General features: G+C 71.7%; 58 protein-coding genes and 2 pseudogenes. 33 read left to right on the top strand and 27 right to left on the bottom strand.

Annotated features, from left to right (window positions below):
- The first annotated feature begins 40 nt into the window (after positions 1-40).
- Together thiL and MHY49_RS03445 are read left to right on the top strand one after the other, a co-directional pair.
- On the top strand, positions 41-1066 hold the full coding sequence (gene thiL / locus MHY49_RS03450; protein ID WP_239202608.1) for a thiamine-phosphate kinase: 1026 nt from the start codon (positions 41-43) through the stop codon (positions 1064-1066).
- A gap of 56 nt (positions 1067-1122) precedes the next feature.
- Positions 1123-1926: a siderophore-interacting protein gene (locus MHY49_RS03445; RefSeq protein WP_239202606.1), complete on the top strand. Its 804-nt coding sequence runs from the start codon at positions 1123-1125 to the stop codon at positions 1924-1926.
- 39 nt (positions 1927-1965) lie between these two features.
- Here MHY49_RS03445 and MHY49_RS03440 read toward each other — a convergent pair whose 3' ends face one another.
- Entirely contained in the window at positions 1966-4104 is a 2139-nt protein-coding gene (locus MHY49_RS03440) for a KUP/HAK/KT family potassium transporter (RefSeq protein WP_239202605.1), read from the bottom strand.
- 110 nt (positions 4105-4214) lie between these two features.
- Between MHY49_RS03440 and MHY49_RS03435 the strand changes: the two genes are divergently transcribed.
- The 4 genes from MHY49_RS03435 (at position 4215) to MHY49_RS03420 (ending at position 7155) form a co-directional block, all read left to right on the top strand.
- Positions 4215-4718, top strand: a complete 504-nt coding sequence (locus tag MHY49_RS03435; RefSeq protein WP_239202604.1) for a helix-turn-helix transcriptional regulator — start codon at positions 4215-4217, stop codon at positions 4716-4718.
- Positions 4715-5125, top strand: coding sequence for a VOC family protein (locus tag MHY49_RS03430; protein ID WP_228358279.1), 411 nt, complete (start codon positions 4715-4717; stop codon positions 5123-5125). The genes MHY49_RS03435 and MHY49_RS03430 overlap by 4 nt, the downstream gene beginning before the upstream one ends.
- Before the next feature lie 9 nt (positions 5126-5134).
- The gene (locus MHY49_RS03425) at positions 5135-5812 is read left to right on the top strand and encodes a M23 family metallopeptidase (protein ID WP_239202603.1); all 678 of its coding nucleotides are present in this window, start codon (positions 5135-5137) and stop codon (positions 5810-5812) included.
- 278 nt (positions 5813-6090) lie between these two features.
- Complete coding sequence (locus tag MHY49_RS03420; RefSeq protein WP_239202602.1) at positions 6091-7155, top strand: NAD(P)-dependent alcohol dehydrogenase; 1065 nt, start codon at positions 6091-6093, stop codon at positions 7153-7155.
- A 119-nt stretch (positions 7156-7274) separates the two neighbouring features.
- Here MHY49_RS03420 and MHY49_RS03415 read toward each other — a convergent pair whose 3' ends face one another.
- Positions 7275-8048, bottom strand: a complete 774-nt coding sequence (locus MHY49_RS03415; protein WP_239202601.1) for a peptidase E — start codon at positions 8046-8048, stop codon at positions 7275-7277.
- Positions 8049-8089: 41 nt separating this feature from the next.
- A complete protein-coding gene (locus MHY49_RS19175; protein ID WP_304502665.1) occupies positions 8090-10597 on the bottom strand; it encodes an FAD/NAD(P)-binding protein in 2508 nt (835 codons plus the stop codon).
- Between the two features lie 193 nt (positions 10598-10790).
- Here MHY49_RS19175 and MHY49_RS03400 point away from each other — a divergent pair, with 193 nt between their 5' ends.
- From MHY49_RS03400 to MHY49_RS03380, 5 genes are all read left to right on the top strand, one after another.
- Positions 10791-11855, top strand: coding sequence for an amino acid ABC transporter permease (locus tag MHY49_RS03400; protein ID WP_239202600.1), 1065 nt, complete (start codon positions 10791-10793; stop codon positions 11853-11855).
- Complete coding sequence (locus MHY49_RS03395; protein WP_239202595.1) at positions 11852-12667, top strand: amino acid ABC transporter ATP-binding protein; 816 nt, start codon at positions 11852-11854, stop codon at positions 12665-12667. Before MHY49_RS03400 ends, MHY49_RS03395 begins: the two co-directional genes overlap by 4 nt.
- Before the next feature lie 62 nt (positions 12668-12729).
- Positions 12730-13752 (top strand): transporter substrate-binding domain-containing protein, encoded by a 1023-nt coding sequence (locus MHY49_RS03390; protein WP_239202593.1) that lies wholly within the window; start codon positions 12730-12732, stop codon positions 13750-13752.
- Entirely contained in the window at positions 13752-14810 is a 1059-nt protein-coding gene (locus MHY49_RS03385; RefSeq protein WP_239202592.1) for an LLM class flavin-dependent oxidoreductase, read from the top strand. The genes MHY49_RS03390 and MHY49_RS03385 overlap by 1 nt, the downstream gene beginning before the upstream one ends.
- Positions 14807-16168: an LLM class flavin-dependent oxidoreductase gene (locus tag MHY49_RS03380; protein ID WP_239202591.1), complete on the top strand. Its 1362-nt coding sequence runs from the start codon at positions 14807-14809 to the stop codon at positions 16166-16168. The genes MHY49_RS03385 and MHY49_RS03380 overlap by 4 nt, the downstream gene beginning before the upstream one ends.
- Before the next feature lie 40 nt (positions 16169-16208).
- Here MHY49_RS03380 and MHY49_RS03375 read toward each other — a convergent pair whose 3' ends face one another.
- Entirely contained in the window at positions 16209-16892 is a 684-nt protein-coding gene (locus MHY49_RS03375; RefSeq protein ID WP_239202590.1) for an HAD family hydrolase, read from the bottom strand.
- 129 nt (positions 16893-17021) lie between these two features.
- Positions 17022-17216, bottom strand: a complete 195-nt coding sequence (gene rpmB, locus MHY49_RS03370; protein ID WP_152352778.1) for a 50S ribosomal protein L28 — start codon at positions 17214-17216, stop codon at positions 17022-17024.
- 308 nt (positions 17217-17524) lie between these two features.
- On the opposite strand from rpmB, the gene MHY49_RS03365 reads away from it, so the two are divergent.
- Positions 17525-19780 (top strand): ATP-dependent DNA helicase RecG, encoded by a 2256-nt coding sequence (locus MHY49_RS03365; RefSeq protein WP_239202589.1) that lies wholly within the window; start codon positions 17525-17527, stop codon positions 19778-19780.
- Between the two features lies 1 nt (position 19781).
- Entirely contained in the window at positions 19782-20360 is a 579-nt protein-coding gene (gene rsmD / locus MHY49_RS03360) for a 16S rRNA (guanine(966)-N(2))-methyltransferase RsmD (RefSeq protein ID WP_239202588.1), read from the top strand.
- A gap of 14 nt (positions 20361-20374) precedes the next feature.
- Here rsmD and MHY49_RS03355 read toward each other — a convergent pair whose 3' ends face one another.
- The gene (locus MHY49_RS03355; RefSeq protein WP_239202587.1) at positions 20375-20920 is read right to left on the bottom strand and encodes a GNAT family N-acetyltransferase; all 546 of its coding nucleotides are present in this window, start codon (positions 20918-20920) and stop codon (positions 20375-20377) included.
- A gap of 34 nt (positions 20921-20954) precedes the next feature.
- A complete protein-coding gene (locus MHY49_RS03350) occupies positions 20955-21329 on the bottom strand; it encodes a VOC family protein (RefSeq protein ID WP_200500884.1) in 375 nt (124 codons plus the stop codon).
- A gap of 18 nt (positions 21330-21347) precedes the next feature.
- Here MHY49_RS03350 and MHY49_RS03345 point away from each other — a divergent pair, with 18 nt between their 5' ends.
- Positions 21348-22232: an AraC family transcriptional regulator gene (locus MHY49_RS03345; RefSeq protein ID WP_239202585.1), complete on the top strand. Its 885-nt coding sequence runs from the start codon at positions 21348-21350 to the stop codon at positions 22230-22232.
- Between the two features lie 60 nt (positions 22233-22292).
- On the opposite strand, the gene fdhD is transcribed toward MHY49_RS03345, so the two are convergent.
- The 5 genes from fdhD to MHY49_RS03320 form a co-directional block, all read right to left on the bottom strand.
- Complete coding sequence (gene fdhD, locus MHY49_RS03340; protein ID WP_239202584.1) at positions 22293-23228, bottom strand: formate dehydrogenase accessory sulfurtransferase FdhD; 936 nt, start codon at positions 23226-23228, stop codon at positions 22293-22295.
- A 47-nt stretch (positions 23229-23275) separates the two neighbouring features.
- The gene (locus MHY49_RS03335) at positions 23276-24436 is read right to left on the bottom strand and encodes an ABC transporter ATP-binding protein (RefSeq protein ID WP_239202583.1); all 1161 of its coding nucleotides are present in this window, start codon (positions 24434-24436) and stop codon (positions 23276-23278) included.
- Entirely contained in the window at positions 24433-25221 is a 789-nt protein-coding gene (locus MHY49_RS03330; RefSeq protein ID WP_239202582.1) for an ABC transporter permease, read from the bottom strand. The genes MHY49_RS03335 and MHY49_RS03330 overlap by 4 nt, the downstream gene beginning before the upstream one ends.
- Positions 25218-26021, bottom strand: coding sequence for a molybdate ABC transporter substrate-binding protein (modA, locus tag MHY49_RS03325; protein WP_239202581.1), 804 nt, complete (start codon positions 26019-26021; stop codon positions 25218-25220). The genes MHY49_RS03330 and modA overlap by 4 nt, the downstream gene beginning before the upstream one ends.
- Positions 26022-26108: 87 nt before the next feature.
- On the bottom strand, positions 26109-26501 hold the full coding sequence (locus MHY49_RS03320) for a molybdopterin-binding protein (protein ID WP_200500880.1): 393 nt from the start codon (positions 26499-26501) through the stop codon (positions 26109-26111).
- 228 nt (positions 26502-26729) lie between these two features.
- Here MHY49_RS03320 and glp point away from each other — a divergent pair, with 228 nt between their 5' ends.
- The 3 genes from glp to MHY49_RS03305 are packed head-to-tail and all read left to right on the top strand — an operon-like array spanning position 26730 to position 28726.
- Positions 26730-27959, top strand: a complete 1230-nt coding sequence (gene glp / locus MHY49_RS03315) for a gephyrin-like molybdotransferase Glp (protein WP_239202580.1) — start codon at positions 26730-26732, stop codon at positions 27957-27959.
- Positions 27956-28447: a cyclic pyranopterin monophosphate synthase MoaC gene (gene moaC / locus MHY49_RS03310; protein ID WP_239202579.1), complete on the top strand. Its 492-nt coding sequence runs from the start codon at positions 27956-27958 to the stop codon at positions 28445-28447. The genes glp and moaC overlap by 4 nt, the downstream gene beginning before the upstream one ends.
- Positions 28448-28456: 9 nt before the next feature.
- On the top strand, positions 28457-28726 hold the full coding sequence (locus tag MHY49_RS03305) for a DUF6457 domain-containing protein (protein ID WP_239202578.1): 270 nt from the start codon (positions 28457-28459) through the stop codon (positions 28724-28726).
- A gap of 49 nt (positions 28727-28775) precedes the next feature.
- Here MHY49_RS03305 and moaA read toward each other — a convergent pair whose 3' ends face one another.
- The 3 genes from moaA to MHY49_RS03290 are packed head-to-tail and all read right to left on the bottom strand — an operon-like array spanning position 28776 to position 30897.
- Positions 28776-29975 carry a GTP 3',8-cyclase MoaA gene (gene moaA, locus MHY49_RS03300; RefSeq protein WP_239202577.1) on the bottom strand — a complete coding sequence of 400 codons (1200 nt, stop codon included), beginning with the start codon at positions 29973-29975 and terminating at the stop codon, positions 28776-28778.
- Entirely contained in the window at positions 29972-30406 is a 435-nt protein-coding gene (locus tag MHY49_RS03295) for a molybdenum cofactor biosynthesis protein MoaE (RefSeq protein WP_370645959.1), read from the bottom strand. Before MHY49_RS03295 ends, moaA begins: the two co-directional genes overlap by 4 nt.
- A 5-nt stretch (positions 30407-30411) precedes the next feature.
- Positions 30412-30897, bottom strand: a complete 486-nt coding sequence (locus tag MHY49_RS03290; RefSeq protein WP_239202575.1) for a molybdenum cofactor biosynthesis protein B — start codon at positions 30895-30897, stop codon at positions 30412-30414.
- Positions 30898-31116: 219 nt separating this feature from the next.
- Here MHY49_RS03290 and MHY49_RS03285 point away from each other — a divergent pair, with 219 nt between their 5' ends.
- Together MHY49_RS03285 and MHY49_RS03280 are read left to right on the top strand one after the other, a co-directional pair.
- Positions 31117-31860 (top strand): ClpP family protease, encoded by a 744-nt coding sequence (locus MHY49_RS03285; RefSeq protein WP_239202573.1) that lies wholly within the window; start codon positions 31117-31119, stop codon positions 31858-31860.
- On the top strand, positions 31857-32447 hold the full coding sequence (locus tag MHY49_RS03280) for a ClpP family protease (RefSeq protein WP_200500874.1): 591 nt from the start codon (positions 31857-31859) through the stop codon (positions 32445-32447). The genes MHY49_RS03285 and MHY49_RS03280 overlap by 4 nt, the downstream gene beginning before the upstream one ends.
- 460 nt (positions 32448-32907) lie before the next feature.
- Here the strand turns inward: MHY49_RS03280 and MHY49_RS03275 are convergent, their stop codons facing one another.
- A complete protein-coding gene (locus MHY49_RS03275; protein WP_239202571.1) occupies positions 32908-33333 on the bottom strand; it encodes a helix-turn-helix domain-containing protein in 426 nt (141 codons plus the stop codon).
- A 203-nt stretch (positions 33334-33536) separates the two neighbouring features.
- Here MHY49_RS03275 and MHY49_RS03270 point away from each other — a divergent pair, with 203 nt between their 5' ends.
- A complete protein-coding gene (locus MHY49_RS03270) occupies positions 33537-34187 on the top strand; it encodes a methyltransferase domain-containing protein (RefSeq protein WP_239202569.1) in 651 nt (216 codons plus the stop codon).
- Between the two features lie 27 nt (positions 34188-34214).
- Here the strand turns inward: MHY49_RS03270 and MHY49_RS03265 are convergent, their stop codons facing one another.
- Entirely contained in the window at positions 34215-35060 is an 846-nt protein-coding gene (locus MHY49_RS03265; RefSeq protein WP_239202664.1) for a helix-turn-helix transcriptional regulator, read from the bottom strand.
- 206 nt (positions 35061-35266) lie between these two features.
- Here MHY49_RS03265 and MHY49_RS03260 point away from each other — a divergent pair, with 206 nt between their 5' ends.
- The 7 genes from MHY49_RS03260 (at position 35267) to mutM (MHY49_RS03230) (ending at position 40644) form a co-directional block, all read left to right on the top strand.
- Positions 35267-36040: an SDR family oxidoreductase gene (locus MHY49_RS03260; protein WP_239202568.1), complete on the top strand. Its 774-nt coding sequence runs from the start codon at positions 35267-35269 to the stop codon at positions 36038-36040.
- Between the two features lie 67 nt (positions 36041-36107).
- Positions 36108-36716, top strand: coding sequence for a GNAT family N-acetyltransferase (locus MHY49_RS03255; RefSeq protein ID WP_239202567.1), 609 nt, complete (start codon positions 36108-36110; stop codon positions 36714-36716).
- A gap of 9 nt (positions 36717-36725) precedes the next feature.
- The gene (gene coaD / locus MHY49_RS03250; RefSeq protein WP_239202566.1) at positions 36726-37244 is read left to right on the top strand and encodes a pantetheine-phosphate adenylyltransferase; all 519 of its coding nucleotides are present in this window, start codon (positions 36726-36728) and stop codon (positions 37242-37244) included.
- A gap of 74 nt (positions 37245-37318) precedes the next feature.
- The gene (locus MHY49_RS03245) at positions 37319-37987 is read left to right on the top strand and encodes a DUF177 domain-containing protein (protein ID WP_239202565.1); all 669 of its coding nucleotides are present in this window, start codon (positions 37319-37321) and stop codon (positions 37985-37987) included.
- A complete protein-coding gene (gene rnc / locus MHY49_RS03240; protein ID WP_228358314.1) occupies positions 37987-38739 on the top strand; it encodes a ribonuclease III in 753 nt (250 codons plus the stop codon). The genes MHY49_RS03245 and rnc overlap by 1 nt, the downstream gene beginning before the upstream one ends.
- Positions 38740-38753: 14 nt before the next feature.
- Positions 38754-39812, top strand: coding sequence for a bifunctional DNA-formamidopyrimidine glycosylase/DNA-(apurinic or apyrimidinic site) lyase (gene mutM, locus MHY49_RS03235; RefSeq protein ID WP_239202563.1), 1059 nt, complete (start codon positions 38754-38756; stop codon positions 39810-39812).
- Complete coding sequence (gene mutM, locus MHY49_RS03230; RefSeq protein ID WP_092107218.1) at positions 39805-40644, top strand: bifunctional DNA-formamidopyrimidine glycosylase/DNA-(apurinic or apyrimidinic site) lyase; 840 nt, start codon at positions 39805-39807, stop codon at positions 40642-40644. Before mutM (MHY49_RS03235) ends, mutM (MHY49_RS03230) begins: the two co-directional genes overlap by 8 nt.
- A 327-nt stretch (positions 40645-40971) precedes the next feature.
- On the opposite strand, the gene MHY49_RS03225 is transcribed toward mutM (MHY49_RS03230), so the two are convergent.
- Entirely contained in the window at positions 40972-41361 is a 390-nt protein-coding gene (locus MHY49_RS03225; RefSeq protein ID WP_070436137.1) for a heavy metal-responsive transcriptional regulator, read from the bottom strand.
- 104 nt (positions 41362-41465) lie between these two features.
- Between MHY49_RS03225 and merA the strand changes: the two genes are divergently transcribed.
- The 6 genes and pseudogenes from merA to MHY49_RS03195 all read left to right on the top strand — a co-directional run.
- Entirely contained in the window at positions 41466-42887 is a 1422-nt protein-coding gene (gene merA, locus MHY49_RS03220) for a mercury(II) reductase (protein ID WP_137320160.1), read from the top strand.
- Positions 42884-43600 (top strand): organomercurial lyase MerB, encoded by a 717-nt coding sequence (merB, locus tag MHY49_RS03215; RefSeq protein ID WP_239202561.1) that lies wholly within the window; start codon positions 42884-42886, stop codon positions 43598-43600. The genes merA and merB overlap by 4 nt, the downstream gene beginning before the upstream one ends.
- Before the next feature lie 29 nt (positions 43601-43629).
- Positions 43630-43926, top strand: a complete 297-nt coding sequence (locus tag MHY49_RS03210; RefSeq protein WP_137320158.1) for a hypothetical protein — start codon at positions 43630-43632, stop codon at positions 43924-43926.
- Positions 43923-44450 (top strand): TlpA disulfide reductase family protein, encoded by a 528-nt coding sequence (locus tag MHY49_RS03205; RefSeq protein WP_137320157.1) that lies wholly within the window; start codon positions 43923-43925, stop codon positions 44448-44450. The genes MHY49_RS03210 and MHY49_RS03205 overlap by 4 nt, the downstream gene beginning before the upstream one ends.
- Positions 44451-44453: 3 nt before the next feature.
- A complete protein-coding gene (locus MHY49_RS03200) occupies positions 44454-45371 on the top strand; it encodes a cytochrome c biogenesis CcdA family protein (protein ID WP_239202559.1) in 918 nt (305 codons plus the stop codon).
- A gap of 590 nt (positions 45372-45961) precedes the next feature.
- Positions 45962-46084, top strand: a pseudogene (locus MHY49_RS03195) (zinc finger domain-containing protein); the annotation flags it as partial.
- A 47-nt stretch (positions 46085-46131) separates the two neighbouring features.
- Here the strand turns inward: MHY49_RS03195 and MHY49_RS03190 are convergent.
- The 9 genes and pseudogenes from MHY49_RS03190 to MHY49_RS03150 all read right to left on the bottom strand — a co-directional run bounded on the left by MHY49_RS03190 (position 46132) and on the right by MHY49_RS03150 (position 53835).
- Positions 46132-46437, bottom strand: coding sequence for a helix-turn-helix transcriptional regulator (locus MHY49_RS03190; protein WP_239202558.1), 306 nt, complete (start codon positions 46435-46437; stop codon positions 46132-46134).
- A 5-nt stretch (positions 46438-46442) separates the two neighbouring features.
- Complete coding sequence (locus tag MHY49_RS03185; protein WP_239202556.1) at positions 46443-46793, bottom strand: type II toxin-antitoxin system RelE/ParE family toxin; 351 nt, start codon at positions 46791-46793, stop codon at positions 46443-46445.
- Positions 46794-46881: 88 nt separating this feature from the next.
- A complete protein-coding gene (locus tag MHY49_RS03180) occupies positions 46882-47727 on the bottom strand; it encodes an abortive infection family protein (protein ID WP_239202554.1) in 846 nt (281 codons plus the stop codon).
- Between the two features lie 396 nt (positions 47728-48123).
- Positions 48124-48549 (bottom strand): annotated as a pseudogene (locus MHY49_RS03175) (prevent-host-death protein); the annotation flags it as partial.
- A 76-nt stretch (positions 48550-48625) separates the two neighbouring features.
- The gene (gene ccsB, locus MHY49_RS03170) at positions 48626-49699 is read right to left on the bottom strand and encodes a c-type cytochrome biogenesis protein CcsB (protein ID WP_239202552.1); all 1074 of its coding nucleotides are present in this window, start codon (positions 49697-49699) and stop codon (positions 48626-48628) included.
- Positions 49696-51333 (bottom strand): cytochrome c biogenesis protein ResB, encoded by a 1638-nt coding sequence (locus tag MHY49_RS03165; RefSeq protein ID WP_239202550.1) that lies wholly within the window; start codon positions 51331-51333, stop codon positions 49696-49698. Before MHY49_RS03165 ends, ccsB begins: the two co-directional genes overlap by 4 nt.
- 112 nt (positions 51334-51445) lie before the next feature.
- Positions 51446-52180 carry a hypothetical protein gene (locus tag MHY49_RS03160; RefSeq protein WP_239202548.1) on the bottom strand — a complete coding sequence of 245 codons (735 nt, stop codon included), beginning with the start codon at positions 52178-52180 and terminating at the stop codon, positions 51446-51448.
- Between the two features lie 912 nt (positions 52181-53092).
- Positions 53093-53410 carry a hypothetical protein gene (locus tag MHY49_RS03155; protein WP_239202546.1) on the bottom strand — a complete coding sequence of 106 codons (318 nt, stop codon included), beginning with the start codon at positions 53408-53410 and terminating at the stop codon, positions 53093-53095.
- Positions 53410-53835 carry a hypothetical protein gene (locus tag MHY49_RS03150; RefSeq protein ID WP_239202544.1) on the bottom strand — a complete coding sequence of 142 codons (426 nt, stop codon included), beginning with the start codon at positions 53833-53835 and terminating at the stop codon, positions 53410-53412. Before MHY49_RS03150 ends, MHY49_RS03155 begins: the two co-directional genes overlap by 1 nt.
- Positions 53836-53996 lie beyond the last annotated feature (161 nt).

Below are 53996 nucleotides of genomic sequence, written 5' to 3'. Positions count from 1 at the left end.
CCCCGAGGATATCGGGCCTGACCTCGGGCACACTGGGGGCATGACGCGCATCGAGCACCTGACCGAGTCCGGCCTCCTGGCCCGGATCACCCCCGGGCTCGCCCAGGGCTCCGACGTCGAGCTGGGACCCGGGGACGACGCGGCCGTGGTGCGCCTGGCCTCCCCGCGTCTGGTCATCACGACCGACACCCTCACCGAGGGGCACGACTTCCTGCTGCGCGCGACCCGTCCGGAGTGGATCGGCCGCAAGGCCGCGGTGCAGAACCTCGCCGACGTCGCCGCCATGGGCGCGCGCCCGCAGGCCGTCGTCGTCTCCGTCTCCGCCCCGCGCGAGACCTCCTCGGAGCTGCTCGAGGGCATCAGCCGCGGACTCGCCGAGCGCTGCGCACGCGAGGGGGCTAGCGTCGTGGGCGGTGACCTCGGCGCGGCGGACGCCCTCTCCATCACCGTCACCGCGGTCGGCGCCCTCCCGGAGGGACAGGCGCCCATCCGACGGGACGGAGCGCGCCCGGGCCAGGTGCTCGCCCTCGGCAGCCCGCTGATCGGCCGCTCCGCCGCCGGCCTCGCGCTCGTGCTCGCGGGCCGGGGCGAGGAGCTCGTCGGGAGGATCTCTGCCGACGGGACGCCCCGCGCCACCCGTCCCGACATGACTCCTGAAGGCCTCGTGGCCTGGCACGACGCACCCGATCCCGAGATCGCCCAGGGCTGGACGGCCTGTCCCGGGCGCGCCCGGGCCATGCTCGACGTGTCCGACGGACTCGCGCGCGACGGCGGCCGCATCGCACGGGCGAGCGGCGTCCTCCTGGATCTGGACCGGGCCGTGCTCGCGGCCGACGCCGCCGCCCTCGCACCTGCTGCGGATCTCCTCGCGGAGCGCACCGACCCCTGGCAGTGGGTGCTGGGCGGCGGGGAGGAGCATGCCCTCCTGGCGACCTTCGAGGAGGGAGAGGTTCCCCCCGGGTTCCGGCGGATCGGCCGCGTGCGCGCTCTCGCGCCGGGGGAGGAGAGCGGCGTGGTGCTCGACGGCACAGTGCTCGCCGACCTCGGCTTCGATCACTTCGGATAGGCTCACCTCACCCCGGGCCGGTCGTCGGCCCGACGCACCGAGGAGGGCCACTGCCCATGGCGTTCACCGACGCCCGCCGCTTCCGCGGGCACCATCTCGCGCGGGTGGCCCGCACCGCGCAGGTCAGCCCGTACATGATCCGCGTGACCCTCCAGGGTGAGGACGTGTCCACGATCCCCGCCCACGGCTTCGACCAGTGGGTGCGGCTCTTCCTGCCGCATCCCGAGGGCGGGACCGACTATTCGCGCGTGCCCGAGGGCTTCGGCCTCGCCGGGGCGCTGAAGTACCTCACCACGAGCTCCGGGAAGCGCCCGCCCGTGCGCAGCTACACGATCCGCGAGCTGCGCGCCGAGGACGGAGAGCTCGACATCGACTTCGTCTCCCACGGCGACGAAGGGATCGCCGGCCCCTGGGCGCGACGGGCGCGCGAGGGCGAGCAGGTGATGATGATCGACCAGGGCCGGGGATTCGACCACCTGGCGGACGCGGCCTCCGTGCTGCTCGTCGGCGAGGAGTCCGCGCTGCCGGCGATCCTCGGCATCCTGCGCGACCTTCCGCGCAGCACGAGCGGCACCGCGATCCTCGAGATCCCCGAGGCGGCCGACGAGCAGCCCCACGAGGCCCCGGCGAACATGGAGGTGCGCTGGATCCCGCGCGCCGACCCGCACGACCGCCCCGGTGTGCTCGCCCTCGAGGCGCTGCGCGAGCTGCGACCGGCACGCGGGGCCGAGCTGCAGGCGTACCTCGCGGGCGAACAGGCGCTCGTGGCCGAGGGGCGCCGCCACCTGGTCGCGCACGACGTGCCCAAGAAGCGCATCGAGTTCACCGGCTACTGGAGGTTCGGCAAGGCCGCCCTCTGAACCGTCGGCGGCCGGGTGAACCGTCGGCGGTCCGGCCTCTCAGACCTGCGCTTCGGCGCCCATCACGACGGTGCGCTCGGGCGGCAGGTGCAGGGCATGGGTCTTGTTCGCGGAGAACTTCTCGAGGAGGCGGAACAGGCCCTTCTGCCAGCGCGGCATGCAGCGGTCCTCGCCGGGCTCGATGCGGAACACGGACAGGAAGTAGATCGCCTTCCTCGGGTCCACGCGCAGCTCGGGGGAGAGGCCCACGGCCTCCGTCAGCGCCGCAGGAAGGTCCTGCGAATCGTTGAAGCCCACCTTGTAGGTGACGTGGACGATGCCGTCGTGCGGATCGCCGAGGTCGCTGACCTGCACGCGAGAGTCGTGCAGCACGTGCGGGACCCCCACGTTGCGGATCGTGATGATGACGACGTTGCGATGCACCATCCGGTTGAACCGGAGGTTCGAGCGCAGCGCGAGCGGGACCGTCGACGGATCGCCGTGCGGGTAGACGGCGAGGCCCGGGACCCGTCGGACGTGCTTCTCGCGGATCTCCCGCACGAACTCGTCGATCGGCCCCTCGAGGGCGTGGCGCCTGCCGAAGTACTCGCGCGCTCCGCGCCGCCACGTCAGCATGACCACGAGCAGCGCGGCCGCGATGACCAGGGGCAGCCAGCCGCCCGAGGCCACCTTGATGACGTTGCCCGCGAACAGGGCGAGCTCCAGGGCGCCCACGATCACGGCCATGAGGACCACGCGCCACAGCGGCCAGTTCCACACGCGCAGCGCGAGCAGGAGGAACAGTGACAGCTCGAGCATCAGCGTGCCCGTCACCGAGAGCCCGTAGGCCGAGGCCAGCGATTCCGAGGAGCGGAAGGCGAGCACCAGGGTGAGCACGCCCAGGAACAGGAAGAGGTTCACCACCGGAAGGTAGATCTGTCCGCCGTGGACCTTCGAGGTCTGCAGGACCTTCAGCCGCGGCAGCAGGCCCAGCCGGGTCGCCTGCCGGGAGACCGAGAAGGCACCGGAGATGACCGCCTGGGAGGCGATGACCGTGGCCATGGCCGCGAGCACCACGAGCGGGATCCGCGCCCACGACGGGGCGAGGCGGAAGAACGGGCTGGCGATCGCCGAGGGGTCCGAGAGGATCAGCGCGCCCTGCCCGAAGTAGCAGATGAGCAGGGAGGGCAGGATCAGGCACAGCCAGGCGAGGGCGATCGGACGCCGGCCGAAGTGGCCCATGTCGGCGTAGAGGGCCTCCGCGCCCGTGATCGCGAGGACCACGGCGCCCATCGCGATGAACGCGACCACGGGCCGGTCCAGCGCGAAGACGATCGCATAGCTGGGCGAGATGGCGCGCAGGATCGAGAGGTCCGAGAGCAGGTGCGGCAGGCCCAGCGCGGCGATCGCGAGGAACCAGCACACCATGATCGGCCCGAACGCCTTCCCGATCGCGCCCGTTCCCCACCGCTGCACGAGGAAGAGCCCGGTGAGGACCACGACCGCGGCGGGCACCACCCAGGCGCCCAGCGCCGGGTTCGCGACCTGCAGGCCCTCGAAGGCGCTGAGCACGGAGATCGCGGGGGTGATCACGGAGTCGCCGTAGAAGAGGGTCGCGCCGATGATCGCGAGGATCAGGGCGATCGACGCCTGCGTGGAGCGCCTGCCGAGCTTGCGCTGGATGAGGTTCGCGAGGGAGAGGATGCCGCCCTCGCCCTGGTTGTCGGCGCGCAGGATCACACCCACGTAGGTGACCGTGACGATGAGGATCAGGCACCACACGATCATCGAGATCACGCCGAGCACGTCCTGCTCGGTGGGGGCGACGGAGTTGTGGTGGGTGCTGAAGACGGTCTGGAGCGAGTAAAGAGGGCTCGTGCCGATGTCGCCGAACACGACGCCCGCGGCACCGAGCATGAGGGCTGCGACGGGCTGGCGGCGGCGGGGCCGGCCGTCGGGATCGAGCACGGCCCGGCGGGAGCGCCGGGGTCGATCCGGCGGGGGAGCCGAGGCGTCTCCGGGGGACATGCGCGGGCCGGGGTCCGAGGAATCGGCGTCCGATGGGGTCGCGCTCGGGGCGTCCGCGCCGGGCGCCTCGGTGCTCGGGGCGTCTGCCGTGGAAGGGGACTCGGCCGACGGGGCGGCTGCGGGGGTGATGCTCCCGTGAGGATGCGGGGCACGGCCTGGTTCAGTGACCACGAGCGGACATCCTGCCACTGCCGGGGGCCGATGCACAGTGCCCGCCCGCGGCGCGCGCGATCCGTGCGTCACATGGGGGATCGGATCATCGGGCGACTACTGTTCCGCGCATGACACACCGTGCGCTGGAGGACCGCCTCTCGGAGATCGTGCGCCTGCGCGCCGTGCGCGACCGCATCGATCGCGAGTTCGACCGGCCCCTGGACGTCGAGGAGCTCGCCCGCGGCGCCCACATGTCCGCGGGCCATCTCGGTCGCCGGTTCCGCGAGGCCTTCGGGGAACCGCCGTACCGCTACCTCATGACCCGCCGCGTCGAGCGGGCGATGATGCTGCTGCGGCGCGGCGACATGAGCGTGACCGACGTGTGCTTCGCCGTGGGCTTCGGCTCCCTCGGCACCTTCAGCCTGCGCTTCAGCGAGCTCGTCGGCGTCGCGCCCAGCGCGTACCGCGCGCAGGTGCAGGGCACGCCCGGCATCCCGTCCTGCGTGCAGATGGCGATCCGCAGGCCCCGTCGGAACCCCTCGGCCGAGGCTGCAGGGACAGCCGGGACAGCCGCACCCGATCAGGAATCGAGAAGCGGCCCCGCAGCCCCCGCGCGCACAATGGGGCCATGAGCATCGGCATCCGCACCTCCTTCCTCCCGCACACCGACCCCGACGCGTCCCTCGCCTTCTGGCGCGACGTGATCGGCTTCGACGTCCGGCTCGACGTCGGCCAGGGCGCCATGCGCTGGATCACCGTCGGCCCGAAGGACGACGAGTCCGTCTCGATCGTCCTCGCCCCGCCGGTCGTCGACCCTGCCGCGACCGACGAGGAGCGCGCCGCCGTCGCCTCCCTCATGGCCAAGGGCGTCTTCGCCATGGTCCTGCTGTCCACCGACGACGTCGATGCCGAGTTCGCACGCATCGAGGCCGCCGGCGCCGACGTCATCCAGGAGCCCACCGACCAGGACTGGGGACCGCGCGACTGCGCGCTGCGCGACCCGGCGGGCAACATCGTCCGCCTCCAGCAGGTCGGCTGAGCGACCCCGATGCCGGAGCGCCGCGCCGACGGGCGGGCGGAGCGCGCGGAGGCCCTGCCTCCGCTGCGTCTCGCCCATCCTCTGCGCGGCCGATGGACCCCGCGGAACTCCCCGGCCGACCGCGTCCCGAGCCACGGCACCGAGCGCTTCGCGACCGCCCTCGCGCTGGACCTGGTCCCCGTGGGGGCGGACTCCCGCACGGGCCCCTTCGACGCCGGCGCCCTGCTCGGTCCCGAGCCTCCCGAGCGCTTCCCCGGATTCGGCCGGGACGTGCTCGCTCCGTGCGAGGGCCGCGTCGTGAAGGCCCACGACGGGGAGGTCGATCATGACGCGCACCGCGGGCTCGCCTCGATCGGATACGCGCTCACGCAGGGCCGTCGCGCCGCCGAGGGCTGGAACGGCCTGGCGGGCAACCATGTGGTGATCGCGACGGAGGACCCGCACCGCGGACAGGTGTTCGTCGCGCTCTGCCACCTGCGGCGCGGCAGCATCCGGGTCCGCACCGGGGACACGGTCCGCGCGGGCGACGTGCTCGCCGCGTGCGGCAACTCGGGCAACAGCATGGAGCCCCACCTCCACCTGCAGGCGATGGAGGGGCTCGACATCGAGCGCACCGTGCCCGTGCCCTTCGTGCTGCCCTGCGGGATGCCCGGTCGCGGCGAGATCCTCGAGGGCGCGCCGGACTGAGCACCCTCTCCACCGAGCGCCCTCTCCACCGCGCCCGGGCACCGCGCCGTACGGGCGAAGCGACACCGTCACGCCGCGCCGGGGCGGACGCCCGGTGTTCGCCGCCATTCCTGAGTGTCTGGAGAATCTCGTCGGCCGATGGGGCGGGGGCCTGCGGGACTACGCTGGTCGGGTCGCCCGCCGCGGGGGTGCGTCCTCGAGATCGCACCCCATGCCGGAGCATCGCTCCGGACGTCCCGGCGGGCATCCATCCGCACCCGAGCTCCGAGGAGACGACCGTGCCCTTCACCGTCAAGGCCCTGCAGAAGACCGGCCCCGACCAGCCCTACAAGGTCGCCGAGATCCAGCGTCGCGACCCCCGGCCCACCGATGTCGTCATCGACATCAAGGCCGCCGGCATCTGCCACAGCGACATCCACACCATCCGCAACGAGTGGGGCGAGGCGCACTTCCCGCTCACCGTCGGCCACGAGATCGCGGGCGTCGTCTCCGCCGTCGGCGACCAGGTCACGAAGTACACCGTGGGCGACCGCGTCGGCGTGGGCTGCATGGTCGACTCCTGCGGCGAGTGCGAGCAGTGCCTCGCCGGCCAGGAGCAGGACTGCCTGAACGGCAGCGTCGGCACCTACAACGTCAAGGACGTCGACGGCACCATCACCCAGGGCGGCTACTCGCAGAAGGTCGTCGTCGACGAGCGCTTCGTGTGCCGCATCCCCGACGGCCTCGACTTCGACGTCGCCGCCCCGCTGCTGTGCGCCGGCATCACGACCTACGCCCCGCTCGCCCGCTGGGGCGTCGGCGAGGGCAAGAAGGTCGCCGTGCTGGGCCTGGGCGGCCTCGGCCACATGGGCGTCCAGCTCGCGGCGGCCATGGGTGCCGAGGTCACCGTGCTCTCGCGCTCGCGCAAGAAGGAGCAGCTCGCGATCGATCTGGGCGCGACCCGCATGCTCCCGACCACCGAGGACGGCTTCTACGAGGAGCACCGCGGCGAGTTCGATCTGATCCTCAACACGATCAGCGCCGACATCCCCGTCGACAGCTACCTGCGGCTGCTCAAGCCGCACGGCGTGATGGCCGTCGTCGGCCTCCCGCCGGCCGCTCAGCCGCTGCACTTCGGTGCGCTCATCGGCGGCGGCAAGGTGCTCGCCGGCTCCAACATCGGCGGCATCGCCGAGACCCAGGAGATGCTCGACTTCTGCGCCGAGCACGGCATCGGCGCCCAGATCGAGGTCATCGGGGTCGACGAGGTCGACACGACCTACGACCGCGTGGTCAACGGCGAGGTCTACTTCCGCGCCGTCATCGACACCGCGACCTTCGAGGACGCGCCGGTCGGCGTCTGAGCCCCGACCCGCGCGGCGGTCGGTGACCGACCGCCGCGCACGGCGCCTGGTGCGTCGTCGTCCGACGGGCCCGGCGGCCTCCTTCAGGGGAGGCCGCCGGGCCCGTCGGCGCTGAGGCCTCAGGAGGATCCGGCCGGGAGCGCTCCGTCGAGCAGCCGCACGGGCAGGTCCTCCTCGACGAGAGCGCCCGTCGAGTCGTCCCGATGGAGTCTGCGGACCCTCGCACCCTCCTTCTCGCTCACAGCCTCCGCCAGCTGTTGCGAGCGATACAGCAATCCCGTGCTGTCGTCGGTGCAGAGCGTCTCGCCGAGCGTCCCCTCGGCCACGAGCCTCCGCAGCAGAGGCATCCGCGCCCCCTCCGTGTCGCAGTGCACGCCGTTCGCCCACGGGAGCAGACCGAGGCCGTCGGTCACCGGTGCGAGGTCGGGACCGAAGGAGTCCGTCACCCCGCCCGTGTGCCAGCAGATCGAGCCCGCGGAGACGCCCGCGAGCACCACGCCCTCCTCCCACAGCTGCCGCATCACGCGGTCCAGGCCGTGCGCCCGCCACACCGCGAGCAGGTTGACCACGGAGCCGCCGTTCACCCAGATCACGTCGAAGGAGCGCAGGTAGGCGGGGATGTCCGCGACGTTGGGCGTGGAGAACAGCGAGAGGTGGTGCAGCTCGTAGCCGGCGTCGCGGGCGGCCTCCTCCATGTCCCTCTGGAAGCGCGCGTCATCGCCGGAGGCGGTCGAGACGTTGCAGATGCGCGGAGGGCCGGACGGGTCGTGCCATCCGTCCTCGGCGGCGAGCTCGGTCGCCAGGCGCATCATCGGCCCGAAGTCGAAACGCAGGCGCGGGTGGGGGACGTAGCCGGCGCTGGTCGCGAGGATGGTCGGTGCGGAGGCGGTCATGGGCACAGCATGCCCGAACCCTGCGCCGCGCGGGCCCGGGCTCAGGCCGCGGTGAGCACCGCGGCGTCGGCCGCCTCGAGGGCCGCGGTGAGCACGTCGCGGGAGGCGTGGGAGCCGAAGACGGCGCCGTCGGGCTCGAGGTGGCGGGCCTGGCCCAGCCCGTCCACGAGCACCGCGTCGTATCCCAGCCTGTCCAGGAGCGCCGCGACGCGGGTGGCCGCGACCTCGTCGTCCGAGGCGATCGCGAGGGCGCGGCGATCGCTCGCCCCGGCCGGCCGCGGATGGTCCTCGACGTCGTGGTAGCCGATGTGGTTCAGGGCCTTGGCGACGCGGCTCGCCGGCAGGTGCGCCGCGGCCAGCTCGCTGCTCGAGAGGTCGGCGCCGAAGCGGGCGCGGGCCTCCTCGATCGCCGCGAGGTCCTCGGGCCCCCAGGGGTTCGTCGCGTCGACGACGACCGCCCCGCGCAGGCGCTCGGGATCGAGGTCGAAGACGGCGTGGAACGGCATGGTCAGCACGACCACCTCCCCGGCGGAGGGCGTGCGCAGGCCGGCCACGGCGCCCGGGATCCGCGCGCTCAGCGAGCGGGGATCGCGCGAGGTCTCGACGTGCACGTGCAGTCCGCTGCGCACGGCCTGACGCGCGATCGCGGTGCCGATCTTGCCGGCGCCCACGATGCCGACGTCGTGCGCGGGATGGCCGGCATCGGTGCTCGGGGCGCCGGCGGCGACGGCCTCCGCCTCGGCGAGAAGAGTGCGGGCGAGGGCGTCGTTGCGCCGGAAGACAGGGGCGTCGGTGCGGGGGCGGGCGAAGGCGCCGAGCGGGAACTCCGAGGTCGCGGGGCCGACGGCCCACAGCCCCGGGACCGGCGCGCCCTCGGCGTCGAGCACCCGGCCCGCGCCGTCGGTGCGCAGACGGCCCGGCGCATGGGGATCGCTCGCTCCGATGTCCGTGCCGAGGCGGCGCAGGAAGGAGTTCGAGGAGCCCTCGAGCGTGGGCGCGGGCAGGAAGGCGTCCACGAGCGCGCGGGTCCGCACCCGTGCGCCGCCCGCGCCCTCGGCGACGAACTCGCCGGTCTCCTCGTCGGCCGTGACCTGCAGGCGCGGGCCGAGGAAGTGGACGAGCCCGGCGCGTTCGAGGGCGAGGATCTGCTGGAGCCGACGCGGCGGCGGACCCGAGCAGACGAAGCTGAACAGGGAGTGCCACAGCCCCGGATAGCTGCCGCGCGAGGCGGGGGAGAGGCGCTCGGCGGGCAGCAGCCGGGCGAGGGCCCCCGTGATGCGCAGCAGCACCTGGAAGAGCGCGCGCGCCTGCGTCGGATCCTCCCCGGTGCGCTCGCGCAGGTCGCTCTCGATGTGGCCGACGAGCACATCGCGCGTGCGGCGCAGCGCCTCGGCGGCGTCGTCGGGGGCCGCGCCGTCGCTCCCGAAGAGCCCGACCAGCGGGTCGTCGAGCGCGGTGAGCAGATCCCAGCCCTCGCTGTCCGTGCGGCCGAGGGCGATGCCCGGGACCGCATGGCGGATCTCGGCGGCGACCAGGGGCAGCACGGAGCGCTCGAAGTCGACGTGGCCCTCGGCGTCCTCGGCGGCATCGAGCGCCTCCGGCGTCAGGTGCGCGAGCGCGGATGGCCCGGTGGGGACGTCCTCCCCGCGCACCTTCGAGTGGAAGGGTGTGCCGCGGCGCGAGCCGAGCCACAGCACGGGCTCCTCGCCGGAGGGCTCGTACGTCAGCCGGTCCGGGTCGCCCACGAGCGGGGCGGGGGAGAAGCTGCCGCCGCGGCCCTCGGCGAGCAGGGCGATGAGGTCCACTGCGCCGAGGCCCATGCCTCGCAGGATCACGTCCTGGCCCGCGGTCAGCGAGGCCAGGTCCACGCCGTCGGCGTGCGAGGGGGAGGCGTAGACGCCGTCGTGGCGGGCGGCGAAGTCAAGGAGGTCGCGCTGCGCGGGAGTGGGGCGGGCGTCGGTGTGGCCGACGGTGACGAGCACGAGATCCGCCGAGAGCGAGGTGCCGTCGTCGAGCGCGACGCGCCAGGGGGCGCCGGACGGCGCGGTGCCCTCCGGTCCGCCGCGCTTCTCGATGCCGGTCGCGAGGCGGCGGTGGATGCGCACCTCGATGCTCGCGGGAAGGTCCGCGAGCACGCGCCCGAACACCCACTCGAGGTAGAGCGCCTGCACGCGGCGGCTCGGGAAGGACTCGGGAGTGAGCGCCTCGATCTCCGCGAGGCGCTCGGTGCCCGCCGTCGGGGCCGCGATGCCGCCCTCGCGGATGCCCTCGGCCCACTGCGCGAGGGAGGGGCCGGGGCGGACGGGCCCGTCGATGCTGGACGCCTCGTCCGTGAACATCGTCACGTCCATCGCGCGGGAGTTCATGAGCAGGAGCGGGCTCTCGTGCGCGTCCCAGATGCGTCCCGCACCCGGCGTGCTGGGATCGACGAGGTCGATCCGCACGTGCGCGCCGGCGAACTCCGCGGCGTTCGCGCCGAGGCGTTCCAGCAGGCCAGAGGGCCGCGGACCGGCACCCACGACGATGATCCGCGCGCTTCTCGTGCTCATCGGCGCTCCCTTCTGTGTCGTGATGTGTCCGGTCGAGACGTCTCCGCTTGCCACAACTAAAGACTCGCTTATACGGTCCATAACTGCAACAGGGGTGTTACGTGCGTTCACACAGATCCACGGGATCCACGTCATCCCGGAGCCGACGACCGTCGGCCCCATCGCCCCAGACCCACGACCGGAAGGCACAGCCGTGACCCTCACTGCACGCGACGCCGCATCCCGCACGCTCCGCACGAGCGGCGAGGAGTCCTGTGCCTCGGACATGCCCGGCCGGTCGGCGGACGACGGGGTCGAGGGCGGCGGTGCTCCTGCGGGCCGCTCGCTCGACGCCCTGGGAGCAGACCGGATCGAGCGGCTGCGGGTCGCCCCCGCCCGTCGGCCGGTGCGCCGCGCCGTCGTGACCATCGTGGGCGTCCTCGTGCTCGCCGCGCTCGTCGCCATCGCCCTGAACCCGCGGTGGGAGTGGGGCGTGGTGGGCAGCTGGTTCCTCGCCCGCTCGATCATCCGCGGGCTCGGGGAGACGCTGAAGCTCACCGTGCTCTCGGGTGTGCTCGGTTTCGGCCTGGGCCTCGTGCTCGCGCTCATGCGCCTCTCCCGCTCGCGGCTGGCCTCGGGGCTGTCCTGGACGTTCTCCTGGATCTTCCGCTCGACGCCGCTGCTGGTGCAGATGCTCATCTGGTTCAACCTCGGCTACCTCTACGACCGCATCGTGGTGGGCGTCCCGTTCACGAACCTCAGCATTCTCGACGCCCGCACGAGCGACCTGATGACCCCGCTCGTCGCCGCCGTGCTGGGCCTGGGCCTGCACCAGGCGGCCTACGCCTCCGAGCTGATCCGCGGCGGCATCCTCTCGGTCGACGCCGGACAGGTCGAGGCCGCGAGCGCGCTCGGCATCCCCGCGCGCGACCGCAACCTGCGGATCGTGCTCCCGCAGGCCATGCGCGCCATCCTGCCCTCGGCGTTCAACGAGGTGATCGGCCTGGTCAAGGGCACGGCGATCGTCTACGTGATCGCCCACGCCGAGCTGTTCTTCACCGTGCAGCTGATCTACGGCCGCACCCAGCAGGTGCTGCCGATGCTCATGGTCGCGACCCTCTGGTACATCGTCATCACCTCGCTGCTGTCCATCGCCCAGTACTACATCGAGCGCCACTTCGCGAAGGGCGCCGTGCGCACGCTGCCGCCCACCCCGCTGCAGCGCCTGCGCGCGAACCTCACGGGTCTGCGCTCGAAGAGCACGGAGGTGCGCGCATGACCGCCCTCGAGACCACCACGTCGACCGCCGCCGTCACGGCGCCCCGCGGGGGACGCGTCGAGGTCCGCGCGGCCCACAAGGCCTACGGCGACCTCGAGGTGCTGCGCGGGGTCGACCTGACCGTCGAGCCCGGCACGGTCACCGCGATCCTGGGCCCCAGCGGCTCGGGCAAGTCGACGCTGCTGCGCACGCTCAACCACCTCGAGGCCCTGGACCGCGGCGTGGTCGCGATCGACGGCGAGATCATGGGCTACCGCCGCCGCGACGACCTGCTGCTCGAGCTCTCCGAGAAGGACGTGCTGCGCCAGCGCACCGAGGTGGGCATGGTGTTCCAGCAGTTCCACCTCTTCGGGCACATGACCGCGCTCCAGAACGTCGCGGAGGCGCCCAGGCGCGCGCTCGGCGTCCCCAAGCGCGAGGCGCTCGCACGCGGCCGCGAGCTCCTGGAGACCGTGGGACTTGCCGCGAAGGCGGACGTCTACCCGCGCCAGCTCTCCGGCGGCCAGCAGCAGCGCGTCGCGATCGCCCGCGCCCTCGCCCTGCGCCCCAAGGTGCTGCTGTTCGACGAGCCCACCTCGGCGCTCGACCCCGAGCTCGTGGAGGAGGTGCTCGCCGTGATCCGCGATCTCGCGAGCGCCGGCACCACCCTGCTGATCGTCACGCACGAGATCGCCTTCGCACGCGACGTCGCCGAACACGTCGTCTTCATGGACGGCGGGCGCATCGTGGAGCAGGGGCCGCCCGAGCAGGTCATCGGCGCGCCCCGCCACGAGCGCACCCGCGGCTTCCTGCAGCGCATCCACGCCGCATGAGCACCCTTCGCGACCCGGGCCCCGTCGGCCCGCACCCCACTCACGCCCCCTCCGGAGAATCCATGACCCAGCATCCCGCCGACCCCGGTCGGCACCGGCTCCCGCGCCGACGGCTCCTCGCCGGAGCCGCCTCCCTGCCCGTCCTCGCCGCCCTCGCCGCCTGCGCCGATCCGACCACGGTGAGCAGCGCGGCGGGCCCGGGCGGCTCCGACGGAGGATCCTCCGACGGCGGCTCGGGCGGCTCCTCGTCGATCGACACCTCCGGCACGCAGAAGAGGATCCGCACCTCCGTCGACGAGAAGCTCGCGAAGGCCGTGCCCGAGTCCTTCCGCAAGGACGGCAGGCTCACCGTCGCGACCACCGTGGTGGGCGGGCCGCCGCTGTGCTTCATGGCCGATGACAACAAGACGCCCATCGGCTCCGAGCCCGACATCGCCCAGCTCGCCGCCGACAAGCTGGGCCTCGACCTGGACCTGAGGATCACCAGCTGGGAGAACTGGCCGCTCAAGCTGAAGGCGGGCGAGTTCGAGGTCGTCCACTCCAACGTCGGCATCAACGACGAGCGCCTGGAGACGTTCGACTTCGCCTCCTACCGGCGCGCCTTCATGACGTTCCTCGTGAAGAAGGGCGCCGGCCTCGGGCTCGGCGAGCCCGACTCCGTGAGCGGGCGCGTGATCGCCGTGGGCAACGGGACCAACCAGGAAGCCCTGCTCATGCGCTGGAACGAGGACCTGCAGAAGGACGGCAAGGACCCGGCCGAGCTCAAGAGCTTCTCGAGCGACGCCGACGTGCTGCTCGCGCTCGGCGCCGGACGCATCGACGCCTACTTCGCCCCCTACGAGACGATGAGCTACGTGGCCTCCACCCGGGACGACGTCGAGACGCAGGGGAAGATCGACGAGCTCTCGCCCGGCAAGACCCTGGTCGCCGCGACGTTCACGCGCGGCACCGGGATCGCCGAGGTCTACGCGAAGGCCCTCCAGGCCACGATCGACGAGGGCACCTACGCGAAGGTCCTGGACCGCTGGGGACTGTCCGAAGAAGCGGTGACCGAGAGCCGCGCACACACCAAGGAGAACCCGTGATGACCACACCGCCCGTCCTGACCGTCGACCTGCCGAGCACGCCCGCTCGGCTGGGGGCCGTGCGCGACCTCGCGCGGGCGCTCGACGCGGCCGGCCTCGGCGCCCTCAGCATCAGCGGCGACGCCGAGCGCGGCGACCTCCACCCGATCCACGTCGCCTCCCACCTCGCCCCGCTCACCCGCGCCCTGTCGCTCGTGGTCCGCACCGACGCGGTGGACGTCGAGCCCTTCCACCTGGCCACCCAGCTCATGAGCCTCGACCACATCAGCGGCGGCCGCGCCGGCTGGCTCGTCGAGACCCGCACCGACGACGCGGCCGCCCACGTCGTCGGACGCGAGGCGCTGGACCCCGAGACGGCGCGCCGCGAGACCTCGGACGTCGTCACCGTGGCCCGCCTGGTCTGGGACTCCTGGAGCGACGACGCCGTGGTGCGCGACGCCGAGACCGGCGTCTACGTCGACGCCGCGAAGCTGCAGTACGTCGACTTCGAGGGGGAGTCCTTCTCCGTGCGCGGCCCCTCCATCACCCCCCGCTCCCCGCAGGGCCTGCTGCCGGTGCTCGTGGCGGACGCCGACCGCCCCGCGGTCGGCGACACGGTCGCCGAGCAGCTGGCCGACGGCCGCGCCGTCGACGTCGTGCTCGACCCGGACACGACCGCGCAGGAGATCGCGGGCGCGGTCCGCGAGGCGCTCGGCGCGGCCGGGATCGTCGGCGCCGAGCTCGACCCGCAGGCCGCGGACACGGCCGCAGCGAGTGCCGCCCCGAGCACGCCGCGCCTCGTGCGGCTCGTCGGACTGCTCGGCCAGCAGGATCCCGCGGACGACGTCGCGCAGTCGCAGAAGGCCGACGCGGGCGAGGACGCCTTCCGACCCGCCGAGCTCGCCTCCCGCGTGGCCGACGCCGCCGCCCAGCTGCGCGCCGACGGGCTCGTCGCCCCGGCCCCGAGCGCCGGCGCCACCCTGCGCGCGCAGTTCGGGCTCCCGCGCCCCGACGTCACCATCGATCCCGCGCGCCGCTCGGACCGCGCCCGCACCGCCCAGAAGGAGATCGCTCGATGAACAGCACCACCGCCGAGCAGACCACGACCGGAGCCGCAGCCTCTCCCGCCGACTCCGCCCACCCCATCCACGCCGCGCACACCCCGAGCGGCACCATCCGCCTGGGGGTCTTCTTCCAGGGCGTGAACTCCTCGACCGCGTGGCGGGCGCCCGGCGCCGGCGACCAGGTCGCCTGGGAGTCCTTCGAGCGCCTCATCACGACCGCCGAGCGCGGCGTGTTCTCCGCCTTCTTCCTGGGGGAGGGGCTGCGCCTGCGCGAGCACCAGGGAGTGCCGCTCGAGTTCGACGTCGCCGGCCGCCCCGATGCGCAGACCCTGCTCGCGGCGCTCGCCTCGATCACGACGCAGATCGGCCTCGTCGCCACCCAGAACACCACGTACAACGACCCGGTCGACCTCGCCCGTCGCCTGCAGAGCCTCGACCTGCTCAGCGACGGCCGCGCCGCCTGGAACATCGTCACCACGGACAACGCCTGGACCGGCGAGAACTTCCGCCGCGGCGGCTACATCGAGCACGCCGAGCGGTACGAGCACGCCGAGGCCTTCGTCGACGTCGCGCGACGGATCTGGCGCGGGGAGGACGTGGACCACGAGGGACGCCACTACCACGTGCGCGCGAGCGGGAGGCTGCCGCGCTCGCGCCAGGGCGAGCCCGTGCTCTTCCAGGCCGGCGTCTCCCCGCAGGGGCGCGACTTCGCCGCCCGCACGGCCGACGTCATCTTCTCGCCTTTCGGCGACCTCGAGCGGGCGATCGACTTCCGCCACGACATCGTCGAGCGCACGCTCGCCGCGGGCCGCTCGGCCGAGTCCGTGCAGATCTTCCCGGGGGCCGAGTTCATCCTGGCCGCGACCGACGCCGAGGCCGAGGACAAGCTGCGCTGGGTGCGCGAGCAGCAGGTGGGCCCGCAGCAGGCGATCGCCCTGCTCGAGCAGTACTGGGGCCGCGACCTCACCGCCTACGACCCCGACGGGCCGCTGCCCGACGTGGATCCGCTCGTCGTCGAGTCCGGTGTCACCCGCGGTGCCGGCTTCCAGTTCGAGAAGGCCCAGGAGCTGACGCGCGCCTGGCGCGAGGAGGCCGCCCAGAAGGGGCTGTCGATCCTCGAGTTCGCGCGCTCGCGCCAGGGGTCGCGCGGCAGCAGCTTCACCGGCTCCTACGACGCGGTCGCCGAGCAGCTCGCCGAGTACGCCCGGTGGGGAGCGATCGACGGACTGAACATCACCCCGTGGCTGATCCCCGGTGGCCTCGACGACATCGTCGACGAGCTCGTGCCGCGCCTCCAGGAGCGCGGCGTCTACCCGACCGAGTACTCGGGGACGACGTTGCGCGAGAACCTGGGGCTGCCCGCGCTCGCCTGAGGCGACACGGGGCGCCTCGCGGAGGAGCTCGGCGGCGCGCTCACGCCCGACGCAGTCGGACCGCCCGCCAGCCGAACTCCTCCGCGCCCTCCGTGTGGGAGGCGCTGTCGTCGAGGAAGGCGACGGAGCAGCGGGGGACGGCGCGGCCGAGCACCCGTTCGATGCGCGCATGGGCGAGGGCGAACGCGGCGGGATCGGGCTTCGCCTCGCCGAGCTCGGCAGTGTTCAGGACCCACTCCCCATGCGGATCGAGGAGATCGCCGAACCGCCGTGGCGTGGGAACGGCGGGATCCTCGTGCGCGCACAGCTCCTCCAGCTCCTCGCGCACCCGGTCGGTGCCGTTGGTGAGCACGAAGACCTCGATCCCCTCCCGCTGCGCGTCCTGCAGCAGATCGAGGACATCCGTGTCGAGCCGGCCGCGGTCGTCCGCCCAGGTGCCGATGGCACGGCGGGCCCGGGCGGCGGGGACGCCCTGGTCACGGAGCGTGGAGAGGATGGACTCCCGCCAGGCCTCATGAGTGGCGCGGCCGCGCGTGACGTCCTCGAGCAGCGGGTCGCGCAGCACGGCGCGGAAGGCGGAGCCCTGGGGGAGCCCGAGCTGCTCGTCGAGCGCTGCCCAGGGCGTCGTGTCGAAGACGCGCAGGACCCCGTCGAGGTCGCTCACGGCGACCCAGACGCCGTCCTCTGCGAGGAGCGCGCGATAGTCGGCGAGTGCGTCGAGCATCGACTCAGCGTACGGGGCCGGACGCATGGGACCGGCCCCGGACGCACGGAAGCCCCCACCGTCTCCGATGGGGGCTCCGACGGGGAATCCCGAGGGATGGCCTGGCCGCGAGGGCCGAGCGCGTCCTGCTCAGGCGCCGACCTTCTGCACCTTGCCGGCCTTGAGGCAGGAGGTGCAGACGCTCAGGCGCGTGGGGGTGCCGTTGATCACGGTGCGCACGGTCTGGATGTTCGGGTTCCAGCGGCGCGAGGTGCGGCGGTGCGAGTGGGACACGCTCTTGCCGAAGCTCGGGCCCTTGGCGCAGATGTCACACGTGGAAGCCACTGTCGTCTCCTGAAGATCGAATCGTTGCGGGTGCCTCGCCCGCCGGACGCGCCCCGGCCGACGCTCGATCGTCGGAGGGTTCGCATACCGTGGTCGACCACAGGAAGAGCGGTCGCGCAAGGCAACCCCGACAGCATAGCCCACGGCTGCCGGGCGCCGGAAGCGCGGAGAGCGCCGCGCGCTGTGGATTCAGACACAGCGTCCCCTGCAGGTGGCACCATTGTCCCGCACGCATCCGTGCAGGCGAAGGCCGGTAACGGGAGCCAGCGGCAGGGCAGGGCAGGGAACGGGGAGAGGGACGGCGCACCATGAACGCTGACGCGAGCGGCACGGGCCGCACGGCGCGCGCGCCGCGCCGCTCCTCCGGCGTGCCCGAGCTCTCCGAGCTCCTCACGTCCGCAGAGCTGCGGGCCGTCCGCGCGCAGGGCGCGGAGGACCTCGACGACATGCTGCGCCTGACCCCGCTGCGCTACATCGTCCCCGGCGAGCTGCGCGATCTGGGCGCGCTGCGCGAGGGGGACGACGCCACGGTGATCGTGCGCGTCGTCGGGTCGCAGGCACGCCGCATGAAGCGCAGGCCCGGCTCGATCCTCGAGGTCCGCGTCGCCGACGAGAACGCACAGCTCACCCTCACGTTCTTCCTGCCCAAGGACCACATCGTGCGCTGGCACCAGGAGCACCTCGCACCCGGCACCCGCATCGCCGTGTTCGGCACGGTCCACTTCGACCCCCGCTTCCACCAGGGCGCCCCGCAGATCACGAATCCCCGCTACGAGCCGTACGACGGCAGCGCGGAGGCGCGAGCGCGGCTGATGCGGCCGGTCCCCGTCTACCGACTGCGCAAGAAGGCCAAGCAGGCCACGCTGCGCTCGGCCTACAAGAAGGCCGTCGAGTTCGCCGACCAGCTCACCACGATCCTCCCGCCCACCGTGCGCGCCGCCGAGCACCTGCCCTCGCTGCCCGAGGCCATGCGCCTCATCCACACCCCGCAGGACATGGCCGAGACCGAGCGCGGGACGAGGCACCTCGTCTTCGAGGAGGCCTTCATCCTGCAGACGATCTTCGCGCAGCGCCGTGCCTTCGACGCGCGCACGCCCGCGCCCGCCCTCCGTGCGAGCGGTCCGCTGCAGCCCCTGCTCGACGAGCGCCTGCCCTTCACGCTCACCGAGAGCCAGGCCGAGGTCGGGGAGGCGATCCGCCACGAGCTCGCGCGCTCGCGGCCCACGAACGTGCTGCTCCAGGGGGACGTGGGCTCCGGGAAGACCGTGGTCGCGCTGCGCGCGATGCTCCAGGCCGTGGACTCCGGCCACCAGGCGGTCCTGCTCGCCCCCACCGAGGTCCTCGCCGAGCAGCACCACCGCACCATCCTCAACCTCCTCGGCGACCTGGGGCGCGCGGACCACATGCACGCCCATCCCGACGCCACGCGCGTGCGCCTGCTGACCGGCTCGCAGTCCGTCGCCGACCGTCGGCGCACCCTGCTCGACGTCACCAGCGGCGAGGCCGGCATCATCGTCGGCACCCACGCGCTGCTCACGGAGTCCGTCGAGTACGCGGCGCTCGGCCTCGTCGTGATCGACGAGCAGCACCGCTTCGGCGTGGACCACCGCAGGCGGCTGCGCACCAAGGGGGCCGACGGCAAGAACCCCCACGTCATCGTCATGACCGCGACGCCCATCCCGCGCACCGCGGCGCTCGCGACCGCCGGGGACCTCGACGTCCTCAGCCTCACGCAGAGCCCGGGCGGCCGCCCCGGCATCACCACCCATGTCGTCCACGAGGAGGACCCGGCGTGGGAATCCCGCATGTGGGCGCGCACCGCCGAGGAGATCGGCGCCGGCCGCCAGGCGTTCGTGGTCTGCGCGCGGATCGACGAGCGCGAGGAGAGGGCGGACGTCGAGATCATGGGCGAGGTGTTCGAGGACCTCCCCAGCGGCACCGACCCGGGCCCCGAGCCGCGCGGCGTCACCCAGACGGCCGAGCGCCTGGCCCGTCGGCCCCAGCTGCACGGCGCACGCATCGGCGTCATGCACGGCCGGCTCTCCGCTCAGGAGAAGCAGGAGGCCATGGACGCCATGGTCGCGGGCGAGCTCGATCTCCTGGTCGCGACGACCGTCATCGAGGTGGGCGTGGACCTTCCCAATGCGTCCGTGATGGTCGTGATGGACGCCGAGCGCTTCGGCATCTCCCAGCTGCATCAGCTGCGCGGGCGCATCGGCCGCGGCGAGCACCCGGGCATCGCCTTCTTCGACACCCGCATGCCGCACGGCTCGGAGACCTCCGAGCTGCTCGCGAAGATCGCCGCGACGACCGACGGGTTCGAGCTCGCCGAGATCGACATGCGCCGCCGCGGGACGGGCGATCTGGTGGGGGAGGAGCAGTCCGGTCTGCACCGCACCCTGGAGCATCTGGACGTGCTGCGCGACGAGAAGATCATCGCGCGAGCACGGGGCATCGCCTTCGACCTGGTCGCGGGCGACGTCGACCTCGAGGACCATCCGCAGCTCGCGGCGGCCGTGGAGCGCCGCCTGCGCGACGCGGACCCGAACGTGGAGAGGAGCTGAGATGCCGCGCATCATCGCCGGCGAGCTGGGCGGGCGGACCATCCCCGGCCCCCCGGGGAAGGGCACGCGTCCCACCTCCGACAGGGTCCGCGAGGCGCTCTTCTCCCGGCTCGAGGGCTGGGACGCCCTGCGCGGCGCGCGGGTGCTCGACCTGTTCGCCGGCACCGGGGCGCTCGCCTTCGAGGCGCTCTCGCGCGGCGCGGAGTCGGCGCTGATGGTGGAGATGCACGGGCCGACGGCGCGGCAGCTCGGCACGACCGCGGGTCGACTCGGCCTCTCAGCGCGCTGCACGGTGCGCACCGGGAAGGCCGAACAGGTCGCGGCCCAGCTCGCGGAGGCAGGTGTGCCGGCCGACGGGGGATTCTCGCTCGTGATGCTCGACCCGCCCTACGACCTGCCCACCGAGGCGCTCGAGCAGCTGCTGCGCGTGCTGCGCCCGGCGCTCGCGGAAGACGCGCTCGTCGTGATCGAGCGCTCGAGCCGCTCCCGTCCGCTCTCCTGGCCCGAGGACTGGGCGGACGACGGCACCAAGACCTACGGCGAGACCGTGCTCCAGTACGGCGGCCCCGCGACCGACTGACCGGGAGGACTCGGTCAGCGGGACATGCGGATCTCCCGGAGGTCCTCGAGGGAGGGATCGATCTTCGTGCCGCCGTCGGCCCGGAAGCCGACCTTCTCGTAGAAGCGGCGGGCGCGCGGATTGTCCTCGACCACCCACAGGTAGGCGCGCCGATCGCCCAGCAGCTCCGTGACCAGCGCCTGCGCCAGGCCGGTGCCGTGGAACTCCCGGCCCACGTTGAGGGCCTGCAGCTCGAGCGGATGCGGGGCGTCCTCGTCGCGCCCGGTGCCGATCATGAGGAAGCCGACGGGAGCGCCGTCGGCGTCACGGCCGATCCGCAGGCGCTCGTGCACGGTCCGCTCGCGCTCGGGATCGAGCATCCGGCGCCACATGGTGCGGCGCCGGCCGAGGGAGGCGTCGTCGTAGGCGAAGGACGGCACGATCCCCGTGTACGCCTCGCGCCACACGCGCGTGTGCAGGGCCGCGAGCGCGTCGGCATCGGCGAGCACCGGCACGTCGATCGTGAACCCGGGCCGTGCGGGCTGTGCGGAGTGTGCGGGCGGATTCGGGGATTCGCGCATGGGCGCCAGTATGGCGCGTCCCCCTATCCCGCCGTCAGCCCCAGTTCTTCTCGTCCGTCAGGCAGAAGAAGTGCCCGGCCGGGTCCTGCAGCACGATCCAGGTGTCCCCGGGCTGGGGCTCGACGCGGGTGGCGCCGAGCTCGACGCAGCGCTCCGCCGCGGCCTGCGGGTCGGAGGCGGCGAGGTCGAGGTGGAACTGCTTGTGGCCGTCGTCCGGCCAGGTCGAGCGCACGTGGTCGGGGATGCGGCCGATGCCGAGGGCTCCGGAGGGGCCGGTCAGCATCGCGTAGTCCTCGGTGAGAACGGCGATCGGCCACCCCAGCACCTCGGACCAGAAGCGGGCCTCCGGCTCGGTCTCGGAGGCGTCGAGAGTCGTCATGGCAAGGCGTGCAACAGCGGTGTCGTCCATGGGTGGAAGACTGCCGCCATGGGCACGGACGCCGATAGGACGAAGGCGACACCTCCGCACATGTACGGCCATGTGCTGCGCCCCGAGGAGCTCCTGGACCGCGCGTGCTACGACTTCGCCCGGCCCTGTGCCGCGCTGCGCCCCTGGGTGGAGCGGTACTGGTCTGTCCGCTGGGACCTCGCGGCCGGCGAGACCTTCCCGGTCGCGACGCTCGACGATCCGTCGGTCAACCTCACCGTCGAACGCGGCGGCGCGCAGCGGGAGGGCACGGACACCACGGGCACCACGGAGGGAGCGGGCGTCTGGATCACCGGACCGGTGACCCGAGGACGCTTCGACGTGCGCCTGACGGGCAGCGGCAGCGTGGTGGGCGTCAAGTTCGCGCTCGGCGGGACGCGCGCGTTCTCGACGCAGGACCTGCGTGCACTGCGCGATCGCACCATCCCCGCCCAGCAGTGGTTCGGCGGGGCCGCCGTGCAGCTGGTGGCTGAGGAGCGGACGGGCACGCTGCCCGAGGACGCGGTGACCGCGGCGCCGCGGCTCGACGCCTGGCTCCTCGAGCGCGGGCCGACGGAGCCGCCCGACGCCCCGATGCTGCGTCGCCTCCTGCAGATCATCGACGAGTCGCCGACGCACTCGCTCGCGGACCTGGAGCGTCGCAGCGGCGTCCCGGCCCGCACGCTCCAGCGGCTCTTCGACCGAGGGCTCGGGGTGGGCGTGAAGCGGATGCTCGTGAGGGCACGCGTGATCGACGCGACGGCCGCCCTCGATCGCGGCGACCCGCGCTCGCTGAGCGACATCGCCTCCGCTCTGGGGTGGTTCGACCAGTCGCACTTCATCCGCGACTTCCGGGCCATCACCGGCGAGACCCCTGCCCGCTACGCCCGTCGGGCCTCTGGCTGATCAGACGCTCCGCGCCGACCGGGGAGTGCCCGGGCGGGGCGATTCGGCGGCCAGGGTCGGTCAGCGGACGGCGGCGGGCCGACTCTCCTCGACCCTGGGCTCGGTCTCGGTCTCAGTCTCCGTTTCGCCCTCGGCCGCGCCGGCCCCGTGCTCCTCCACGGCCGGCTCGAGGACCCGGTCCGGGCGCGAGTAGACGTTCAGACGCGGGCCGCGCACGAATCCCGCGAGGGTCAGGCCGGACTCGACGGCGAGCTCGACCGCGAGGGACGAGGGGGCGGAGACCGCGGAGAGCACGGGGATCCCGGCCATCACCGCCTTCTGCACCAGTTCGAAGCTCGCGCGGCCCGAGACCTGCAGGATCGTGCCGCGCGCCGGCAGGCGGCCGTTCTGCGCCGCCCAGCCCACGACCTTGTCGACAGCGTTGTGCCGCCCGACGTCCTCGCGCAGCACCAGCAGCTCACCGCTCGCCGCGTCGAACAGTCCCGCCGCGTGCAGCCCGCCGGTCTTGTCGAAGACGTCCTGGTGCTCGCGCAGCGTGTCGGGCAGGGAGGCGATGAACTCGGGGGCGATGCGCAGCTCGTCGTCGGCCACGCCGAAGGCGGAGACCGTGCGGACGGCGTCGATGCTCGCCTTCCCGCACACTCCGCACGAGCTGGTCGTATAGAAGTTCCGCTCGGTCGACGGGGAGGGCGGCGGCACGTGCGGGGCGAGCGTCACGTCGAGCACGTTGTACGTGTTCAGCTCGCCGCCCGTGCCGGGGCCGCCGCAGTGGATCGCCTGCACCACGTCCCGCGGGCCCTTGATGATCCCCTCGGAGAGGAAGAAGCCCGTCGCGAGCTCGACATCGTGGCCGGGCGTGCGCATCGTGACCGCGACGGGGCGACCGTTCGCGCGGATCTCGAGCGGCTCCTCGACCGCGAGCGTGTCGGGCCTGCGCGTGCTGCCATACCCGAGGCGGATGCGGGTGATCGGACGGCTGGAGGTGATGCGACCCATGCCGCTCAGGGTACGCCGTGGACCTGCTGCGGCAGGGACGCACGAGGTCAGCGGGCGGGCTCGTCCTGGCGGCGGTCCTGGACGAGGCGCAGAGAGCTCGGGGCGAAGCGGAGCCGGGAGCCGACGACCGGCAGACCGCCGCCGGTGGCCCGGGCGGCGGCATCAGGGGAGACCTGGGCGATGAGGCCGTTGTCGGCCTCGATGCGGACACGTCCCGCGCTCGCCTGCACTCCGATGACCTGACCGACCACGCCTGCTCGCCCTCGATGGTCATCGAGCGGCAGCAGATCGACGTCCTCCGGGGCGGCGATCCCCAGGGCGCTCTCGCCCCGTGGCGGCGGGGCGTCGGGATCGGGCGCGCCGGGCAGCAGGGTGTCGCCCACGCGGAGGGCCGGGCGCGCCGCGCCGTCGGCCGCGGGCGCGCACATGCCCTCGATGACGCCGAAGCCTGCGAGTCGGGCGCCGAAGCGGCTGCGCGGGGTCGTCGCGATCTGCTCGGGGGCGGTGCGCTCGCGGATCGTGCCGGACTCGAGCACCACGCAGCGGTCGGCCAGGTCCCAGGCGTCGCTGAGCTGGTGGGTCACCAGCAGCGCGGTGGTGCCAGTGCGGGCGAGCTCGCGCGTGAGAAGCCCGCGCACGCGCGGCGTGGACTCGGCATCGAGGGCCGCGAACGGCTCGTCGAGCAGGATCACCGAGGGACCGGCGGCGAAGGCCCGGGCGAGGGCAACCCGTTGCTGCTGGCCCCCGGAGAGGCGGTGAGGGCGCTGGGCTGCGCGGTCGGCGAGACCCACCCGCTCGAGCCAATCCAGGGCGAGCGCGCGGGCTTGGCGCCGACCCATGCCGCGCGCCCGCAGGCCGAAGGCGACGTTCGCGACCAGATCCAGGTGGGGGAACAGCAGCGGACGCTGCTCGAGCAGGGTGATGCCGCGCAGATGCGTGGGCACGCTGCGGCGACCGGGGGCGTCGAGCACGCGCTCCCGTGCCTGGTCGCCACTGCCCTCCGTCACGGCGATGCGACCCTCGGCGAGCGGGACGGCGCCGGCGAGGGCGCCGAGGATCGTGGACTTGCCGGCACCGTTCGGACCGAGGAGCGCCAGGCGGCCGCCCGGAGGAACCTCGAGGCGGGCGCGCACGTCGAAGCTCTCGCGGCGGACGACGAGATCGGCGGCGAGGCCCGCGCCCGTCGGCCGCTCCGATCCCGCGTTCATCGCACGGCCTCCTCGCGCCAGGAGCGCAGGCCGGCGACGATCACCACGGCGCTCACCAGCAGCAGCAGGGACAGCGCGAGGGCGGAGTCCTGGCTCACGCCGACCCCGTTGTAGGCCGTGTAGATCGCGAGGGGCATGGTGCGGGTGACGCCCTCGGAGTTGCCCGCGAACAGGGCGGTCGCGCCGAACTCGCCCATGGCGCGCGCGAAGGCGAGCACGGTCCCCGCGACCAGACCGGGCGTCACCAGCGGCAGGGTGACGCGGGTGAGCACGCGCCAGCGGCTCGCGCCGAGGGAAGCGGCCACCCGCTCATGCCCCTGCCCGGAGGTGCGGAGCACCCCCTCGAGCGTGATGACGAGGAACGGCATGGCCACGAAGGTCTGGGCGACCACCACGCCCGCCGTCGTGTACGGCAGGGAGAAGCCGGTGGCCTCGAAGACGGGCTTGCCGATCACGCCCGAGCGGCCCAGCAGGGACAGCAGGGCGAGGCCTCCCACCATCGGCGGCAGTACGAGCGGCACCATCACGGCCGCCCGCAGCACCGCGGCCGCGCGGGAGGACGCGCGGGCGATGAGGAATGCGAGGGGGAAGCCCAGGATCAGGCACGCGATCGTCGAGCAGAAGGCGGTGAGCAGCGAGAGCCAGAGAGCCGTCACCGTCGAGGGGGCGACCAGGTCCTCGGCGAGGGTGGACCAGTGCACCCGGGTGAGCATCCCGGCCAGCGGCAGCACCAGCACGGCGAGGCCCACCAGGGCGATGGTCCGCAGCCAGGCGGGAGGTCTCACGGCGCGCCGAAGCCCGCCTCGTCGAGCACCTTCTGACCGTCGTCGGAGAGCAGGTAGTCCTCGAAGGCCTGCGCGCCCTCGGGGTCCTTGGACTTGGTGCTGACCGCCACCGGGTACTTGTTCACGGCTTCGTCGGACTCGGGGAAGTCGACGCCCTCGAGCTTGTCGCCCGCAGCGGTGACGTCCGTGGTGTAGACCAGGCCCGCATCCGCCTCGCCCTCCGCGACGCGGTTGACGACGCTGGTCACGTTGGTCTCCTCGCTCACCGGCTTCAGCGTCACGCCGGTGGCCTCCTCGACCTTGTCGGTGGCCTGGCCGCAGGGGACCTCGGAGGCGCAGGTGACCACGGAGACGCCCGACGTCGTGAGGTCCTTGAAGGTCTTGATCCCCTTGGGGTTCCCGGGGGCCACCGCGATCTCGAGGGTGTTCGTCGCGAAGATCTTCGAGTCGTCGGTGATGCCGGCCTCGGTGACGGGCTCGAGGCTCTTCTCGGAGGCGAAGGCGAGCACGTCGACGTCCGCGCCGTCGATGGCCTGGGTGGCGAGCGCCTGCGAGCCGTCGTACACGATCGGCTTCACCTCGTACTCGGGGTGCGCCTTCGTGAAGTCCTCGGCGACGGTGTCCATGGGCCCCTGCAGCGAGGCGGCCGCGAAGATCGTGATGGTCTTCGTCGAGCCGTCACCGGAGTCCGAGGCCGCGGAGTCCGAGGACCCCGAGCCCGAGCACCCGGCGAGGGCGAAGGCGGAGACGGCGAGCAGCGCACCGGCGGTGCGCAGGCGGGCGGTGGTCGACAGGGACATCAGGTGATCCTTCGATTCGACGGGAGGGGATGGCGGGACGGGAGAGCGGGGGAGAGACGGAGGCGAGAGGCGGCGGGAGGGGCCGGGTCAGGGCGTCTCGACGATGACGGTGGTCGCCTTGACGACGGCCGTGGCCAGGGAGCCGACCTCGAGCTCGAGCTCGCGGACGGCCTCGGTGGACATCAGCGAGACCACGCGGTGCGGACCGCACTGCATCTGGACCTGGGACATCACCCGATCGCTGACGATGCCGGTCACGAGGCCCACGAAGCGGTTGCGGGCGCTCGATCCGCGCTGCACGGGATCGCCGGGGCCGCCCGCGGAGGCCTCGAGGTGCGCGGCGAGCTCGCTGCCCTCCAGCACGGCCCGGCCCGAGGCGTCGGCCGAGGCGGTGAGCGCCCCGTTGTCGATCCAGCGCCGCACGGTGTCATCGCTGACGCCGAGCAGCGCGGCGGCCTCGCTCACGCGGAAGGTGGTCATGCGCTCCAGTACACCACGGACCCGCAGGTGCGGCGGAATCCATGCAAGCGGGCCGCGGATGCGGATGTTTCCACGTGAAGGGAGTCGGGTGCCGACGACTCCCACGAGTCGGCCGGGCTCGGATCCCGCGGACTCGGACCCCGCCGTCGGGGACCGGTCCGCGACTAGCATGGAGAGCATGCTGACCTCGACCACGGCCCTCCGGATCCAGCGCGCAGGGGCGAGGGCATGATCCCCTGGCAGGACCATCGTGCCCGCCTCCTGGCGGCGGTCCGCAGGCTCGATCCGGTGGAGCTGCCGCTCGCCGAGGCACGCGGCGCCGTGCTCGCCGAGGACGTCCGCACCGCGCATCCGGTGCCGCTGTTCGACAACTCCGCCATGGACGGATTCGCCGTCCATCGCTCCGAGGCGGGCGTCGACGCGCGCCTGCGCGTGGTGGGCGACGTGCCCGCCGGCGCCGCGGAGGATCCGCCGCTCGGCCGCGGCGAGGCGGTGCGGATCATGACCGGTGCACCGGTCCCGACGAGCGCCGATGCGATCGTGCCGATCGAGAAGGTCCGGATCGATCCGACGGACGGAGCGCCGACGGACGCCCACGGGCTCCCCGCCTGGATCGAGATCCTCGAGGAGCCGAAACCCGGCGCGCACATCCGCCGACGCGGCGAGGACACTCCCGAGGGCGAGGTCGCCGTGCCCGCCGGGGTCGAGCTCACGCCCTGGCGCCTGGCCGCCGTGGCATCGGCCGGGCACGGCCGTGTGCGCGTGGTCCGCCGGCCGCGCGTCGCCGTCGTCTCCACCGGGTCCGAGCTGGTGCCCGCCGGGCAGGAGCTGCGGCGCGGCCAGATCCCCGAGTCGAACGCGGTGCTGCTCGCCGCGGACCTCGCGGCCGACGGGCTCGAGATCGCCGACGTCTCCTGGTTCCGCGACGAGGACGGCGAGGACCTCGCCCGGCACGTCCGCGAGCTCGCGGCGCAGGACCTCGCCGACGCCGTCGTGGTCAGCGGCGGCGCGAGCGTGGGCGCCTTCGACGTCGCCAAGCATGCGCTCTCGCCGCTCGGCGTGCGCTTCGAGAAGGTCGCGATCCAGCCCGGCAAGCCGCAGGGGTTCGGGGTCGTGGACGACCGTCTCCCCGTCTTCTGCCTCCCCGGCAATCCGGTCGCGGTCGCCGTGTGCTACGAGCTGTTCGTCCGGCCCGCGCTGCGCGCGATGGCAGGTCACGGGGACCTCTTCCGGCCCACGGTCCGGCGCCGGGCGGGCGCGGCATGGAACTGTCCCGTCGGCCGCGCCCAGGCGCTGCCCGCGGTCATGGACGAGAGGACCGTCGCGCCCGCGAGCGCGGGCGGCAGCGGGTCCCACCTGGTGGTCTCCCTCGCCCAGGCGCACGACCTCGCGATCATCCCCGCGGACGTCGACCGGGTCCAGGAGGGCGACGAGATCGAGGTGATGGTGCTGTCATGAGCGAGAACCGCCAGCCCTTCACCCACCTCGACGGCGACGGCCGGGCGCGCATGGTCGACGTCACCGAGAAGACGCCGACGGTGCGCAGCGCGACCGCACGCGGCAAGGTGCTGTGCACCCCGGAGATCGTCGCCGCCCTGCGCGACCGGACGGTCCCCAAGGGGGACGTGCTCGCCGTGGCCCGCATCGCCGGCATCCAGGGCGCCAAGCGCACCCCGGAGCTGCTGCCCCTCGCGCACGTGATCGGCGTGCACGGGGCGGTGCTCGATGCCGAGATCGAGGACGACGGCGTCGAGCTGCGCGCCACCGTGCGCACCGCCGACCGCACGGGCGTGGAGATGGAGGCGCTGACCGCCGTCTCGATCGCCGCTCTCGCGGTGGTCGACATGGTCAAGGGCCTGGACAAGTCCGTGGCGGTCGAGCGCATCGAGCTGCTCGAGAAGACCGGCGGCAAGAGCGGCACCTGGCGCCGCACCGCACACGATTGAGGAGATCTCATGCCCCGCAGCATCCCGCCCGAGCTCGAGCCCTGGATCGAGCAGCTCGCACCCGCCCTCGGACTCACGGCCGAGGAGGTTCCGACGAACCTGCTGCTGGGTCTCACCGGTCAGGTCGCCCATGGGGTGACCCGTCCGGCCGCGCCCGTGACCACGTACCTCATGGGGCTCGCGGTCGCCGCGGGCATCGATCCGCGGGAGGCGACACGCGTGGTGAAGCGCGAGCTCGCCGTCTGGGAGGAGGCGCACCCGCAGGAGGACGACGCCTGAGCGATCCGCTCGGGGTGCGTTCCGGTCCGGCTCCGGTGCTCCCGCCCGGTCAGCCGCCGATGGCGGACATCGGGCGGTCGGGCTGCAGGAAGCCGGGATCGTCGATCCCGTGACCGGGGCGCTTGGCGCCGATGCTCGCGCGGATCATCCGGGCCACGTCCTCGTCGGAGCCGCCCGAGCGCAGCAGGGAGAGAAGATCCGACTCCTCGCGCGCGAACAGGCAGTTGCGCAGCTGACCGTCGGCCGTCAGCCGGACCCGGTCGCACGCCCCGCAGAACGGCGCGGTGACCGAGGCGATCACGCCCACGGTCGCATCGGTGCCGCGCACGCGGAACACCTCGGCGGGGCTCGAGCCCCGGTCCCCGACGGGCTCGAGGTCGAACTCGGCGGAGAGCTTCGCGAGGATCTCGGCGCCGTCGACCATCGTGTGCCGCGACCAGACGTGGCCGGCGTCCAGCGGCATCTGCTCGATGAAGCGCAGCTCGGCCTCGTGGTCGATCGCGAAGCGCAGCAGATCGCAGAACTCGTCGTCGTTCACGCCGCGCATGGCGACCGCGTTGATCTTCAGCGGACGCAGCCCGGACGCGCGGGCGGCGGCGATCCCTGCCTGCACGGCGGAGAAGCGCTCGCGACGGGTCAGCATCTTGAAGCGCTCGGGGTCCACGGTGTCCAGGCTGATGTTCAGGCGCGAGAGGCCCGCGGCCTCGAGGTCCTCCATGACGCGGTCCAGACGGATCGCGTTGGTGGTCATGGAGATGTCGAGCGGCCCCTCGGGCCCCTCGATCGCGTGCAGGCGCCGCACCACGTCGACGATGTCGGGGCGCAGCAGCGGCTCGCCGCCGGTCAGCCGCACCTCGACGATGCCGAGGCGGGCGAGGACGCGCGCGACGCGCTCGATCTCGTCGGTGGTCAGCACGTTCTCCTTCGCGAGCCACGGCAGGCCCTCGGCGGGCATGCAGTAGGTGCAGCGCAGATTGCACTTGTCCGTGAGCGAGATCCGCAGGTCGCGGTGCACGCGTCCGAAGCTGTCGACGAGCGGGCCGTCCCAGACGTCCTCGGAGGACCTCGCGGCGGACGACGCGTCGGCAGGGCGGGTGGGGGCGTCGGGGTCTGCACCGGGCGACGACGGAGCCTGCGCCGTGCGCACCCGGACCGTCGGCGTGGGGAGGGCGACGGCGGTGGGCCTCGGCGCGGCGGCGGGAGCGGGCGGATCGGCGCTCGCTCGACCGGGGTGGTACGCGGTGGTCATGCGCTCAGCCCCGTCTCAGCGAGGCTCCCGAGCCCCACCCATTCGGCGGTGCCGTCGGCCTCGACCTGGCGCTTCCACACCGGCAGCTCGGCCTTGACGCGCTCGACGACCTCGCGGGCCACGTCGAACGCGTCGGCGCGGTGCACGCTCGAGACGGCGGCGACGATCGCGACACCGCCCACCTCGAGCGATCCCGTCCGGTGGGACACGGCGATGCGCACGTCCTCGCTGTCGCAGCGCGCCGCGATCTCGGCGAGCAGCCGCTCGGCCTCGGGGTGCGCGGAGTAGTCCAGGCGCACCACCGTCCCGGTGGCCTCGGGATCGTTGTCGCGGACGGTGCCGATGAAGGCGGCGGTCGCGCCGACCTCCGGGTGGGAGACGGCGTCGAGGTGCGCGGCGACGTCCAGAGGGGCGGCGGTCACCGCGGTCATGACGATCATGTGTGGTCACCCCCGCGGACCTGATCGGCCACGTGGGCGGCGACCGAGAGGATCACGGGCATTCCGTCCTGCACCGCCCCGGGGGAGCCGGCCAGGTTCACCACGAGCGTGCGGCCGCGCAGACCGGCGAGGCCGCGCGAGAGCATCGAGGCGGGAAGGCGATCGGCGACGATGGCGCGCAGGCGCTCGGCGATCCCGGGGATCTGCCGATCCAGCAGCGGGCCGGTCGCCTCCGGGGTGACATCGCGAGGACCCAGGCCCGTGCCGCCCGTGGTGACCACGAGCGCGACGCCGGCGTCGACCGCGGCGAGGATCGCACCGGCGATCGCGTCCCTGTCATCCGGGACGACGACGCCCTCGACCTCCCATCCGGCCTCCTCGAGCAGACGGGTGCCGAGGGGACCCGAGAGGTCCTCCCTGGTGCCCTCCGCCGAGCGGTCGGACACGGTGATCATCGTGGCTGACCTGTCCGGATTCTCCATGCGTCCACTGTAGTCGCGCACCGCGCGCAGGGGCAGGACGAGACGGGTGAGGTGCGGCGCGGCGTCGAGGGGAGCGGTCCAGGGGGAGAGGTGACGAGCTCTGTCAGCCCAGATCGGATCGACCCGCGGAAGATCAGCACAGGGCGGATCAGCCGACGGTGGATCAGCGCACGACGGAGAAGCACCCGTCGGCCCCGCCGAGCCGTGAGGCTCGAGGACATGACACAGAGAACAGCCCCGAGCACGGTCCCCGTCGGCACCCGCGCCGACGCCCACCGGTCGATCGGACCGCACGCCGGAACCGACGACCCCGACCAGAGCACGACGACCCCTCCGCCCGCACTCGCCGACCGCACCGCGACGGGGCTCCTGCACCAGCGCATCCTGCTGCTGGACCGGGAGCTCGAGCAGGACAACGGCGCCCAGCTGTGCGCGCAGCTCGTGCTGCTCGCCGCCGAGGACCCGAGCCGTGACATCACCCTGCTCATCAACTCGCCCGGAGGGCTCGTTCCCGCGATGCTCGCGATCGGCGATCTCATGGACGTGATCCCGTGCGATGTGCGCACGGTGGCCCTCGGCATGGCCTACAGCGCGGGGCAGTACCTGCTCACCCACGGCGCGCCCGGCAAACGGTTCATCCTCCCTCACGGCCGCGTCCTCATGCACCAGGGGTCGGCCGGGTTCGGCGGCAGCGCGGCGGACATCGAGCTCCAGGCCGAGGATCTGCGGAGGGGGCGCGACCTGCTCATCGACATCACCGCAGAGCGCACCGGGCAGTCCCGCGAGCAGGTCGCCCGGGACTCCGAGCGTGACCGCACCTGGGAGGCGCCCGACGCCGTCGAGTACGGCTTCTGCGACCACGTGGTGGAGTCCCTCGACCAGATCCTGCCGTTCGGCGAGCGACGCGTGGCCGGCGCCCGCGCCGGGACCCGGGCAGGGAGCCCGACGGGAGGCGCGTCGTGAGCAGCTATACGATCCCCTCCGTCATCGAGCGCACCAGCCACGGCGCCGAGCGCAGCGCGGACGTCTTCTCCCGCCTGCTCAGCGATCGCATCGTCTACCTGGGCACGCCCGTGGACGACGGGGTCGCCAACACCGTGATCGCGCAGATCCTGCACCTGGAGAACGACGCCCCGGACCGCCCGATCCAGCTCTACCTGAACTCCGAGGGCGGGGACGCGCAGGCCGTCCTGGCCATCCACGACGCGCTCGAGTACGTGCGCAGCGACGTCGCCGTGACCTGCGTGGGGCAGGTCGTCGCCGCGCCCGTGGTGCTGCTCGCCGCGGGAACACCCGGCATGCGCGCGGTGCTCCCGCACGCCCGCGTGGTGCTGCACCCCCTCGAGGCGAGCGGCCGCGGGGCCGTTCCCGATCTGATCCTCGCCACGCAGGAGGTCGAGCGCGTGCGCCGGGAGCTCGAGTCCGTGATCGCCGAGCACAGCGCGAAGGACCTCGCCACCGTCCGCGCCGATCTCGAGCGCGAGCGCGTGCTCGATGCGCAGGCCGCCGTGGACTACGGCCTCGCGGACAGGGTGCTGCGGAGGCGGTGAGGGCCGGGCCGTTCCGGACGTTTCAGTGCGCTTCGGGCCGTCGTCGGAGTTTGAATGCTGCGCAATGGTCGTTAAGAGGCCTCTTAACGACCGTTGCGCAGCACTGTCGGCGTGCTGACCACGATTTCCCAGTGCAGTCGGAGTTGTCCCGGCGGGTGCACCGGGCCGGCCTGCCCTGCGCTTCGATCTCTGTGGCCGCTGCTGAACCCGGAGACCTCACCGGGATCTGACACATGGGGCTGATGTGACGTTCCCGCGGGAACGGCTGCGACAGACCGTGGGACAAAGATGGGGTTCTCAGAACGGGGACGGGATCACGGGCCGGGTTGAACGCTGCACGGTGCCCTGAGACAGGAGAAGGCAGGGGCCCCGCACTGAGCACGGACGGCGCACTGAGCACGAACGCCGCGCTCAGCGCAGACGCCGGCAACGGGAGTCGCCTGCGGCCGGACGGGCTCCGTCAGGCAGCGCTGAGCATCGGTTCGCGTGCTGCGGAAGACGAGAGGCCGTGGCTGACCGGGAGCCCAGGGGTCTCCAGGAGAACCACATCGCGCCCGCGGGCGGTCAGGTCCAGAACGACTCCCTGGCGCGCGGCCCCCGGATGCGCGGCCGGCTGACGCGCCTCGCGCTGATCCGCATCGTTGCGCGGGACGGCTGCCAGGTGGACCCGTCGGCCGATGTCGAAGACGCTGATCCCGAGCGCGCCGGTGATCGCCGCGAGCACTTCGCTCGAGGGATCCTTCCGGCCGCGTTCGACGTCCGAGACGTGCTGCATGCTCACGCCGCTCGCCTCGGCGAGGCGCGCGAGGGTCAGTCCCTGTCGGCGCCGCTCCTCGCGCAGCGCCGCACCGACGAGCTCACGCAGCAGAGGTTCGGTGGCATCCATGCTCGGAGCCTACGGCGCGCAGCCGCCGGGCATGCGGGCCTCTGCTGTGAGCGGAAGGGACCGTCTCCACTGCGACGCCCGGTGATGGCGTTCTGCCACGCGGACCTGGCGGACGAGGCGGAGGCCCGCGCCCGCTTCGCACGCGTCTACGTGTGCCGGCGATTCAGCAGGCCCGTCGTGCCCGCCGCACCTACCCTGCAGGGGTGAGCGAGCAGGGGACACGGGAGGCGTATGCCGCGCGCGCCGAGGAGTACGCGCAGGTGCTCGGGTCGGTCGAGCAGATGGCCGGTACGGACCGTCGACACATCGAGGACTGGGCGCGGCGGACGCGCGCGGGCGCCACGGCCGATGAGGCGGGCACCGTCGATGACGGCGGGGGCGGACTGATCCTCGACCTGGGCTGCGGACCCGGTCATTGGACCGCGCACCTCGCCGCGCAGGGATTTCACGTGCTCGGCATCGACCCGGTGCCCGCGTTCGTCGATCGCGCGCGCACCGTGCACCCCGGCGTCGAGTACCGGCTGGGCGACGTGCTCGCCCCGGGTGTCGAAGACGACTCGTGCGCGGGAGTACTCGCCTGGTACTGCCTGATCCATCTCCCGCCCGAGCGGATGCAGGAGGCCCTTGCGTCCATCGGGCGGGTGCTGCGCCCCGGCGGTGCCCTGCTGCTCGGCTTCTTCGACGGGCCTCGGATCGAACCCTTCGACCACGCGATCACGACCGCACACTTCTGGCCCGTGGCCGAGCTCGAGAGGCTTCTGAAGGACGTCGGATTCGCGGTGTCCGAGGTCGAGCAGCGCACCGATCCCGGCGCGAGGCCGCACGGGTCGATCGAGGCGCGGTGGACGCCGTGATCCCCACGGACAGCGCACCGATCCGGCTCACCGGACCTGCGTGGCCTGCGTCCCCAGCACCGCCAGCAGCTCGAGCTTGCTCGCGTCCTCCGTGTGCGGGGGAGCGGTGAGCACCAGAAGAACCTGGGTCTCGTCCTCCGTGAACAGCGCCTGGCAGTCCACCTCGATCTCGCCGACCTCCGGGTGGATCACGACCTTGTGGTCCTCGAAGCGCCGCGCCACGATCTGGGCGTCCCAGAGCTGGGCGAACTCCTCGCTGCGGGCATGCAGGAGCCGCGCCAGCTCACCTGCCCGCGATCGCGGGCCCATCGCGCCGTAGGCGGCGCGGAGGGTCGCGACCTGCGCGCGGCTCTGCCGGGCATGGTCGGACGGCGGGTACATGCCCCGGCAGGTCTCGGGATGGGCGAACCACTGAAAGATCGCGCTGCGCTCCCATCCGTCCAGCAGGGAGGCGTCACCGAAGAGTGCCCGCGCGGGCTCGTTCTGGACGAGCGGCTCGGCGAGGTTCGAGATGATCATCGCCGGCACGTCAGGGATCCGGTCGAGCACCCTCAGCAGCCCCGGCGCGACGTGGGAGTGCGCGATCGACCGGTCCGGGGCGCTGTGTCCTGCGACGCGGAACAGGTAGTCCCGCTCGTCGGCCGTGAGCCGCAGGGCGCGGGCGAGCGAGGCGAGCATCGCGGTCGACGGCTGGGGTCCGCGTTTCTGCTCGAGCCGGGTCAAGTAGTCGACGGACATCGTCGCCAGCTGCGCGACCTCTTCTCGTCGGAGCCCCGGTGTGCGCCGGCGGGTGCCGGCGGGCAGGCCCACGTCGGCCGGCGTGATGGCCTCACGGCGGGCGACGAGGAAGCCTGCGAGCGCTTCCCGGTCCATGCCCGTCCGCGCCTCGCCGGTCCGCGCCTCGCCCGTGGGCTCCACGCGCGTGCGCGCCTCGTCTGCGACGGGTGCCTCGTCGGCCCCTGTGCTCGCTGGATCCATGCCCCGAGTATCCCGTCAGCGCGCTCGCGCAACCAGGGATCGCGGATCCCCCGATGCACCGGCCCTGGTGCGCGGCCCGGACGCGGCGAAGACTGCCCGCCATGGAACTCACCGGACACACGATCTTCATCCCCGGCGCGACCAGCGGCATCGGTCTCGCCCTCGCCCTGCGCCTCCAGGAGCGCGGCAGCACCGTCATCATCGGCGGCCGACGCACCGAGCGGCTCGCCGAGCTCGCCGCCCAGCACCCCGGTCTCGGCACCGTGGCCCTGGACGTGACCGACACGCGGAGCATCGAGTCGGCCGCCCGCACCGTGCGCGCCGAGCACCCGGACCTCGACACCCTCATCGCGATGGCAGGGATCATGCGCGCGGAGGACTGGACGACGTCCGAGGGTCTGCTCGAGACCGCCGAGGCCACCGTCACCACCAACGTACTGGGACCAATCCGACTCATCTCCGCCTTCCTGGACCACTTCGTCTCCCGCGGGGACGCGACGATCATGACGGTCTCCTCCGGGCTCGCCTTCACCCCGCTCGCAGCGACCCCCACCTACAACGCGACCAAGGCCGCGATCCACATGCTCAGCGAGTCGATCCGCCTGCAGCTCGCGGGGACGGACGTGCGCGTGCTCGAGCTCGAGCCGCCGGCTGTGCGCACCGACCTCATGCCCGGGCACGCCGAGAACGAGATGGCGATGCCGCTCGACGCCTTCGCCGACGAGGTCATGGAGATCCTCGCGGCAGGGGATGCGTCCTCCCTGCGCGAGATCCAGGTGGAGGCCGTGAAGGTGCTGCGCTATGCCGAGGTGCGCGGGGACTATCCGCAGGTGGTCGAGATGCTCAACGCCCGCGACCCCCACGGCAAGCCCTGAGCGCCCGAGCATCCGGTCCTCCGGCCACCCGGCCGTCGGCCCGCCCTCACGTGCGTACCCTGGCGCGGTGACCATCACGCTCGCAGACCTCGACTGGCCGCTCCGCACGGAGCGGCTCACGCTGCGCCGCGCCCGCGCCGAGGACGCCGAGGCGATCTGGCCCTGGTACGGCAGGCCGGAGGTCCACGAATGGACCTACGGCCTGCCGGCCTCGCGCGCCGCGCACATCGAGACCTGGGAGCAGTCGCTCGCGGCCCGGATCGTCGGGGAGCTCGACGGCCGGGTCGTCGCCGTGGGCGGCGTGATGGTCCAGGATGCCTGGTCCCAGCGTCAGGCGATCGCCGCCGCCCACCGCAGCCAGGGCGAGCTGTCCTGGGTCCTCGACCCGGAGGTGCACGGCCAGGGGCTCGGCACCGAGTACGCTGCGGCGCTCCTGAGCATCGCCATCGCCGGGCTGGGACTGCACCGCGTGGAGGCCAGCTGCTTCGCCGCGAACGCGCCCTCGGCCCGGATCATGGAGAAGATCGGCCTGCGCTGCGAGGGCATCTTCCGCGGGGAGTCGCTGCACGCGACCCGCGGCTGGATGGACGGCATGACCTGGGCGATCCTCGAGGAGGAGTGGCACGCGCAGCACCCCGGCGAAGCGCCCGCCGGGCAGTCGCCGTCGGCCGATTAGGCTTCCTCCATGAGCACCATCGTCCTGCCGGGCTCCTTCGACCCGTTCACCCTCGGCCATCTGGACCTCGCCCGCCGGGCCGCGATGCTGTGCAGCCGGCTGATCATCGCGATCTCCCACAACCCCAACAAGAAGGGGATGCTGAGCCTCGAGGCGCGCCAGCAGGCGATCGACGAGACCATCCGGGCCGAGGGGCTCGACCCCAAGGTCACGAGCGCCGTGCTGCCGCGCGGACTTCTGGTCGACTTCTGCCGCGAGCACGGCGCACGGGCCGTGGTGCGCGGCATGCGGGGCCAGATCGACCTCGCCTACGAGGAGCCGATGGCGCGCATGAACCAGCATCTCGCGCACGTCGACACCGTCTTCCTGCTCACCGACGCCCGGTACTCCCACATCTCCTCGAGCCTCGTGCGCGAGGTGTCCCAGCTGGGCGGCCCGATCGACGACATGCTCCCCGAGGCCTCCCGCCGCGCCCTCGAGGCGGCGCTCGCCGAGCGCGAGGAGCCCACGGGCCCGTCGGGGTCCTGACGCCCGGGTCGGACCCGTCACCCCGACCCGCGCGCCCCGAGCCCCGCCGGCGCTCCCGCTCGTATCCTGGGGCCGTGAACATTCGAGCCAGCATCCCCGCGCCCGACGATCTCGACCTCCGTTTCGACGTCGTCGACCTCATCGGCCGCCCGGGAGCACACCGGCACGTGGACCGCGCCGTCCAGGTGGGCGACCAGAAGGTCGGCAACCTCGCCCTGACCGTCCCCGCGGGCGAGTCGATCAGCCTCGACGCCGAGCTCGAGTCCGTGGCCGAGGGCATCTTCGTCAGCGGCACCGTCGGGGCCCGCGTCACCGGCGAGTGCTCCCGCTGCCTGGACCCGCTCGAGCGCGAGGTCGACGCCCGCATCGACGAGCTCTTCAGCTACCCCGAGAAGATCAAGGCCGACGAGGAGGACGACGTCCCCGCCCTCAGCGGCGACGACGTCGACCTCGGCCCCCTCGTGCACGACGTCATCGCGCTCGAGGCCGAGGAGCGCCCGCTGTGCAAGCCCTCGTGCATGGGTCTGTGCGCCCAGTGCGGAGCGCGCCTCGAGGACGATCCCGACCACCACCACGACGTGATCGACCCGCGCTGGGCGGCCCTGAGCGGCCTGCTCGGCGGCGAGGGGCAGTCGGCCGACGCGGGCGAATCCGAGCGCGCCGGGGCCGACGGCGGGTCCGACGCCGACCACACCGACGGCGGCGATCCCGACGACGGCGCGCCCGTCGACGAGGAGCGCTGATGGCCCGCTCACGGCGGTCCACCGAGGCGAGGGATCCCCAGGAGCTTCTCGCGACGCTGCCCCTGTTCCCCGACCAGGCACGCCGGCTCACCGAGTCCGGGCTGCTCGACCTCGCGCTCACGCACCGCTCGTACTCCTACGAGCACGAGCAGATCCCGCACAACGAGCGCCTCGAGTTCCTGGGCGACGCCGTGCTGCAGCTCGCGACCACGGAGGAGCTCTACACCGTCCATCCGACGCTGCCCGAGGGGGACCTCGCCAAGCGCCGCGCTGCCACGGTGAACACGCGCGCGCTCGCGCTCATCGGCCGACGCATCGAGCTGGGCCAGTACGTGAAGCTGGGCCGCGGCGAGGACCTCTCGGGCGGCCGAGACAAGGCCTCGATCCTCGCCGACACCATGGAGGCGCTGATCGGCGCCGTGCACCTCTCGTGCGGACAGGACGTCTCCCGCCGGTACGTGCTCGAGCTGCTGCGCCCGCTGCTCGAGAGCGACGAGATCCTCGAGGCCGGGTACGACTTCAAGACGCGCCTGCAGGAGATCGCCGCGGAGACCGGGACGGTGCCCGTCTACGAGATCACCGGCACCGGCCCCGAGCACGCGAAGACCTACACCGCGACCGCGACCATCGCCGGCATCGTCACCGCGAGCGGCGAGGGCGCCTCGAAGAAGGACGCCGAGCTCGCCGCCGCCCAGCACGCCGTGCGCAGCCTCCTGGAGGCCCGCGGCGAGTCCGTGCTCCCGCGCGGCTGAACCGGAGCCCGCCCATGCCCGAGCTGCCCGAGGTGGAGGTGGTCCGCCGCGGCCTCGCCCCGCACGTGGACGGCCGCGTCATCACCCGCGTCGACGTCCACGAGCCGCGATCCCTGCGCCGCCAGATCGGCGGGCCGGACGCGTTCGTGCAGGCCGTCACCGGTGCCCGCGTCGCCCGGCTCGAGCGGCGCGGGAAGTTCCTGTGGTGGCGTCTGCAGGACGAGCGCGGCGACGAGCTCGGCGAGGCGCTCATGACGCACCTGGGCATGAGCGGCCAGATGCGCGTCCGCGGCGGAGCGCCCGAGGCGGAGGACGGCGGGGAGGCTGACGCGGGGACCGTCGCGCCGTCGGCCCCCGCCCCGCGCGGCGAGGGCCCGGCCAGCGATCCGCACAGGCATCGCCGCATCGTGCTCCATCTGGACGACGGCGCGCAGGTCGACTTCGTGGACCAGCGCATCTTCGGCGGTCTGTGGACGAGTGCGCTCGAACAGGACGCCGACGGGCTCCCCGCAACCCCGGACTCGATCGACGACCTGCTGCCGGCCGACGTGGTCGGCATCGGCCGCGACCTGCTCGACCCCGCCCAGGACCGCGAGGCGGTGATCGCGGTGATGCGCGCGCGGCGCGCCCCGATCAAGGCCCTGCTGCTGGACCAGTCCCTGGTCAGCGGGATCGGGAACATCTACGCCGACGAGGGTCTGTGGGCCGCCCGCACCCGCTTCGACGCCCCTGGCGAGTCGCTCACCCGTGGACGTGCCCGGCGGGTCCTGGACGGCGCCGAGGCCGTCATGCGCCGGGCGCTCGACGTGGGCGGGACCAGCTTCGACGACCTGTACGTGAACGTCGACGGCCGGTCCGGCTACCTCGACATTGACGTAGAGCGAGTCGAAGGAAGCCGTGCACACGAAGGTCGCGATTGTCTGTGCCGGGCATCGGCCATGCGTCGACAAGCGATATTGCGGTCTGACCTGGCACGAAGGGCTCTGGACAAGCAGCTCAACGGTCCAGCCCATTTAGTAGCGCACCGACACAAAGTCGGGTCGCGGAGTCTGCGAGGTGTGGCCTGTGCCTGAATTGCCTGAGGTCGAGGTCGTGCGTCGGGGGATCGACGATCATGTCCGTGGCCGGACGATCGCCTCGGCGACTGTTCTGCATCCGCGTGCGGCGCGACGTCATGTGGGCGGTCCGGCGGATCTCGCAGCACGGATGGTCGGTGCGACGATCACGGGGACTGCGCGCCGCGGCAAGTACCTGTGGCTGATCCTGGACGGTGCAGATGCGTTGCTGATGCATCTGGGGATGAGCGGGCAGATGCTCATTTCGTCCCCTGATGCCGCAGTCGCCGCGCACGAGCGGGCGCGCTTCACCTTCACCGACGGAGGCCACGATCTGCGGTTCGACGACCAGCGCACGTTCGGCCATCTGCTGTACGACGAGGGCGGAGCGGTGCTGCCCTCGCTGATCGCCCACATCGCGAGGGATCCCTTCGACCCGCAGTTCGACCAGCCGGCGGCGGTCGCGCGGATCAAGGCCAGGAGCACCGGGATCAAGCGCGTGTTGCTGGACCAGACGGTGGTGTCCGGCATCGGGAACATCTACGCCGACGAGGCACTGTGGGCTGCCAAGGAGCAGGGGGAGACGGCAGCCTCGTCGTTGAGCAAGCCAAGGATCTCAGCGCTGGTCGACGCGGCGCGGGAGGTCATGGCCGCTGCTCTTGCCCAGGGCGGTACATCGTTCGACTCCCTCTATGTCGACGTGGCCGGCAGCAGCGGCTATTTTGCCCGCAGCCTGAATGCCTACGGTCTTGCTGGCCAGCCTTGCATGCGCTGCGGGACGTCGATCGTGCGGGAGAAGTTCATGAACCGATCGAGTTTCTTCTGCCCTGTCTGCCAGCGGAAACGCTAGTTCGATCGGTCGCCTGCGACGCGATCACAAACAGGGGATCGGGCTACATCGCCATGGCGTCGCCTCGTTTCCCGATACGTCAATGTAGGACGATCACCGTCGCTCCAGAAGCGCTCCGGTCACGGTATTCTCTCGCACCGCGCGTGGGCGTCGATGCGGACACTGCAGTTCCACGGCACGAACCGGCAGTGGTGAGGACAGGGCGATTTGCCCAGTTCGGGGTGGGCACTGACTTGCAGCGGCGGTCCATGAGACCCGTTCAATCGACGAAGCCGTCGAGGCTGACTGACGGTCTTCCTTTCACAACTTTCGACGTCTGACGAGGACCTACAGGTAGCGACACACCTGATCGGCGCTGCAGGTCTCCGGCTCGGGGTGCGCTGCATCGTCCCGGAGGTCCGTGATGGTGTCGCGCAGTGCGGACAGCTGGGAGATCTGCTGCTCGATGTCGTGCAGGCGCGCGTCGAGCAGGTCGCGCACGTGGTCGCACGGGGCACGTCCGGCGTCGCGGATGTCCATGATCTGGCGGATCTGGGCGAGGGTGAGGCCGGCGGCCTGGCCGCGGTGGACGAAGTCGACACGTGCGATCGCGTCCGGCGGGTAGTCACGGTACCCCGACGACGTCCTGCCGGGCGGCGGTAGCAGCCCCTGCTCCTCGTAGAACCTCAGGGTCTTGGCCGTGGTGCCGGCCGCCTGTGCGAGCTCCCCGATCTTCACGCCGTCCTCCGATCGTGTCGCGGCCGTACTTGACCTTCCCCTGTACTGGAAGGTCCAGCATAGTTGATGACGGAACAGAAGACCAAGGACTGACAGGAGCAGGGATGCCTACGAAGTACGACCTCGCCATCATCGGATCGGGCGGCGGAGCGTTCGCCGCCGCGATCCGTGCGAACACGCTCGGCAAGTCGGTGGTGATGATCGAGCGCGGGACGCTCGGCGGAACCTGCGTGAACACCGGCTGCGTGCCGTCGAAGGCGCTCATCGCCGCCGCCGACGCGCGGCACTCCGCGGCCGACGCCGCCGACCGTTTCCCGGGGATCGAAACGTCGGCGGATCCGGTGGACATGCCGGCGCTGATCGGGAGCAAGCAGGACCTGGTCGAGGGCCTGCGAGGCGAGAAGTACGTCGATGTCGCCGAGGCGTACGGATGGCACGTCCGCAAGGGCGACGCCTCGTTCGCCGGCACCCCCGACGCGCCGGTCCTGGAGGTCGTCGGACCCGACGGGGCCGTCGGGACCATCGAGGCTGACCAGTACCTGGTCGCGACCGGATCCCGGCCATGGGCCCCGCCGATCGAGGGCCTGGAAGAGGCCGGGTACCTGACCTCGACCACGGCGATGGAGCTGACGGCGGTGCCGAAGTCGCTGCTGGTGCTCGGCGGCGGCTACGTGGCGCTGGAGCAGGCCCAGCTGTATGCGCGTCTCGGGGCGAAGGTGACCCTGCTGGTCCGTTCCCGGCTGGCGTCGAAGGAGGAGCTGGAGGTGTCCAATGCCCTGGCCGAGGTCTTCTCCGACGAGGGCATCCGAGTGGTCCGCCGAGTGGTCCCGACCCGCGTCGCCCGCGACGCGGACGGACAGGTCGTCGTCACCGCCGACGTGTCCGGCGGATCGCAGGACTTCCGCGCCGACCAGGTTCTGGTCGCGCTCGGCCGACGGCCGGTCACCGAGGGACTCAACCTCGAGGCGGTGGAGGTGAAGACTGGCGACGCCGGGCAGATCGTCGTCTCTGACCAGCTGCAGTCGTCCAACCCCCGGGTCTGGGCCGCGGGGGACGTCACCGGGCACCCCGAGTTCGTCTATGTCGCCGCCCACCACGGCACCCTCGTGGCTGAGAACGCGTTCACAGATGCCCAAAAGCCGGTGGACTACGCGAGGCTGCCCCGGGTGACGTTCACCTCTCCTGCCATCGGCGCGGTCGGGATGACCGAGAAGCAGGTCCTCGAGGCGGGGATCCGCTGCGACTGCCGCGTCCTGCCCCTGCACTACGTGCCCCGCGCGCTGGTCAATCGCGACACCCGCGGCTTCATCAAGATGGTCGCCGACGCGGACACCGGGGAGATCCTGGGGCTGACCGCGGTCGCCAAGGACGCGGGGGAGCTGGCCGCCGCCGGGGTCCACGTGCTCGGCAAGACCATCGCCGAGGTCGCCGACGCCTGGGCACCCTACCTGACCATGGCCGAGGGCATCCGGATCGTCGCCAAGGCCTTCACCGCCGACGTCGCCAAGCTGTCCTGCTGCGCATGACCCGTCCTGAAGACAGCGAATACCCGAACCCAGAACTGGAGGAATCCGCAATGACCGATCTCAGCACACGACTGCCCGAGCGGCTCAGCCGGACCGAGGAGACCGGCCTCGATCCCGGCCTGCTGATCCCGCTGCTTCGGCTTCTCGCCGACGGCGATCCCGTCACGGTCGAGCAGCTCGCCACGGCCGCGGGCCGCACACCCGAGCAGGTCAGGAGCGGGCTGGCAGCGGTGCCCGACACCGAGTACGACGACCTGGGTCGGATCGTCGGCCAGGGCCTCACCCTGCGGCCCACCCCGCACCGGTTCACCGCGTCAGGAGAAGGGCTCTACACCTGGTGCGCGCTGGACACCCTGGTCTTCCCGGCGCTTCTCGGCCGCCCAGCGCGCGTGGAGTCGGTCTCCCCGGCCAGCGGCGAGATGATCCGCGTCGCCGTCGATCCGGTCGCCGGAGCCATAAGCATCGAGCCCGCCACTGCCGTGGTCTCGCTGATGAATCCGGACCAGATCACCTCGATCCGATCGTCGTTCTGCAACCAGGTGCACTACTTCACCTCTGTTGGCGACGCTGCCGAGTGGCTCGCCGAGCATCCCGGGGCCGAGGCGGTGCCGGTGGCCGAGGCGCATCGGATCGGAGCCGAACTCGCCGCGCGCCTGCTCGACCGGTCCCAGGGTGATGTCTCGGCGGCCGACGACTGCCGCCGCTGCTGCTGACCCAAGGCTTCGAGAGATTCGAGATACAGATGACATCAGAACACTATGACCGGCCAGGTGGCGGAGGCCTGCTCTTCGGGGCAGGTGCAGTGCTGCTCATGGCCGTCTGCTGCGCACTGCCATTGCTCATAGCCGGGGGAGTGCTCGCCGGCGTCGGAGGCCTCCTCGGCAGCCCCTGGGTGATCGGTGCGGGCATCGCGCTCGTCGCGCTCGTCCTGCTGGTCGTCGCCCGCCGCCGAGCCCGCCACGGCCGCACCGGACCCGACTGCTGCCTGCCGACCGACCCCACCCACCCCGCCGACCCGAAGGACGACCAGAACCGATGACGATATCCCTCACCCGCCGCACAACCCTTTCGCTCGCAGGCCTCCTGATCGTGGGTTCTCTGGCCTTGAGTGCCTGTGGTAGCGCCGACGAGGACAGGTCCTCCGCAGACGCCGGCTCGCCCGCACCCGTGACCAGTATCGACGGCCAGCAAATCAGCCTGCCAGCCGCTGGGAAGCCCACCGCCGTGTTCTTCTTCTCCGTCGGCTGCGGCGAATGCGTCGGCGGCGTCCGGTCCCTCGGTGAAGCCGCCGCCAGCGCCGAGGACAACGGCACTGATGCACAGTTCCTCGCCGTCGACATGGATCCGCGCGAGCCCAAGGAGACCATTGAGGGCTTCATGGAGTACGTCGAGGCCGAACACGTCCCCGCCGCCATCGACGAGGGCGCGGTCCTGTCGCAGCGCTTCGACGTCGCCGCGCTGTCCACCCTGATCATCGTCGACGCCGACGGCAAGGTGACATTCCGCGCCACCGACCCCGCCGCCGACACGATCGTCGCCGAGCTCGAGAAGGCCGGGGCCTGAGCCATGGGTGGACTTCTCGCGCTCGCTTTCGCCGCCGGGATGATCGCCCCGGTCAATCCCTGCGGCTTTGCCCTGCTCCCGGCGTGGATCACCCACGCGCTCGGGGACGCCGCCTCCTCCCCGGCACCGGTGCGACTCCTGCGGTCGCTGCGTGCCGGCGTCGCGGTGACCATCGGGTTCGCGGGAACGCTCGCGCTGGCAGGCATCGCTGTGAGCGCCGGAGCGCGGAGCCTAATCCAGGCCGCTCCCGTGCTGGGGCTCGCCGTCGGCGTCATGCTCGTCCTGTTCGGCGCGGCGATGCTGACAGGCCGGTCTTTCTCGCTCCGACTGCCCAGCATCCCTTCCCGAGTCACGGACCGCCCTCCGAGCACCGCACGCATGGTCCTCTTCGGGGTCGGCTACGCCGTGGCGTCGCTGTCGTGCACCTTCGGCGTACTCCTGGCCGTCATCGCGCAGGCCCAGGCCACAGCCAGCTTCGCAGGGCTGCTCCTCGTGTTCGGCGTGTACGCCGCGGGCTCTGCCACCGTCTTGCTGATCGTCGCCGTTGCCGCCGCCGCAGCAGGTTCGGCGCTGTCGCGACGCATCGCATCGCTGGCGCGCTATGGGCCCAGGATTACTGCCTTCGTCCTCGTACTCACCGGTGCCTATCTGGCCTGGTACTGGTACCCGGCCGCCACCGGCGACGCTGCCGCCTCCAGTCGCACCAACGCCGTCGCCGGAGTCGCCACTGCGGTGTCGGGCTGGGTCCAAGGACACGTCGGTGTCGTCACCGGAGTGTCCGTCGCCGCCGTGATCGTCGTGCTGCTGATCGGGACCCTCAGCCGTCGCCGCCGCGCCAGCCTCCGGAAGACTGAGGCAGACTGCTGCGCCCCGGAGCCAGCGCGCTCTGCCGACGACCGGCAGAGCGCAGAAACCGAGTGACCACAACCCTGGCCGATGGCCGTGGACGAATGGCTCGACGTCGCCGCCTCGGCAGAGCGCCACGGCTGCAGCAAGAGCAGCTGGCGGCGCGTCTGGCAGGGCAGGCTCCCCGCCCGGACCGAGAAGGTGGACGGACGCGACGGACGCATGGTCATCAAGACGCTGATCCGGGTCTCCGACCTGGACCCGGGCGTTCGGCCTGACCGCGCACGCCGAGCACGTCCGGAAGATCCGCCAGGCCGCGCCGCCGCTGACGCGGGAGCAGACGACGTTCATCGCCAAGGTCTTCACGGACCACCTGCTCGAACAGGACGCCAAGAGAAGAAGAGAAGGGGAGGCCGGGACTGCGTCGTAGCCGACGCAGTGCCCATCTTCGTTGGCGGAGGCATCCTGTGCCCACGGTCACGGATGCCCGATTCTTCCTTCGACCGGGCCGTTGACATGTTGAAGTCCTGAGGCCGTACTCTGGTGTGTAGGCAGTGCGCGTCCTTCACGCGTCGTCTCACCGTGAAGTATCCTCTGACCAGCGGAAACGCCACCTTCAGAGGCTCCCAGTTTTTCAATGTATCTATCGTGGGAAGTTGGGAAGAAACTCGTTGAATGTCTATGGCCAAGAAGGCCGCCCGTGCAAGCGCTGCGGCACCCCGATCGTGCGCGAGCGCTTCATGAATCGGTCGAGCCACCTCTGTCCGCGCTGCCAGCGAAGACGGTAGGTGAGCAGTCGTGCCACCGCGGCCACAGACGGGTGGTCCGCCCAGTGTCAGGCGACCTGAATGCGCTGATCGCCCATCACGTACTCGATCGCGAGTCCGCCGCCGACGGCCTCGAGGTAGCTGCGGATCGTGCCGATCTTCGCGCTGTCGAGGTCGCCGTGCTCGATCTTGGAGACCTGGCGCTGGCCGACGCCGATGCGTTCGGCGAGCTGCGCCTGGGTGAGTCCGGCCTGCTCGCGCAGTTCGCGGAGGCGGTAGGCGCGGACTTCGGCGAGCATCCTCTCCTTGTGGGCCTCGACGTGCTCGCGATCCACGGGGTGCTCGGCGACGAAGTCCTTAAGGGTCATGGTCATCTCGGTCACTCTCCTCTCAGCCTGCGCAGGTGGTCGTCGAACAGGTCGTCGGCCAGCGGGATGTTCTTCTTGTACCAGCGGGTCCAGTTGCCCGCCTTGTCGCCGGCGATCAGCATGATGGCCGATCGCTCGGGGTCGAAGGCGAATAGGACCCGGAGCTCGGAACGTCCGGAGGACCCTGGCCGGAGCTCCTTCATGTTGCGATGCCTGGACGCCGTCACCGTGTCGACGATGGGCCGTCCGAGCTGCGGGCCGCGGTCCTCCAGCAGCTCGATGGCGGCGATCACCTGCTCGCGCGAGTCGTCGTCCAGCGAAGCGAGCCATCCTGCGATCTGCTCGATGTCCACGCTCCACACAGCGCTAGTGTAGACCCTGCAAGGTCTAAGGGCAACGTCTGACAGCGTGAACCAGGACTGCGAGCCCTGCCACCGACATCAGCCCTTGTCAGGTCGCCGAGCGCCGCCAGGGCGCGTCGGGGTCGGCGAGGGTCTCGAGCATGAGCTGGCACCAAACCTGGGCCGCGCCGACGACGAGGCGGGCGTGCCGTGGGCGCACCCATCTCGGCACCTCCTCGGCTCCGTGGTCGATGCCGACGCTGTTCCTGAGTTCGGTGACGCTCTGGGTGAGGGTGATCAGCGATTGGAGTGCCTGGCGGAGGGCTCGGTCCTCGTCGCTGACCGATTTCGGTGCGAGGCCGAGCGATTCCTGGGCAGCGTTGACCAGGGCGGGGACCTTCGCCGCGCGGGTGTAGGTCTGCCCGCGGGCAGTGAGGACGCACTTGGCGGTGGACTCGATGAGTGCCTTGGCGGTGCTGACGGCGAGCCGTGGGTCGGTGTCGACGCTGTCGCCGAGTCGGCGCAGGTGGTCCTGGATGGACTGCGGGTCGGGGAGGGCGTTGAGCGCGTGCTCGGTCAGGTTCGCGCTGGCCCGGCCGAGGCGGACGGTGCCGGTGGCCTCGTCGACGTCGAAGCCGTCCTCGCGCAGGATCCGGGCCCACTTGTCGCGCAGCCCGTCGTTGCTGCCCCAACCGGTGGACGTGTCCTGGACGATGCTCTGCAGCACGTCGCCGAGCACGGCGGCCAGCCGCTGAGCGTCGGCGGCGTCGTCCAGGTCGAGGGTCGCGAGGTACCGCCGCATCCGCTCGCGCCGGACGCTCTCGTCGTTCTCGCGCGGCTGCGGCGGGCCGAGGGCGACGCCGCGGTCGTCGAACAGCGCGTCGATCTCGCGCATCGGCGTGGCAGTCAGCTGGTCGGTGAGCAGCCGCATCACCCGCGGAGTGAAGGCTCCCATGCCGGGCTACTCGGTCCCGTGGTCATGCGCGGCGTGGACCCTTTCCAGGTGCACGGTGCCGCCGTCGACGTAGAACCAGACCTGCACGGCGCTCTTCGCCATGATGTCGTGCTGCCAGCGCTGGAAGGTGCGGCCGCCTCGGGTGACCACGCCGAGGGATCCCTCGAGCGGGTAGTTGGCCGAGGTCGTCGCCAGGGGCGTGCGGGTCAGGAAGTCCCAGGCATCGCTCATCGGGTCCCCGATCGTGGCCACGAGGTCGCGCCAGGCGATCTCTGATTGCTTGGCGGCGTGCTTCAGCACGTGCTCCGACCTCTTCATCGGTCGCGAGACCACGCCGTCCTCGGGCACGCTCATATCCGCTTGACGATCATCGCTAACAGCAACCGCGTCCTCGTCGAGCCACTCGACCGGCTGCGAGCCCAGGCCCGCTGCGATCGCCGTTGCCGTCTCGCGCCAGCTGGTGAGCTGGGCGATCGCCAGGTGCGGCTGCTGCGTGGAGAACGACGCCCGGGCGGCGTCGACGAGGTCGCGGGCGCACTCCTTGCGGTCCTGGGCGCTGAGCGCGTACATCCACGGGTACCGGCTGGCCATGCGCTCGGTGAGCGGCCCGTCCTCGAGCGTCGCCGCGATGAGCGCTCCGGCGATGTCCAAAAGCTCGGCTCGGGCGTCGGCCTCGCGCTGCGACATCAGCAGCAGGGGCTCGGCGTCGCGGCGGGTCACCGTGACGGGGTGGTCCTCGGCCTCGGCGAACACCTCGGCCGAGTGCTTGCTCAGGTCCGAGGAGCGCCGGGTGACCGCGGAGGAGTCGGCTGTAGACGTCATGAGATCAAAGGTATTCGGAACGTGTTCGGAAGTCCACTTGCTCGGCTGCCATACTGCTCCGTCCCGGCTTGTTGGGTCAGATGCCGGCGTAGGAGTGGAGTCCGGCGAGCAGGAGGTTCACGCCGATGAAGTTGAACCAGAAGACGGCGACCCCGAGCAGTGCGATGACTGCGGCCCGCGCGCCCTTCCATCCGGCGGTCGATCGGGCGTGGAGGTAGCAGGCGAAGATCACCCAGGTGACGAGCGCCCAGACCTCCTTCGGGTCCCAGCCCCAGTAGCGGCCCCAGGCGTACTCGGCCCAGACTGCGCCGGCCGCGATGGTGAACGTCCACAGCGGGAAGGCGAAGGCGAACAGCCGGTAGGCGATCACGTCCATCCGGCGGGAGTCTGGGAGTCGCAGGAGGTAGCCCTTGTCGGTTCCCTTGTTCTCGGCCCGCTTCTTGATCATGTACAGGATCGAGACCGCGCCGCCGATGTTGAATGTTGCTCCGCTGATGGTTGCTGCGGTGATGTGGATGATGAACCAGTAGGAGCTCAGTGATGGGACCAGGCCGGCGACGGCGACGTAGAACACGGTCACGGCCAGGCCGTTGCCGACCGTGGCGATCATGGTGATGGGCAGGCCGAGCCAGCGCATCCCCATCTTGGCCAGCACGAGGTAGCCGGCGACGATGAGCACCATCGCCATGGTGGTGAACTCGAACATGTTGCCCAGTGGCCAGCGGTGTGCGGCGATGCCTCGGGCGGCGACGCCGGCGATCGCGCACATCAATCCGATCAGGGTGAATGAGATGCCCAGCCGACCGAACATCTGGGTCCGCCGCTGCGGCATTGAATCGCTCATAAGGGCGTCGTCGGTTGGGCGTTCGTGCTCGGAGGTCGGTGGGTCAGGCGGGGCCTGGGCGACGGTCCGGGTGATCGTCACGGTGGACGCCGAGGCCTCCGACGCGCGGCTGATCTGTGCCCGTGCGTCGGGGTGGGTCCCGGTCTCGATGTCGTCCGCTGCCTCGCGCTCCCGCCCGTCGGCGGTGTTTCGCGCGGCGGTGACTTTTCGTGCGGCTGCCCATTCGATGCTGTGCATGGTGAGGGCCAGGGCGTAGATCACGGTGGCGGTGACCAGTGCGAGGTTGGAGAAGTAGTCGATCGTCATGCCGTCTCCTTCGATAAATGGTTGTCGGTGGTCGAGTCCGGTTCCGCTGGTCCGCTTCCGCGCCGGGGTGGTGTGCGGTTGCGTGTGGCTGGTTGCCGGTCGATGCCGTTGGCGAGGGCTTCGACGTCTTCGGTCAAGCCGGTGCGGGCATCGGCCCGGTCGAGTCCGGCGACCTCGAGGAGGTCGTGGTCGTCTACCCGTCGGATCCGTGCCCAGATTCGCCGGGGACGGATGAACAACGAGAAGCTGAGCCCCAGCACGGCGGTTCCGATCGCGACGAGGGTGATGGGCGCGCCGGGGGAGTCGCCGACCTGGATCTTGATCCAGCGCTGCACGCCGTCCAGTTGGATGGATCCCTGCCCGTTGGGCAGTTTTTGGATGTAGCCGGGCCGGAGGATGAATCGCAGCGGCTGTTTGGGGTCCTTCGGGTTCATGATCTGGCTCATGCCGCGGGTGTTGAGGGAGTAGACGCTCTGGGGTTGGCCGGTCTCGGCGGTGGGCTTGCCCGACCAGGCGTTGAGGAACAGTTGGGGATTGAGCGCGTCGGGGAACACCGATCTGGGCCCGGAGCTGTCCATGTAGGCGCTGGGCAGGAAGAATCCTTCGAAGCCGAGTTTGCGGGGTCTGGCGTCGGGCGCGCTGATCGCTCCGGCGGAGGTGAAGTTTCCGTCCTGCGGCAGGAAGATCACCGGGCCGGAGTAGACGACGTTGCCGGTGCCGTCCTTCACCGTCACGATGGGCGCGTATCCCCAGGCGATCAGGTGGATCTTTTCACCACCGGCGAGGTTGAGTGGATGGTTGACCCGCAGGACCTCTTGCCGCGGCTTGTCGCCGGGACGGTCGGTGACGGTGACGACGGCCTTGAACTCCCTGGCTGCACCGCGCTGGACGTTGCCGGTCTCGAACTTCACGTCGAAGCTGTCGACCTTGATGCTGAACGGGGTCAGCGAGGACTGCCGGAACAGCGGGCCGGCCTTGAAGTCGTCGTATTGCACCAGGTCGTTGGTGAAGCTATTCCCTCCGACGACCAGCGCCCGGTCGCCGCGGAAGTTGGTCAGCCAGACCACTGCCACGCCGACCAGCAGGAACACCAGGCTGATGTGGAAGACGAGGTTGCCCGCTTCCCGCAGATAGCCTCGCTCGGCCGCCAGGGACCCGTCGGGGTGCCGGGCGACCCGGTAGCGTCTGGCGCGCAGGTTGTCGCGCAGTTGAGCGATGACTGCCTCGTTGTCGGAGGCGGTCTGGTCGGGTTCGGATTCGGGGAGGTCGACCGATGCGTAGGCGGGCAGTCGGTGGAGGTGGCGGGGGGTGCGGGGTGGCCGTGCTCGTACGGCTCGGAGATAGACCCGGATTCGCGGGATGATGCAGCCGATCAGGCTGATGAACAGCAGGATGTAGATCGCGGAGAACCACGGCGAGGTGTAGACGTCGAAGAGTCCGGCCTTGTCATAGATCGGGCCCAGTGTTTTGTGCTGCTGTAGGAAGGTCTTGACGCGCACCGGCGATATGTTCTGCTGCGGCACCAGGGAGCCGGGCACTGCCGCCAGGGCCAGCAGGAAAAGTAGTACCAGCGCTGTACGCATGGTGATCAGCTGAGCCCAGAGGAAGCGCAGTCCGCCGAGGAACCCGATCACCGGTGCGTCGTTGTGACGAGACCTTCGGCTGCTGGGATCTGGGGTTGATGCGGGCCGGGCGGAGCGGTTGCTCGGGGCGTACTCGGTGTCGGATCTGCTGGTGGGGCGGGGATCACTCATTGTCGTCGAAGGCAAAGGTCGGGGCGGGATCGTCGGTCGCGTTGCGCGGCCCGTAGATCAGTGAGATTGGGCGTCGCTGGCCGAGTTGGATCGTGGCGGGGTTGCCGCTGAAGCGTTTGCCGTCGACGTAGGCGCGCAGGCTGTCGGTCTCGGTGTTGTTCAGCCCTCCGATGCCTTGGCCGTCGAGTCGTACGTCCCATTCGGCGAACAGTTGGCCGAGGGTGTATTTGCCGTCGGTCTTGTGCGACTCGACGTGCAGCACGCCGCGTTCGTCATGGGTGTGCAGTTCCGACATCGATCCGGTCTTCGGGTCGACGCCGAGCGAGCCCGGCACCGCCAGCGGCTGGCCGTTGACGGTGATGTCGAGATGGGAGTGGAAGTGCGCGGCGGTGCCCTCCATGTTCGATGCCTGCAGTCCGGCGGCTTCGGCCAGGCGGGCCGGGTCGGCCGGCAGCCCCCACGGCGGCATGTCGCGCCGTCCCGTGGTGCCGGCCACGGGTCCGGCGGCGTCGGGCGCTGATCCTTGCCGGGCCACCAGCCAGATGCCGATCCCGAGAGCACCGGCGACGATGACCGCGGTGACGAGGACCAGGAAGCGTCGCCGCGTCCGGGCGCGAGCGTCCTGTCGCTTCATCTCCGCCAGCCGGGCGCGGGCGCGCGCCGATCCGGGTTCGCGGTTGTTCTGTGCACCGCGAGAGTGCTTGTTCTTCGGTCGCTTCTGATTCACGGTCCTGTGTTCCTGTCGTCCTGCGGAGTCTGGGGAGCTTGTCTGGCTGCTCGACCGGGCGTGCGGTGGCCAAAGCGGGTGTGACGGCTGACGGGCACGACGATCGCTGCAAGGTGCTTGAGATCGTCGGCCCAGTAGACGCTCCGCCCCGCCGGAGCCGGCCGTGATCGACCGAGCACGGCAGGGCCATGTCACTGGATCGGCCGAGACGAGACGGCCCGCCCAACGGTCGGTGGCCCTGCGTGCCATGTCAGGTCCGAAGGATCGACAGTTCTATGAGACTGGGTGCCGATCGGCGGGCTCGATGCGCAATGCCTCCGAGTGCCAATCCGATGCTGCGGGCTCGGCAATACCACCACCGGCCGCCGGTTCGACCGCGAACGGCCACAGCTACCGCCAGCAAGACGATGGCCGTCACGCAGCCGGCGGCAGCGATGCAACCCATCGCGCCGGGCGGTCTGTCCGGCGATGAGCCGCCGGCGGAGATCGCGACACAGTGAGGGCAGCCACTCGTCGGGTACCGATCTGTGGGCCGTTGACTGCGCGGGATGCTAGCTGTGGCTGCGGCATGAATCGGCTGCGCGGCCGCTGGTGCGTGATGCCCCGACGAACTGCTCACCGGCACCGGTTGGGCTGACGTCAACATCATGGGGTGCATCAGCCCAATGCTGACCAGGACCGTGATCAGCGCGGCCCAACGGGAGAGCAGAGTCCGGAGACCGAAACGGGGGAGGCATCGATCTGGGCTTGCCTGATCGGTCGTACTGCGGTGGGCCATAGCGCCGGGCACGTCCTGGCCTCCGACGCGTCGTTGCTGCCCAGCAGATCCAGCCAACACAGTCCTCCCTGCAGCGTGGGCCTGGAAGCCGATGTACGCGTTGTTGCGCCTCTGGCCGCTTGCGGGCAAGATGCTCATTCCTCCGACACCTCCGGGCTGTCGAGCTCGCGTTCCCAGAGCTGGAAGTCGTCGACGACGGCTTGGGGGCTGTCAGCCGCGTAGCGCAGCCAGATCGTCGCCGCAGCCCCGACGGTCAGGATCGTCGCGGCTGATGCCACGGTGACGGCACCGCGGTGCCACAGGTCCCACAGCAGCAGGCCGGCGCTCCAGGCTCCGGCCGCCCACAGCAAACCCGGCAACAGTGGTGCGGCAGGGCGTCGCGTCGGACCGCCGGCCAGGCTGGTCGCCACCATCACCGCCGCGGTACAGAGCAAGCTGGTCACGATGATCATCACGATCCTGCCGTTCTGGACCGACTCGTGGAGCCGCGGCCGATCATCGCCGTGAGGCAGCCGCCCAGAGCGATGAGCGCGAGACCGCGCTCCAGCCATGGGGCGATCCTGACCGCCGGGGTGATGTCGGTGCGCAGCGGCATCGTCACCACGGTCGAGGCCGCAGTACGCTCGCGCGACCTCCACTGCACACGACCGTCCCGACCGATGAAGCCGGACACTCCGTTGGTGGTGGCCACGGCGATCTCCCGGCGGGTCTCCATCGCTCGCGTCCGGGTGATGGCGAACTGCTGAGCGACCTGGCCGGTGCCGACGTAGGTCGCGTTGTTGCTCTGGACCAGGAAGAGCTGCGCTCCGCCGGTGATCACGTCGTAGATCGTGTCGTCGTAGGCGAGCTCGAAACAGATCGCATCGCCCACCGTCACCGGCTGCTCCGGGCCCCCGCCCAGGCTGAGCGGGACGGACTGAAGCGCCCTGGGTTTCGTTCCGTGGTTAGGCGGGCGCGGTCGTCGTGGGGTGAGTGTAGGACGCTTCGACCGCTGCGGGGGTGCGGTAGTCGAGAGTTTCATGCAGTCGGGACGTGTTC

It is taken from the genome of Brachybacterium sp. ACRRE, from assembly GCF_022346485.1.
Taxonomy (GTDB): Bacteria; Actinomycetota; Actinomycetes; order Actinomycetales; family Dermabacteraceae; genus Brachybacterium; species Brachybacterium halotolerans.
This window is presented reverse-complemented; position numbering and strand designations above follow the sequence as displayed.

Bases quoted from the DNA above. Each gene is read 5' to 3' on its own strand.
- MHY49_RS03365 (WP_239202589.1), top strand. From the start codon at position 17,525: ATGAACGCTGACGCGAGCGGCACGGGCCGCACGGCGCGCGCGCCGCGC.
- MHY49_RS03390 (WP_239202593.1), top strand. From the start codon at position 12,730: ATGACCCAGCATCCCGCCGACCCCGGTCGGCACCGGCTCCCGCGCCGA.
- MHY49_RS03430 (WP_228358279.1), top strand. From the start codon at position 4,715: ATGAGCATCGGCATCCGCACCTCCTTCCTCCCGCACACCGACCCCGAC.
- MHY49_RS03295 (WP_370645959.1), bottom strand. From the start codon at position 30,406: ATGACCGCGGTGACCGCCGCCCCTCTGGACGTCGCCGCGCACCTCGAC.
- MHY49_RS03285 (WP_239202573.1), top strand. From the start codon at position 31,117: ATGACACAGAGAACAGCCCCGAGCACGGTCCCCGTCGGCACCCGCGCC.
- moaA (WP_239202577.1), bottom strand. From the start codon at position 29,975: ATGACCACCGCGTACCACCCCGGTCGAGCGAGCGCCGATCCGCCCGCT.
- MHY49_RS03155 (WP_239202546.1), bottom strand. From the start codon at position 53,410: ATGATCATCGTGACCAGCTTGCTCTGTACCGCGGCGGTGATGGTGGCG.
- mutM (WP_239202563.1), top strand. From the start codon at position 38,754: ATGCCCGAGCTGCCCGAGGTGGAGGTGGTCCGCCGCGGCCTCGCCCCG.
- MHY49_RS03290 (WP_239202575.1), bottom strand. From the start codon at position 30,897: ATGGAGAATCCGGACAGGTCAGCCACGATGATCACCGTGTCCGACCGC.
- thiL (WP_239202608.1), top strand. From the start codon at position 41: ATGACGCGCATCGAGCACCTGACCGAGTCCGGCCTCCTGGCCCGGATC.
- MHY49_RS03260 (WP_239202568.1), top strand. From the start codon at position 35,267: ATGGAACTCACCGGACACACGATCTTCATCCCCGGCGCGACCAGCGGC.
- glp (WP_239202580.1), top strand. From the start codon at position 26,730: ATGATCCCCTGGCAGGACCATCGTGCCCGCCTCCTGGCGGCGGTCCGC.
- MHY49_RS03375 (WP_239202590.1), bottom strand. From the start codon at position 16,892: ATGCTCGACGCACTCGCCGACTATCGCGCGCTCCTCGCAGAGGACGGC.
- MHY49_RS03350 (WP_200500884.1), bottom strand. From the start codon at position 21,329: ATGGACGACACCGCTGTTGCACGCCTTGCCATGACGACTCTCGACGCC.
- MHY49_RS03305 (WP_239202578.1), top strand. From the start codon at position 28,457: ATGCCCCGCAGCATCCCGCCCGAGCTCGAGCCCTGGATCGAGCAGCTC.
- MHY49_RS03320 (WP_200500880.1), bottom strand. From the start codon at position 26,501: ATGACCACCTTCCGCGTGAGCGAGGCCGCCGCGCTGCTCGGCGTCAGC.
- MHY49_RS03435 (WP_239202604.1), top strand. From the start codon at position 4,215: ATGACACACCGTGCGCTGGAGGACCGCCTCTCGGAGATCGTGCGCCTG.
- MHY49_RS03265 (WP_239202664.1), bottom strand. From the start codon at position 35,060: ATGGACCGGGAAGCGCTCGCAGGCTTCCTCGTCGCCCGCCGTGAGGCC.
- rnc (WP_228358314.1), top strand. From the start codon at position 37,987: ATGGCCCGCTCACGGCGGTCCACCGAGGCGAGGGATCCCCAGGAGCTT.
- MHY49_RS03180 (WP_239202554.1), bottom strand. From the start codon at position 47,727: ATGGGAGCCTTCACTCCGCGGGTGATGCGGCTGCTCACCGACCAGCTG.
- MHY49_RS03210 (WP_137320158.1), top strand. From the start codon at position 43,630: ATGACATCAGAACACTATGACCGGCCAGGTGGCGGAGGCCTGCTCTTC.
- MHY49_RS03385 (WP_239202592.1), top strand. From the start codon at position 13,752: ATGACCACACCGCCCGTCCTGACCGTCGACCTGCCGAGCACGCCCGCT.
- coaD (WP_239202566.1), top strand. From the start codon at position 36,726: ATGAGCACCATCGTCCTGCCGGGCTCCTTCGACCCGTTCACCCTCGGC.
- MHY49_RS03335 (WP_239202583.1), bottom strand. From the start codon at position 24,436: ATGAACGCGGGATCGGAGCGGCCGACGGGCGCGGGCCTCGCCGCCGAT.
- rsmD (WP_239202588.1), top strand. From the start codon at position 19,782: ATGCCGCGCATCATCGCCGGCGAGCTGGGCGGGCGGACCATCCCCGGC.
- fdhD (WP_239202584.1), bottom strand. From the start codon at position 23,228: ATGGGTCGCATCACCTCCAGCCGTCCGATCACCCGCATCCGCCTCGGG.
- moaC (WP_239202579.1), top strand. From the start codon at position 27,956: ATGAGCGAGAACCGCCAGCCCTTCACCCACCTCGACGGCGACGGCCGG.
- merA (WP_137320160.1), top strand. From the start codon at position 41,466: ATGCCTACGAAGTACGACCTCGCCATCATCGGATCGGGCGGCGGAGCG.
- MHY49_RS03345 (WP_239202585.1), top strand. From the start codon at position 21,348: ATGGGCACGGACGCCGATAGGACGAAGGCGACACCTCCGCACATGTAC.
- MHY49_RS03275 (WP_239202571.1), bottom strand. From the start codon at position 33,333: ATGGATGCCACCGAACCTCTGCTGCGTGAGCTCGTCGGTGCGGCGCTG.
- MHY49_RS19175 (WP_304502665.1), bottom strand. From the start codon at position 10,597: ATGAGCACGAGAAGCGCGCGGATCATCGTCGTGGGTGCCGGTCCGCGG.
- modA (WP_239202581.1), bottom strand. From the start codon at position 26,021: ATGTCCCTGTCGACCACCGCCCGCCTGCGCACCGCCGGTGCGCTGCTC.
- MHY49_RS03205 (WP_137320157.1), top strand. From the start codon at position 43,923: ATGACGATATCCCTCACCCGCCGCACAACCCTTTCGCTCGCAGGCCTC.
- MHY49_RS03200 (WP_239202559.1), top strand. From the start codon at position 44,454: ATGGGTGGACTTCTCGCGCTCGCTTTCGCCGCCGGGATGATCGCCCCG.
- MHY49_RS03395 (WP_239202595.1), top strand. From the start codon at position 11,852: ATGACCGCCCTCGAGACCACCACGTCGACCGCCGCCGTCACGGCGCCC.
- ccsB (WP_239202552.1), bottom strand. From the start codon at position 49,699: ATGACGATCGACTACTTCTCCAACCTCGCACTGGTCACCGCCACCGTG.
- MHY49_RS03415 (WP_239202601.1), bottom strand. From the start codon at position 8,048: ATGACCGCCTCCGCACCGACCATCCTCGCGACCAGCGCCGGCTACGTC.
- merB (WP_239202561.1), top strand. From the start codon at position 42,884: ATGACCCGTCCTGAAGACAGCGAATACCCGAACCCAGAACTGGAGGAA.
- MHY49_RS03445 (WP_239202606.1), top strand. From the start codon at position 1,123: ATGGCGTTCACCGACGCCCGCCGCTTCCGCGGGCACCATCTCGCGCGG.
- MHY49_RS03425 (WP_239202603.1), top strand. From the start codon at position 5,135: ATGCCGGAGCGCCGCGCCGACGGGCGGGCGGAGCGCGCGGAGGCCCTG.
- MHY49_RS03355 (WP_239202587.1), bottom strand. From the start codon at position 20,920: ATGCGCGAATCCCCGAATCCGCCCGCACACTCCGCACAGCCCGCACGG.
- MHY49_RS03190 (WP_239202558.1), bottom strand. From the start codon at position 46,437: ATGACCATGACCCTTAAGGACTTCGTCGCCGAGCACCCCGTGGATCGC.
- MHY49_RS03380 (WP_239202591.1), top strand. From the start codon at position 14,807: ATGAACAGCACCACCGCCGAGCAGACCACGACCGGAGCCGCAGCCTCT.